This is a genomic window from Roseovarius sp. AK1035 (assembly GCF_003288315.1).
Lineage (GTDB): Bacteria > Pseudomonadota > Alphaproteobacteria > Rhodobacterales > Rhodobacteraceae > Roseovarius > Roseovarius mucosus_A.
Genome location: NZ_CP030099.1, coordinates 1467643 through 1523745, shown reverse-complemented (window position 1 = coordinate 1523745; position 56103 = coordinate 1467643). Strand labels below are relative to the sequence as shown.

The window sequence follows — 56103 nt, the reverse complement described above, 5'->3', positions numbered from 1 at the left end:
CTACGGCCAATTCACCCCGGAGTATTTGGACCATAAAGAAACCGAAATGCGCGCCCGGATTTGACACACGCAACACCCGGGCGCGGCTTCTTCATGGGCGGTCATCGGCTCTCCAGCCTGTACCGCAGCCCCAGCATCTCACGTCAGGGTTAATAAAACCTTGCGCTTCTTTTTGGCAAAAATACTCAAACTCTGCGTTCTGCCGCCAGACGCCAACCTCTCAGATCAATCCTTCGGCAGCAAAAAGCGCCTTCACGTCCGCCTCGGGGCGCGCGCCATAGTGCCCAATCACTTCGGCCGCCGCGATACAGCCCATGCGCCCGGCCACCGCCAGCGGTTGGCCCGTCGCCAGGCCGTAGAGCAGTCCAGCGGCAAACTGATCGCCCGCGCCGGTGGTATCAACCGGGGTCACGCGATGCACCGGAACAGTGACAGTTTCATCCCCCTGAACCAGCACAACATCATGCCCCGAACGGGTGCAGACAATGAGGCCGCTTTCAGATGCCGCCTGTTCCAACGCAGAGCCCAGATCCTCGGTCTCATAGAGCGCGCACCACTCGTGTTCGTTGCCGATCACATAGTCCAACTCGCGCAAGAGACCCCGGAAGTCGTCCCGGTGGCGATTGACGCAGAACGGGTCGGAGAGGGTGATCCCGGCTTTGCCGCCGCCGGCCCGCGCCGCGCGCGCTGCCGCCTGAAACGCTGCCTTGCCCTTGGGCTTGTCAAAGAGATACCCCTCTAAAAACAAAAGTTCTGCCAGCCCGGCCACGGCCTCGGGCACATCTGCATCGTCGAGTTCGGTCGAGATACCCAGATAGGTGTTCATCGACCGCTCGCCATCTGGCGAGACAAAGATCATCGACCGCGAGGTGGGCAGCGCGCCATCGCCGCGTGGTGGATTGACGAAATCAGTACCGACCTCGGCCATCGCCGCAGCGTAGTAGCGCCCAAGATCGTCATCGCTGACCCGACCGATAAAACCTGTCGAGAGGCCAAGCGCGCCCAGTCCCGCGATGGTATTGGCCACCGATCCCCCCGGCATCTGCCGACGGTCGGTCATGTTCTCATAGAGAAATTCGGCGCGTTCGGTTTCGATCAATTGCATCACGCCCTTGTCGATGGCCATGCGCGCCAGAAAGGCATCATCGCATTGGCTGATCACGTCCACCACGGCATTACCGATGCCAACGGCCTGATATTTTGTCATAGGGTCTTGTCCTCGAATAAGCAGAGATCACGAATAAGGCAGGTGCCGCAGGCGGGCTTGCGCGCCTTGCAGGTGTAGCGGCCATGCAGGATGAGCCAGTGATGCGCGTGGCGCTGAAAGTCCACCGGCACGTTGTCTTCGATAGCGCGCTCGACAGCGTCCACCGTTTTGCCGGGGCAGATGCCGCTGCGGTTGCCGACGCGGAAGATATGCGTATCCACCGCCTGCGCCGGATAATGCCACCACATATTGAGCACAACATTCGCCGTTTTGCGCCCGACACCGGGCAAGGATTGCAGCGCGGCGCGGGAGTTGGGCACCTCTCCGCCGTAGTCCTCGACAAGGATCCGGCTGAGTTTCATCACATGCTTGGCCTTGTTGCGATAGAGGCCGATGGTCTTGATGTGCTGGATCAGCCCCTCTTCGCCCAGATCGAGCATCTTTTGCGGGGTGTCAGCGATTTTGAAGAGGTCGCGCGTCGCCTTGTTGACGCCGACATCGGTGGCCTGCGCCGAAAGGGCGACGGCAACGACAAGCGTATAGGCGTTGACATGCTCCAACTCGCCCTTGGGTTCCGGCTCTGCAGCCTCGAACCGGGCGAAAATATCGCGGACCTTATGATAGTCAAGTTGGCGTGCCATGGCTGTTCTATGCCGGGATTTGGCGGGATGCGCAACATTCGGGTCGCATGCCGTGAACCGGCGTCTTATCCTGCCTGTGAAATCACAGGAACGCCAAGATGAACGCCCAACCCGAATCCGGCTATCACTACCACGTCATGCGCCGTGCTATCGACCTTATTGATGGCCATGACGCGGCGCTGACGCTCGAGGAATTGGCGCGAGAGATGGGCATGAGTGCTGCGCATTTCCAGCGGCTCTTTTCGCAATGGGTGGGGGTGTCGCCGAAACGCTATCAGCAGTACCTGACCCTCGGCCATGCCAAGGCGCTGTTGGCAGAGCGATTCACGACGCTGGAGGCTGCCGATGCGGCGGGCCTGTCGGGCACGGGGCGGCTCCACGATCTTTTTCTGCGGTGGGAGGCGATGAGCCCCGGCGATTTTGCCCGCGGGGGCGACGGGCTGACGATCCATTTCGGCTGGTTCGACAGCCCCTTTGGTGAGGCGCTTGCCATGGGCACCGATCGCGGGCTCTGTGGCCTGGCCTTTTCCGAGGAATTCGGGCGAGAGATCGCGATGGCCGATATGCGATCCCGCTGGCCCAAGGCCGCGTATACCGAGGCGCCCGACAAAATCGCGGGCTGGGTCGATGCAGCCTTTGGCGGGCGCGGCGAGGCGGCGGTCCACATGATCGGCGCACCGTTTCAGATCAAGGTCTGGGAGGCGCTCTTGCAAATACCCTCGGGCCACGTGACCACCTATTCCGAAATCGCAAGCGCCATCGGTAATCCACGTGCGGTGCGGGCTGTGGGCACTGCGGTCGGGCGCAATCCGGTCAGCTACATTATCCCCTGTCACCGGGCCTTGCGCAAATCAGGCGCGCTTGGCGGCTATCACTGGGGCTTGCCCGTCAAGCGCGCTATTCTTGCCTGGGAGGGTGCCCGCGCCGACGGATAGGCGGAAAGTTGCAGGCAATGCCAGGTTTTTCCCCGTGAATGACCCTTGGGATACGGGTTGTTATTGCATATCATCGGCGCAGACCCGATCCATCGGGCCAGTTGAACCGAAGAGGCGAATTCCATGATACGAGCGAAAAAACCCTTATTGATGCTTTCCGGCGCATCCCTGTTGCTGGCAACCGCCTGCACCGATCCGGGCTATGTGGGTGGCACAAACCCCAACCAAAAAACCCAGCAGGGGGCGATCATCGGCGGTCTCATCGGTGCCGGGACCGGAGCGATTGTCAGCGACAGCAAGGGGAAGGGCGCGCTGCTTGGTGGCGTACTTGGTGCCGTGGGTGGCGCGGCCATCGGAAACGCGCTGGACCGGCAAGAGGCCGAGTTGCGTCAGCAACTTGACGGCGATGTGCGGATCGTCAACACCGGTGACCGCCTGATCCTGACCATGCCGCAAGACATCCTTTTCCCGGTGGACGGGGCAACAGTGGCCCCCGCGCTGCGTGATGATCTCTTCAAGGTCTCGCAGAGCCTGCAAGCCTATCCCAACACCACGGTGCAGGTCGTAGGCCATACCGACAGCGACGGCGATGCAGGATATAATCAGGGCCTGTCGTTGCGTCGCGCGAATGCGGTTGCGGATGTGCTTGCCAGCGGCGGCGTGCCTTATGCTCGCCTCCGCGCCATTGGCCGGGGCGAGGATCAGCCCGTCGCCTCAAACCTCACAAGCGAAGGCAAGGCGCAGAACCGCCGGGTCGAAATCGTTATCCTGCCCAACGCCTGATCGCGTTTGACTGAAAAGAGGGGGCTGGCCGAATCCCGGTCAGCCCCCTTATTCATTTGACTTGGATGCTTTCGAGATAGGCCATCAACGCTGCAAGCGGGCGCGGTGTGGGTGTGAGAACGCCGTCACCCACATCAAGCGGCACGGTTTCCCCCTCGAGCAGCAGACCAAATTCGGGCATGTCCTGACCCGGAAGTCCGGTGCGGTCATAGCCGTCGATCACCGACAAAACATGGGCGCGGGGGAAAACCGCATCTTTCGACAGTTGCGTCAGATCCGCCGGAGCCGGCCTGAGACCAGACGCCCAAGGGCCGTCCCCCTGCCCGGATGCCCCGTGGCATTGGGCACAGTTGGCATTATAAATTCCCGCCCCCTCGCCCGCATCGGGCATGGAGACGGTCGCTGCACAGGCCGCAAGGCCTGCGGCGGTCAGGATTGCCAAGATACGCATCGCTCGCCCCTTTGTTTTCACCAAAGGTAGCAAGAGCACCAAGGCTGCGCAACGGCCCTGATCAGGACAACTCGCCCGACAACCCCTTGTCGATCAGTGCCACAGTTTCCGTCACGCCATAAAGTGCTATGAACCCGCCAAAGCGTGGCCCCTGAGACGCCCCCAAAAGCACCTCGTAGAGCGCCTTGAACCAGTCGCGCAACGGATCGAACCGGTCACGCCCCACGGCATAGACGATGGATTGCAGCGCCTCATCCTCGGCTGGGCCATCATAGGCCAACAGTTGCGCGCGAAGGTCCACCAAGGCCTCACGTTCCAGATCAGTGGGCGCACGGTAAACCTTGGCTGGGGCCACAAAATCCTTGTAGTAGCGCACCGCATAGCCTGCTGCCGCGTCGAGATCAGGATGGGTCTCGGGGCGGGCGTCGGGCGCATAGCGACGGATAAAGCCCCAGAGTGTTTCCTTGTCTTCGGCAGCCGAGACCGAGGCGAGGTTGAGCAGCATCGAGAAGGGCACAACCATCCGGCTCTCGGGCACCTTGCCGCCGTGAATATGCCAAACCGGATTGGCCAACTGCTGCTCTAGCGTCTGTTCGGGATAGGCGCGCAATTGCTGATGATACTCATCCACGGCCCGTGGGATGACATCGAAATGCATCCGCTTGGCGGTCTTGGGCTTTTGATACATGAAATACGACAGGCTTTCGGTGGCGGCATAGGTCAGCCACTCATCAATTGACACACCATTGCCCGAGGATTTCGAAATCTTCTGTCCGCTCTCGTCAAGGAAAAGCTCATAGGTGAAATGCTCTGGCGCGGGTGCGCCGAGCGCACGACAGATGCCATCGTAAATCGGCGTGTTGGTCGAGTGGTCTTTGCCATACATCTCGAAATCAACGCCAAGAGCAGCCCAACGGGCGCCAAAATCAGGCTTCCATTGCAGTTTCACATTGCCGCCCGTCACCGGCAGGGTCCATTCGCGCCCCGTCTCATCGTCAAAGGTGATGGTGCCATCCTTGGCGTTCACCTCTTTCATCGGCACATAGAGCACACGGCCCGTTTCGGGGTGAATGGGCAGAAAGATCGAATAGGTCTGCTGCCGCTCTTCACGCAGCGATTTCAGCATGATCGCCATGATCGCGTCATAGCGTTCTGCGGCGCGGCGCAGCACGTCGTCAAACTGACCTGAGCGATAGAATTCCGTGGCCGAATAGAACTCATAGTCGAACCCAAAGGTATCGAGGAACCGCCGCAGCATGGCGTTGTTATGGTGGCCAAAGCTCTCATGCGTGCCAAAAGGGTCTGGCACAGAGGTGAGAGGCTTTTGAAGATGCTCCATCAGCATTTCACGGTCAGGCACATTGCCCGGCACCTTGCGCATGCCATCAAGATCGTCGGAAAAGCAGATCAACCGTGTCGGAATGTCGCTTATCACCTCAAAGGCACGGCGGATCATCGTCGTGCGCAGCACCTCGCCAAAGGTGCCGATATGCGGCAGGCCTGAGGGGCCATAACCGGTCTCGAACAGCACGTAACCCTTTTCCGGCGGTGCCTTTTCATAGCGCTTGAGCACGCGGCGCGCCTCTTCAAAAGGCCAGGCTTTCGAATTCATGGCGGCATCGCGCAATTCGGACATCGGTCACACTCCAGGTTTCAGCCCGCCGAAATCCCGGCAAAGCATCTGCGCTTCCTATTGCCGGGGGGCGTGACAGTCAATATTCTGCACCGCAACATAGCCCCGCGCGAAAGGCCCGCACATGTCAGAACCGATGCCCCACCCGCTTACACCGCAAGATTGCCTTGTGGCGGTGATGATCGCCGTCTCGGCCTCGGATGAGGATATGCGCACCGCTGAACTCATCAAGATCGAAAGCACGGTGAATAACCTGCCGATCTTTGCCGACTATGATCTGGATCGGCTCAGGTTGATGTCGCAAACCGTGCTCGACCTGTTTACGGTCGAAGACGGTCTTGATGCGCTCTTTGGTCTTGTGCGTGCGAACCTGCCCGAACGGCTGTTCGAGACAGCCTATGCGCTTGCCTGTGATGTGGCGGCGGCAGATGGGACACTGAACGAGCGCGAGTTGCGCCTGCTCGAAGAAATCCGCTACGAGCTGACCATCGACAGGCTGCATGCCGCCGCCATCGAACGCGGCGCACGGGCACGGCACATGCTCGCGTAAGCCAGTTCAACGTGCCGCGCCGCGAAGTGGCGGCGTTCCTGCCCGCCGCAGGATAACACCCAGACGGGCAAAGCTGTTCTTAGCGGAAACCGCCTCTTTTTCGGCCAGAAACCCGTCAAGCTCGGGCCAGATCCGTATCGCCTGATCGAGTTCGGGATCGCTGCCCTCGGCATAGAGGCCTGCCTTTATCATGGTCTCAGACCGGGCATAATTGCCCAAAAGGCTGCGCGTTCGTGAAATCAGGGTGTTTTCTTCATCCGTTGCGGCGCGCGGCAGGCTCCGCGACACGGAACGCAAAAGATCGATCGCCGGATAGCGCCCGCGCTCCGCGATCTGACGATCCAGCACCACATGCCCGTCAAGCACGCCGCGCAGAATGTCGGCAATCGGTTCCTCCATATCCGAGCCAGCGACCAGAACGGTCAGAAGCGCGGTGATATCGCCGGCCCCGTCCTCGCCCGGGCCCGCCCGTTCGCAAAGCGACATGATCAAATGCGAGGTTGAGGCCGGAAAGCCGCGCAGCGCAGGCATTTCCCCCGCCGCCGTCGCCACCTCGCGATGCGCCTCGGCAAAGCGCGTGATCGAATCGGCAAGGAACAGCACTTGCTGACCCTGATCGCGGAAAAACTCGGCCACGGCCATTGCCGTCCAGGCACAACGGCGGCGAACAAGCGGCGAGCGGTCCGAGGTGGCGGCAACGATCACCGCGCGGCGCATACCCTCAGGCCCCAGCACATGCTCGACGAATTCGCGCAACTCGCGGCCGCGCTCGCCGATCAGAGCGATCACAACAACATCGGCCTGCATGTGCCGCGCCAGATGCCCCAACAGCATGGTTTTACCAACGCCTGACCCGGCAAAAAGGCCCACGCGCTGTCCGCGCACGATGGGCAGCACCGTGTTAAAGGCCGCCATTCCAGTTTCCAGCCGCGCGCCCAGCGCGCGCCGCCGCGCCGGGGCCGGGGGCTCTGCGCGCAACGCCCGTGTCTCGGCCCCACGCAAAAGAGGCCGACCATCGAGCGGTGCACCAAAGGGATCAATGATCCGACCCAACCAGCCGTGTGACGGCGCGATGGCCTCTGCCTGCCCCAGAATCACACGGTCCCCAAGGGCAACCCCCTCGGGGCTAGACTCAGGCAAGACCATCACAGAAGCCGCCTCAAGCCGGATCACCTCGCCAGAGAGCGGCGCACCAGACCGGCGGCGAATGTCCACCCTGTCTCCTAGCCGTGCCTCAGAAGACAGGCCACTGATCCGCAAGGTATTTCCCTGCACCGCGCTGACCCGGCCTATCACCCGCGACAGACGCAGCGAAGAAAGTTCCGCCCGCAACGCCGCCATGTCCTGTCTCTGCATCGCCTGCTCCAATCATGATCCCGCAAACAATTTCTAAAGGAATCAGGGTTAAGCCTTGGTTGAAGCCACTCGAGGGAGAAGCCCCGATGTTTGAAAAGATGGAAGTATTTCGCATGGCTCATGCGTTGGCGCAGCACGCGGGTGCCCGTCAGGCGCTGGTGTCGCAGAATATGGCCAATGCCGATACGCCGGGCTATGCCGCGCGCGACATCGCAGATTTTGCGGTGGTCTACGCCTCTGATGACGGGGGACAGATGCCGCGCGCGACACGGGGCGGGCATATGCTCGGCCATGAAACGCGCCTTGATTTTGCTGTTGCCAAAGACAGGGATGCCGTCGCGGACCCCAATGGCAACTCGGTCACGCTTGAGACCGAAATGCTGCGCGCAGTGGATGTGAAACGCCAACACGACCGCGCGCTCGCGATCTACAAATCCTCGCTCACCGTGCTGCGCGCGGCGATCGGGCGGCGATAGGGGCGGAAGATGAGCGATTTTTCCAACGCCCTTTCGGTTTCAGCCAGCGGGCTCAAGGCTCAGGCGCAACGTCTGCAGCATGTGTCCGAGAATATCGCCAATGCCGACACGCCCGGCTATCGCCGCAAAACCGTATCGTTCGAGGCGACCCACGCCGGGACCGGGACCGCTGGTGCCGTCACGGTGAGCCGGGTCCACCTTGATCAGAGCGCCCCACAGCGGATCTACGATCCCAGTCACCCGCTTGCGGATGAAACTGGGCATTACCAAGGGTCCACGGTCGATCTCATGATCGAAATCGCCGACGCACGCGAGGCGCAGCGCAGCTACGAGGCCAACCTAAAGATGTTTGATCAGGTGCGGCAGATGTCTGCCGGGCTGATGGACCTGTTACGCCGATAAAGGAGATCCAGAATGGATATTACCGGATTGAATACCGCCCAGAAATACTCTGCCGCCCGCATGGCGACCGAACCGGCCGCCGGTCACGGTGCGGCGGGCAGCGCCTTTCAGACCGTGGCCAAGGATTTTGTCGCCACCCTCTCAGAGGGCGAAACCCTCGCCAAAGCGAGCATGATCGGCAAGGCTGATCCACATTCTCTGGTGCAGGCGCTTGCGCAGACCGAACTCGCGGTTGAGGCCGCCGTCACGGTGCGCGACCGTGTGGTGGAGGCCTATCAGGAAATCCTCCGCATGCCGGTCTGATCCGATGCTCAACGAGGTCCTGTTCTTTGACACGTTGCGCGAATCCCTTTGGATTTCGGTGATTATCTCTTTTCCGATCCTCGCGGTGGCGCTTCTGGCGGGCCTCGTGGTGGGGCTCTTTCAGGCGCTCACCTCGATTCAGGAACTGACCCTGACCTTTGTTCCCAAACTGGGCGCGATCATTGTCGTGTTCTGGATCACCATGGGCTTCATGACGCAAACGCTGGTCACCTTTTTTCAGGACCGGCTCATCCCGATCATCACAGGAGGCTGAGATGGAAAGCGCGGGCTACACAACCCTCACCCGGCAATCCGGGCTCTTGCGCGAATTGCAGGTCGTGGCCAACAACATCGCCAACGCCGCGACCACCGGCTATCGCCAAGAGGGGCTGATCTTTTCCGAGTTCGTCAAACGCACCGAAGGCGGCCCCTCTCTTTCGATGGCGCGGGGTAATGTGCGGATGACCTCAACGCTCCAAGGGCCGCTCACCCCTACGGGCGGCATGCTTGATCTAGCGATTGAGGGAGACGGGTTTTTCCTGATCGAGACCCCGGCAGGCGAGCGGCTGACGCGCGCGGGCAGCTTCACACTCTCGGCGCAAGGCGATCTGGTCACGCCGGATGGCTTTCGCGTGCTGGATGCAGGCGGGGCGCCCGTGTTCATTCCCCCTGACGCCAGCAGTATCGGTCTCTCTCCCGACGGCACGCTCAGCGACAATGGCCGCCCGCTGGCCCAGATTGGCCTTGTGCGCCCCATCGATAGGGTTGGCATGATCCGCGAGGATGGCGTGATGTTCCATGCCGATGGCGGGTTCGAACCGGTCGAAGAAGGGGTCATCCACCAGGGATTTCTGGAGGGGGCCAATGTCGATCCCATCGGCCAGGTCGCCCGCATGATCGAAGTGCAGCGCGCCTATGAAATGGGCCAGAGCTTTCTCGATACCGAACATGAGCGCGTGACCTCCGCGCTCGATTCCCTCATCCGTTAACTCAGGAGCGCGTCATGCATATCCTCAAGATCGCCGCCACCGGAATGGCCGCCCAGCAAATGCGGGTCGAAACGATTTCGAACAATCTCGCCAACATGTCGACCACCGGCTACAATGCGCGCAGGGCAGAATTCGCGGATTTGCACTATCAGCAACTCGCGCGTGCTGGCACCATCAACGCGGCCGATGGCACGGTTTTGCCCACCGGCGTGCAACTGGGCCTTGGTGTGCGCCCATCGGCGATTTCCGTACAACTGGCCCAAGGGTCGCTGACCCAGACCAATGGCGATCTCGATCTCGCCATCGACGGGGGCGGCTATCTGGAGGTCCGATTGCCCTCTGGCCAGTCCGGCTATACCCGCGACGGGGCGCTCAAACGCTCGGCGGATGGGGTCATCGTCAATTCCGAGGGCTTTCCGATCGCCCCCGAGATTACGATCCCCGAGGATGCCCGCAGCATCACCATCAACGCCGAAGGCGAGGTTTTCGCCTTTTTCCAAGACACCGCCGAGGCGCAGCAACTGGGGCAGATCGACCTTGTCGGCTTTACCAACCCCAAGGGGCTAGAGGCGATCGGCGGCAATCTTTTCGTCGAAACCGAGGCCTCTGGCCCCGCGAATGTCACCACCGCCGGACAGGATGGTTTGGGCACGCTGCGCCAGGGCTATCTGGAAGACAGTTCCGTCGACCCGGTGCGTGAGATTACCGAGTTGATTGAGGCCCAAAGAGGGTATGAGCTGAATGCCAAGGTCATCACCGCCGCTGACCAGATGCTCAGCGCCACAACACAGGTGCGGTGATGCGGTCTCTGGCTTTTATGCTCGGCATTTTTCTCAGCGGACCGGCTTTGGCAGATGTCATCCTCGCCACCCGCACAATCCGCCCACAAGAAATCCTTGGTCCGGCCGATCTCTTGTTGCAACAGGGCGAGAGCCACAGCGATGTGGCGCTAGAGGACCTGATTGGGCAAGAGGCGCGCGTCGCCCTCTATCCGGGTCGTCCGGTGCGCCAAGGCGATGTCGGGCCCCCCACCGTAGTCGAGCGCAATCAGGTCGTCCCACTGATCTATCTGCGTGGCGGCCTAGAGATCATGACAGAAGGCCGCTCGCTCGACCGAGCCGGGATCGGTGATCATGTCCGCGTGATGAACCTTGCGTCGCGCGCCACTGTCTCGGGGCGCGTTACGGCAAACGGCCAGATACTCGTGTCGCAATAGGAGCCACCATGACTGCCTTGCGTCTCAATTTAATCTTTGTCGTGGTTCTGCTGGCCGCCTCCTGCGCGCGCCTCGACCATCTCGGCAAACCGCCAAGTTTCACCCCGACCATGAACTCCACCGAACAGCTTGCCATGCTTGATCCGGGCCTGCCGCGCAGCACCGCGCAGAACGCCCCGTTTCAACAAGCCTCGCTCTGGAGCGGTGGCAAGCAATCCCTTTTGGGCGACCGGCGCGCAGCGCAGCGTGGCGATATCATGACGGTGGTCATTGAAATTGACGAAGAGGCGCAGATCTCGAACTCCACATCGCGCTCTCGGGACGGGTCCGAGAGCCTGGCGATCCCGGATCTCTTCGGCATCCCCCAACGGATCAACCGCAACCTGCCTGAAGGGGCCAGTCTTGACCGCGCGGCGGGTCTCAATTCAACCAGCCAATCCGGCGGAGAAGGCTCGGTCAGCCGGAGTGAAGAGCTGACCCTGCGCGTGGCCGCAACCGTGATGCAGGTTCTGCCGAACGGGGTACTTGAAATCCAAGGCTCTCAAGAGGTGCGGGTCAATTTCGAGTTGCGCGAATTGCTGGTGTCCGGATTCGTGCGGCCCGAAGACATCTCGCGCCAGAACGAGATCACCTATGACAAAATCGCCGCCGCCCGGATTTCCTATGGTGGGCGCGGCCAGATCACCGATGTTCAACAACCCAGGATCGGTCAGCAGTTGCTCGATGGCCTTCTTCCCTTCTGAAAACCAAAGCCAGGACCTATCATAATGCTTGCGAAAATGCTTCCTCTGTTCTTGCTTCTGATTGGCTTGGCTGCGGGGGGCGGGGCAGGCGTTGTGCTCAAGCCTGAGCCAGAGAACGCGCAGGCGGAACACCCACCCGAACCAACCACGGATCACGCAACACCGCGACCAGAGGCCCACAAAGGCAGTGAAATCGTAAAGCTGAACAACCAGTTCGTCATCCCACTGGTTGCCAAGGACAGGATAAACGCACTTGTGGTGCTGTCACTCAGCATAGAAACCACCGCAGGTCGCACAGCCGAGGTCTATGACCGAGAACCAAAGCTGCGGGATGTTCTGTTGCAGGCACTTTTCGATCACGCCAACAGAGGCGGTTTTCAAGGGGAATTCACCAAGGCTCGAAACATGGATGTACTGCGTTCAGCGCTCGGCGACGTGGCGCAAGAGGTGTTGGGGGATGCTATCATGGGCGTTCTGATCACGGAAATCGCACGCCAAGACGTCTAGGCGGCGGCGGTCAGTCCGGAGGCATCTGTTGGAGCCGCGCAAGGCTTTCCAAGAGCGCAGCTTGCGCTTTAGCGCGCGCTTGCACGGTGCGGTGCCTTTCCTCTTGAGAGAGCTGCGCCGCCGCTTGGTACTTGCCAAAGCTGCGGCGCAGCTCTCGGCTTAGTTGTCCTTTGCTCCCCAGAACGCGCGCCAGGTCGGAATGCAGGCGGGCCTTGCTTTGCCCGATCCAACCCTGCCATAAAAGATCTGCGCCAACCGCACGGTATCCGCTCGCATCGCCTTGGGGCATATCTTGCGTAGCGCCGCGCATAGTCTCAAGCTGGCTAAGGTCTGCACGCAACCGTGCCTCCTCTGACAGTATCCGCTGCATCTTGGCCGAGGCCGCACGATAGAGCGCGTCAGTCAAGGCCACCATATCTGCATGGCTTCGAGCGGTCACCCAAAACTCCTTGCCTTGCGGCGCATGTCTTCGGAAAAACGGATGGCGACGGCCACAGCCGCATAATGCGCTGGATCGATTTCACGGCCGATCTCTGTCGTGGCATGCAGCGCGCGCGCTGTTGGCGCATCCTCAAGGATGGGCACACCACTTTCTCGGGCGAGATCGCGAATTGCGAGCGCTATATGATCCATGCCTTTGGCCACACAGGTTGGCGCAGCCCCCGGTTTGCGGCTCCATTTCAGGGCCACTGCAAAATGAGTGGGATTGACGATGACCACATCCGCCGTTGGCACATCGGCCATCATCCTGCCAGATGCCAACTCCATCGCGCGGCGTCGGCGCTGCTGTTTGACCGCGGGATCGCCGTCGTTCTGCTTCAACTCATCGCGAAGGTCCTTGTGAGACATCCTCTGACGCCGCAAATGATCGAAATACTGCCACAGATAATCAAGACCGCCGATTGCGAGCGAGATGAGTAAAACAATAATCATGAACTCGATGATCAATTTGCCCATCACCGCCCCGATGATCGGGGCCTCTGCATGCAATGTGCTCATCATTTCCGGTAGCCGATAGGTCAGAAAACCCCCAAGCAAGAGGCTGTACAGAAACAATTTCCCAAAGCTCTTGGCAAATTCGAAGAGCCCCGTTGCCCCGAACTTGTTCTTTGCGTTCTCAACCGGATTGATGCGCGATACCCTGGGTTCGATCTTGGTCGGAGCCACGACAAAAGCGCGCTGTGCGATCACGGCCGCAAGTGCCATAACCATTGGCAAAAGCAAAAAGAGGGACAGGCCGAAAACGATCTGCGCCGCTATTCCACCCAGCGCTGAGGCGCCCAGCCCGCCCTGAAATATGAGCTTGGCCAACTGGTCTGAGTGTTCGACCAAAGTCATGAGGTTGGCTCCGACTGTCTCAACAGGCGTGCCACTTGCAAGACTGAGGGCCAGCAATAGCCCAGCGTAGGTTCCAACAGTGTTGAGATCGGCAGAGCGCGCAAATTCTCCCTTTTTGCGGGCCTCGTCCAGCTTGTGCTGTGTTGCCTCTAGCGTCTTGTCAGAGTCGTCGTTTTGCTCGGCCATCGTCACCCTCCAAACGGGTTGGTGATAAAGCTTTGAAATGCTCCGAGCCAAACCACCAGCATCGTGGGCACCACCAGCATCAACAGAAAGAGGGTAAGGGCCATCGCAGCCGGGGCGCCGACGAGAACAACCATCAACTGGGGCATCGCCCGATTGATTATGCCCAACGTCAGATTATACAGCACCGAAACAAGCACAAAGGGCGCAGCAAGAGAAAAGCCGAAAGAGAACGCCTGCGCGATCCGGGCAACTCCCCATTGCGACAGGGTGCCAACGTCTGGAAACTCCGCAACTGGAAAGATCCCGTAGCTGAGCACAATCATCTCAGCCAAACGCACATGGACGCCCATTATCATCATCAGGGCCACCGCGCCAGTTGCGAGAAGGTGACCAATGGCCGGAAGCGGCGTCTGACTGGCATTTCCGAGGATTTGCGCCAATGAGGTCGACTGCGCCGCAATCGACCCCGCCATTTGTAAAGCCATCAGAAAGAGCCGCAGAGCAACGCCCAGGGCAAGGCCGACAATCGTCTCGGACAGGATCAAACCTACCGTCGGTGCCCGAGCCTGATCTGCCAGATCAGGCGATAGGACCGGTGTCACGATCAGTGTAAAGGCGATGACAAGAACCAGCTTGATCCGCATCGGGACGGAGGATTCGCCGAACCCTGGCAAGAGCCCGATGATCGGTGCGACCCGCAGAAATACGGCTGCGTGCAACCAAAGCATCTCGATCGACAGATCAAAGACCTGAGCGAGAGGCGTCATGCGCGCACCACGCCGACTAGCGATGGCTTGGCCTCGAATCCTATTTCTTCAAAGCTGAGAACGGGAACGTTGACATTCCTGGCGATCAAAAGTGTGCGCAGAAATCGGCGCCGCAAAGACGATGTGACCAGGGCGGGCGAGAGGCCCCTTTCTCCGGCCAGTTGCACCTGCTCGGCGACCCCGGCCGTGAGCGTGCTGAACTGCTCCGGCGGCAAGGCAACGTCGGAGCGGCCACGCTCGCCGCTCATCTCAAAAGCGGTGAATGTATCCTCCCACTCCGGTGCAAGCTGGATCAGGGGCAAGCTGCCGTCGGGGCGTTGCAGGCCCGCAACCAACTGAAACCCAAGCCTCTGGCGCACATGCTCACAAATGGCCTCAGGCTGCGGCCCAAACTGCCGGTTTTCAGCAATGCTCTCAAGGATCAACGGCAGATTTCGGATCGAGACTTGCTCCGCGAGCAACAGGCGCAGGACCGCATGCAAGAGATCCGGTGCAACACGATCCGGGATCATGTCCTCGAGCAGTTTGCGGTTGGCCTCAGACCTGCCTCTGTCAGAGAGATTGACCATCTCGTCGAGCAGGCGGCGCATGGCCTTCATTGTCAGCAACCGGCTCAGATTGCGGCGGATCACCTCTAGAAGATGGGTCGCAAGCACCTCTGGGGGTGCCACCAGAGTGGCCCCGGACAGCGCCGCACGATCCTGCTCTGAAGCAGGAATCCAACGTGCCGGGGCACCATACACCGGCTCTTTGACCGTCTCACCTGGGGCAAGGGCCGGATACTGGTCGGGGTCGAGGGCAAGAAGGTGATTGTCCCTCAGAAACGCCCGCGCGCGTTCCACCCCCTGAATGCGTATAACGTAGCTGCCTGGTGGCATACCCGGATCGTCGGTCAATCGGATATCCGAGAGGATAACCCCATATGTTGTCGCAACATACTGGCGCATGTTGGTGATGCGCGCCTCAAGGCCGACACCGGGATCAAGCACCATGTTGACAAGGTCCGGGGCAAATTCCACGTGAATGTCATCCAGTTCCAGAATGTCGCCCATTGACCTGATCGGCGCGCTCACGGGAAGGGTGTCTTCTTGCGATGAGGCGGGGTTCGCGCCCCGACTGCGATGGCTGGCATAAGCCAGAGCGGCCAATCCGACGCCACCGAGGAGGAACGGCACAAACGGCAGGCCCGGCACGAGCGCAAAAAGCCCCATCAAGACAGCGACTGTCGCCAGCGCCGTCGGATGACGCCCGATCTGCTCGGAAATCGCCAGATCCGCCGCGCCTTTATTGCCGCCCCGCGCCAGTAGCAGCGCCGCAGCGATCGAGATGATGACAGCCGGAATCTGGGTAACCAGCCCGTCACCGATTGTCAGGATCGTATAGGTTTCAAAGGCTTTACCGATCGGCATGTCATGGAGCGTGATGCCGATCACAAGACCGACGAGAAAGTTCAGAAGCGTGATCAAAAGGCCCGCAACCGCATCCCCTTTGACGAATTTTGAGGCCCCATCGAGCGATCCAAAGAAAGTGGTTTCCTGTTGTTCCTGCTCTCGCCGCTCTTTGGCCTCCTGATGATTGATGGCACCCGCCGACATGTCACTGTCAATGGCAAGCTGCTTGCCGGGCATTGCATCAAGGGCAAAGCGTGCACCAACCTCTGCCATGCGCGCGGCACCTTTGGTGATCACCAGAAAGTTGACGATCAAAAGCACGAGAAACACGACAAGACCCAAAAGAACATTGCCGCCGATGATGAAATCGGCAAACCCCTCGATCACCTGTCCTGCGGCATCGGTGCCGGTATGGCCTTGTCCGATGATCAGCTTGGTCGAAGAGACATTGAGCGCCAGGCGCAGCATCAGCGATGCAAGGAGGATGGTTGGAAATGCGGAAAAATCGAGCGGCCGGTCGATAAAGAGCGTGATCGTAAAAATCAGGATTGCGAGGGCAAAAGATGCCGCCAGCCCGACATCAAGCAGCCATGCCGGAACGGGCAGGATCATCATCACGATCACGGCCATAAGCGCGAGCGCCAGCAGGACCGTTGGTTGAAACACCGACTTGATGGAAAAACCGCCCATGCCTTAGAACCCCACCGCAACTGTTTGATCGAGCCGGATTACATAGCGCCGCGTTTCCCCCATCGGCACGAGAGAGCCCGAGCGCGTGACGCCATCCGCATGTTGCAACAGCGGATAGCCGTTGCTGGACAAAACAGGCTCTGAAAGTCGCTGGCGCGATGTTGCCACAGGCTCCGAAGACCGCATTTCATCCAACCCAGCATAGACATCTTCGACCCGGTCGCGATAACCTTGGGCGCGTTGCGGCTGCCTGGAATGATAGGCCCCAACCGCTTTAGCCCAGCTGCCCATTTCACGCCGCAGCTCCTGCAAGAATCTTGCGGCATAAAGCGCATTCTCCATCGGATCAAACATGGTTTCGAACGACTCGAAGGCTGCGCCATGCCATCTGAAGTTGATCTGAAAGCACCCAATATCGAAACTGCGGGCACCACGCATATAGGCGGCGCGCACAAAGGTCTGCGCTTCCTCTTCGCTCTCGAACCAATAGCCTTTGCCCTCTATGTTCACGGTCCAGGGCCAGGCCTTTACTGTGCCCGCCACCGAGCGACCTGTTTCAACCTTGGCAATGGCGCGCAGCACATTCGTGGGAACATCGGTATGTCTCGCAGCGTGTCGGGCAGCGTCATCGCAGAGATCAACCGGCGCGGCAAAGGCCTGTGTTGCCCCGAGAAGGCCAGAGGTGATCACTTGGCGCAGAAGGCAGCTCAAGCGTGCCTCACGCTTCTTCAAAGAAAGAATAAACAGAAACGTCAAGAACCATGCGGCCGGTGCCAGCCCGCCTCGGATCTGAGCGCGCCGCGCCAAACTTCCGAACGCATGTCGTATACAGAGCAACCACCGCACGGTTAGAAGGTCTCTCATAAGCACTCCCATTCACGGTGTATCAAAGGGCTCATCGCCGGATTTCTCTCACAACGGATCCCCAGGTTTTCAGAATGTCTGCGCGTCAGCTTGCGCGATCACTCTTGCGATTCGGTAACCAGAAATTCGATTGTCACGGGGGATCGGAAATAGCGGTGCTCGCCAAGAGCGCACTCAGGGCGCTTCGGGTTGCAGTGCTTTGATCAATCAACGCTTGATTGAATTGAAGAAGCCCGCCAGCTTGGTCTGGCGCGGCTTGTGTCATGGCCTGCGCCAGATTCTGTGTTGATGGATCACCAGCCAAAAGAAGGCTTTGCCAATCCTGCGCAAGCCAAGCCGCCTGCTGCTTTGCGGCCTCATCTTGCAAGCCCTCGGCATAACGCATTGCACCGGCATAATCGCCAAGACTAGTCCGGGCGCGGGCGCGAAGGGTGTCAGCATCGGGCGAGGCAAGGCCGATGATTTCTGCCTCTGCAAGATGCGGGAGATCCTGAGCTAGAGCTATTTCCGCCCTTAAGAGCCGTTGTTCAGGCTCTGTCACCGAGCGCGATGCAACACTCAGAATCTCATCAGCCACATCCGCAAAGCCCAAGGTCAAGGCTCGCTGCGCGATCTCGCGGGTTAAATCAGCGGGCATCCTTGCAAAACTTTCCTTGGGCTCACCCAAGATCTGCCGGAGAAACTCTATATCATCGGCCTGTGCGCCCAGCAGGCGCAGCATCTCTTGGCGCGTTTTTTGGGCGTTTTCGAGGGACAAGTCTGGCGAAACGCGCTCGAATTCAGCAAAGGCCTCGGCGTAAGAGCGCGAGGCGGTCAAAGCCAGCAGATAGGCGCCCCCAAGCTCTTGACCCATCGGCGTGCCACGGGTCTCTTGGTAGAGCGCGCCTGCAAGTTGTGCGGTGTCATAGTCAATGTCCTGCCCCCTTGATATCCGGGCGTTGATCAGGGCTGCCAAGGCTGGCGCAGAGTTCACATCATTCCCTGACAACGACCCTTGCAAGCTTTGGTCGGCGGCGCTGAGATCACCGTCTGCCAGCGCAAGCTCGGCTCTTGCGATCTTTGCGCCTGCGGTGTCCGAAAGATCTGCCGGCCCAAGGCCTCGCAAGATCATGTCCGATGTTTCGCGATGCTTTGCCGCAAGCAACTTGCGGGCAAGCGCCGGGCCAAGATGCCTGCGCAAATGCTCTGGCAATTCCGCGAAGCCACGCAGGATTGCCGAATGATCCAGCAATTTTTCCTCGGGAATTTCCGCATGCGCCAAAGCGGCCCAAAGAGCGCTGCGTCCATGGCACCCCAGATCCTCTGTGAGCCGAGGCGTTGCGGACGCGGCATCCGGATCATCAACCAGCGATGCCAAATCGAGCAGAACCGATATTTCCGCGGCATAGGCCGGGATTAACGACGCCACCTGCCGCGCCTCAAGCCCAAAGCCAAAGTAAATGTAGAGGCGGGCCAGCTGAAGCGCGACCTCTGGATTGACGACATCGAATTCACCGGAAAGCCTAGGGGAGAGCGTGCCGATCTGATCTGCTAGCGGCTTTTGCGTCCCCCAGGTTGCGACGTCCAGAACGGAATCAGGCAAACACGCGGTCTGGACCGCATCGGACAGCGCGGATGAAAAGGCCAGCCCCGGCGCTTGGTCGATTGTGCCTGTCACTCTGAGATTGCCAGAGGTGGCCAACGGTAAGCTTTCGGTCAATGGGGGCTCGGCACCGGTTGCCATGCCGCCAGACGGCACAATCTCGATCGCCGTTGCCAAAGGCTTTTGGGGGGCCCGCGTAATATTGCCCAAGTCGGGCGTGCGCAGCGGCTGGACCAGCCCCTGATTAGCCGACTGAGCGATTTGCGCCAGAAGGGTGCGGCGCACCGCCGGCAGCACATCCTCCGGCCCCAGCGGCGCAGCGGTTTTGCTCGTGGCTGATAACGGGGCAAGGCGTGATGCTACCAATCTGGCCGCCGAAGACTCGGCCCGCGCTTTCCAAGGCTCTCGCAGATCAGCTGTTGCGCGCTCTGCCAAGGGCGCCTGAGGCCGGCGCGCGGCAGAGGGTTCGGCAGTGCCAGGGGCGAGAATATCAAGCACCAGCATGGATTGCGAATGCCAGAACGTTCTTGTTGTACAGGCGCAGCCAAATGTCAGATTCAGCTGCCCAGACCCCTTTGGCGCGCCGATCCCGGCAAGTCGGCCTTGGGTGAGGCGATCAAACACTCGGCTCAGGTCAAATGTAGGGTGATCGCCGGGAAAGGTGATCGTGATACCATCCTCTCGGGTATGATCCTGCCAGTCGAGCCGCGCGGGAAAATCGAACACAAGTCGCGTGAACCCTTCATGCTCGCCAGAGCGCACCACCACGTTTTGCGCAAGCATCGGGGCGGCCCATAAAGACAGGATGAACGAGATGGTCACAGTCCGGATCATGCCGCGTCCTGTTTGAGAGACTTCAGCGCTTCTTCCAACTCGTTGAAACTTGGGCGTTTGTGATTAGGCGTGTTTTGTCGCCCCACTTCGATGCAGATATTGGTGGCATGGTTGTGCAGATTGGCCACAAGCACTTCGCGGATCAGTTGATAGAAATGTCCATCCTCCTCGACCACGTCCTTGACCTTAGCCGCGAAGGGCCCGACCAGCCCGTACGAGAGGAAGACGCCCAAAAAGGTCCCGACCAGCGCGCCGCCGATCATCTTGCCGAGGATTTCCGGCGGCTGGTCAATCGACGCCATCGTCTTGATGACACCCAGCACAGCGGCGACAATCCCCAAAGCAGGCAATCCATCCGCCATGGTTTGCAAAGCATGGCTTGAGTGCAACGCATGGTGAAGATTGGCCTCTATCCGCTTTTCGAGAACCTCTTCCACCTGATGAGGATCATCATAATTCATGGAGGCCGAGCGCAACGTATCACTGATCAGGGCCACGGCCTCTGCATCGGCCAGAATCTTGGGGTATTTCGAGAAGATCGCAGAGTCGTTTGGTGACTCGATATGCTCTTCGACAGCAATGGGGTTCTGCCGACCCAAACGGATCAATTCGAACAAGAGGCAGAGCAGATCCCGGTAATCCTGCGGCTTCCATTTCGGACCCTTGAAGACCTTGGCGATATCCCCGAGCGTGTGTTTGATTGCAGGCGCGTCATTACTGATGAGAAACGCCCCGACAGCCGCCCCACCAATCATCATGAACTCAAACGGCAGCGCCTTGAGAATAAGACCCAGCTTACCCCCGGCGGCCACATAGCCGCCAAACACCATGACGAAAATTACGACAATCCCGATGATTCCGACCATTCCGTTCCCCGCAGGCAGTCACTGATCCGAGACTGCCACCAACCGATTAACAAACCCTGACGATCCGCTCTCATTGCCGCGGCGCGGTGGCATTGCGCCCCGCAAGGATCACACTGATGCCATGCGCCACTCCGGGCGAAAGCCCTGCGAGGACATCCGCCGCAGCATCGGGGCGCATGCGCGCAAGAAATCCGGCGGCAAAGACCGGGTCCATCTCCTCAAATAGCGCAGCCGCCTGCTTGGGCTTCATCGACTCGTAAACCTTGGTCAGCTGCGCCACGTCATTCTCTGCGGCACTTTCCGTCAGAGCGATCATGCGGCGCAGATCCTCTTCGGCAGTTGTCAGGGCCGCAATCTTTTGTCCGGCCTCTTGCTCGACCAATTTGAGCACCTGCTCTCGATTGCGCAGGGCCGTCTCTCTTTCCTCAAGCATGCGCCCGCGCTCTTGCAGCGCGTCAAGCAAAGCCTTCATATCTTCGGGCGTCTCACAGGACTGCGTGGATGGTGTGCTGCTTTCTTCTGTCGCCTCTGGCGCGCGGGCAAAAGCCCTGCCGACACCCTCTCCGAAACGCAAAAGCGCCGATGCGACCAAAAAGGTAGAGAGAATTAGCAAGACACCGCGCGTACGCCTCGACCTTGCGGATGGTTTGTGTGTTGGGGATCGCCAGATCATGGTGTCGCCCCCGGCGTCAGATCGTGATGGCGCTTGAAAACCGGGCCAGGATCGGCAGTTGGGGGGCTGACGGGTGTTTTCCTGTGGGGCGGGGCCGACACTTCCTGATTGGGCAGATCGTGCATCGCCGCCACCAAGAGTTCGAGCCGCCGGGCCACATCTTCAGCCCGCTCGGTAACACTGATGAGAGAGCGTGTTGATCCGTCCGCCGTTTGCCGCGCGGCCTGAAGCGTTCGCGTCAGGTCATCTACCTGCGCCGAAAGCACTGCCACAGCACCGCCCATTCCGGTTTCGAGATCGTTGAAGTGGTTGAGCCGCCGGGCCAGCACAAAGCAATAGACCCCAGCCCCAATCGCACCCGCAACAAGCAGGATATCCGCAATCATTTCCATATATGCGCTCCTCAGTTCAACACGAATTCCATGATCAATAGATCGTTGATGCGGCCCTCACCTGTTACAACCTGCATCCGGCGCAAGAGCTGCGCCCGCAGGCGGATCAAGGACTGCGCGTCTTCGATATCGGCAAGTTTGAGCGCGCGCAGATAGGTATTCGTCACATCGACGATGCGCGGCATCAGGTTTTCGACGTCGGATTTATGGGCGGCCTTCACCTCCAGCTCAGCGGCGAACCGGAGATGTGATCGCGCAGCCCCTTGCCCGACTGAGACAACCACGGGCACCACCGGCACAAAGACCAGATCACCCATCGGCATGTCAGACGCCGCAGCCCCCGCAGCGGGCCCCTGGGCAATAGATCCGTGTCCCCCGCCAAGTGGAATCAAACCAGACCACATGGTGTAAAACCCCGCCGCCGCGCCCAAGAGCGCCAAGACAATTCCAATCATCAGCGGTCTCTTTGACGGCTTCGCCTCGGGTGCCGTCTCTGTGTCTCCGGTCTCTGGCATGATCACCCATCCTGTTGTCGATAAACTCTTATAAACCCAAAGAAACTAACCGATTGTTAAGCCTGATGCGGGAATGATGACTTCGGAACATTACTCGAACAAAAGTACCGGAGGACATGCAATGCAGCAGATCACAAGGCTCTGGCAGGCGCTGACCCTGCGCAATCGTATCATCGTCATCGGCGCGGCATTTGTGATGTTCTGGGCGGTTTTGGCCCTTGCGCGCATGGCGTCCACGCCCAGCATGACCTTGCTTTACGCAGGCCTAGAAAGCAGCGCGGCGGGCGAGGTTGTCGCAGCCCTCGAGCAGCAAGGCGTCACATATGAAGTGCGCAACGACGCGATTCTTGTCGACTCGACACGTCGGGATGAGCTGCGCATGATCCTCGCGGGCGAGGGGCTCCCGAGGTCGGGCACGAGCGGGTATGAGCTTCTGGATGGATTGTCTGGCTTTGGCACCACATCACAGATGTTCGACGCCGCCTATTGGCGCGCCAAAGAAGGCGAACTGGCCCGGACCATCGTCTCGCATCCTGCGATTGTGGCGGCCCGAGTTCATATCGCGTCGACCGGTGCCAATCCGTTTCAACGCAATGTGCATCGGTCCGCTTCGGTCTCGGTCAGCACCAATGGGGCCGCAGTTTCTGCCAAACATGCGCGCGCGCTACAATTCCTCGTCGCCTCTGCTGTGGCTGATCTTACGCCTGATGATGTGTCCATTATTGATGCCGAGGGGACATTGCTCAGCGGTGCCGAAGAAGCCAAGACCAACACCGCCGATGAACGGGCAGAGGGGCTGCGCCTGCGCGCGCAACGTCTGCTCGAGGCGCGTGTCGGGCATGGAAATGCGGTCGTCGAGATTGCGCTGGAAACGGTGACGCAAACCGAATCAACCCGCGAGAGACGGTTTGATCCCGAGGGGCGTGTTGCCATCAGCACCGATACCGAAGAGCGCGCGAACACCTCAAATGGCACAGACAATGGCGTCACGGTTGCCTCGAACCTACCAGATGGGGATGCGGCAGCGGCAGCGACGTCGGCCAGCGAGAACACCGAGACACGCGAACGGGTGAATTACGAGGTGTCCAGCACAGAGCGCGAAGTCATCCAGCAACCCGGTGCCATCAAGCGCATGACCGTTGCGATCCTGATCAACGGGATCACCACTCCAGACGCGAGCGGCACGCCAATCTTTGCGCCGCGCCCCGAAGAGGAGCTGACCGCGCTCGGCGATCTTGTGGGCTCTGCGGTGGGTCTTGATGAAACGCGCGGGGACGCGCTCACGATTCGCACCTTGCAATTCGAACCATCAGCGCCCACCGGCACTCTGGTCGAAGCGGGGTTACTTGAGCGCCTTGCGATCGACACAATGACCTTGGTGCAATCGCTGGTTCTAGCCATCGTGGCCCTTGTGCTTGGCCTTTTTGTGCTGCGTCCGATTCTCTCGCGCCCCGTCCCTCTGGCCACCCCACAACTGAGCGCCCCAATCCGGCGCGCCCCGGTACAAGACCCCGCACTCACCCCCCTCTCCGGCGTAATCGAGGATGGCGACATCGACGTAGCAGGCCTGTCCGACGTGTCTGAGGCACCTCAGATTTCTCTGCGCCCGCGTCTTGATGGGGGCACAGACGATCCGGTCTCACGCTTGCGCGCGCTGATCGGCCAACGCCAAGAGGAAACCGTCGAGATCTTGCGCAACTGGCTGGAAGCTGAAGAGGAGAGAGCCTGATGTCGATCACACATCTTTTGAACGAATTTGGCGCGTTCACTCAGGGTAAGCCTATCGCGATCACGGATGTCTCGCTCGAGGAAGAACGCCTAGAAGCCTTTGAGAAAGGGTATCAGGCGGGTTGGGAAGATTGTGTGAAATCACAGGTAGACGACGGGCGCAGGATCACCGCCGATCTTGTCCAAAACCTGCAAGACATCAGCTTTACCTATGAAGAGGTGCATGCCGCGATCATGGGCGCGATGCAGCAACTTTTGCAGGAAATCACCCAAACGGTTCTGCCACCGGTCAGCCACGCGATGCTGATCCCGCATGTGATCGAAATTCTGCACGACTTGCTGGAAGCCAATGGGCGTCAGCCTTTGCAGATTGCCGCCGGTCCGGCAGATCTTGCAATCCTGCGCCGCCTCAGCGCCGAAATACCCGACCTTGCCTGCACCCTGACAGAGGATCCAACCTTGGCAAGCGGTCAGGTTTGCGTGCGCCTGGGCGAGAGCGAGCGCGCTCTTGACATGCCGGATGTCCTGCTTCGGATCGAGCAGGCGATATCCGGTTTCTTTCAGCAAAATCAAAGGATAGTGGCGTGATGGATAACAAAACTGGCGGCAATGAAACCCACGTCAACGATCTGCAAAACCCGTTCTCGTCAGTCCCGATCGAGATCACGGTTTCAGTCGGCAAGGCACGCCCGCTGATCAGAGACCTTCTTAAACTTGGCAAGAACGCCGTTCTGGTTCTCGACCGGCGTGTTGACGATGCGGTCGAACTCTATGTCGGCGAGCGCCTGATAGCGCGCGGTCAACTCGAAGAGCTGGCCGGCGATCAACAGGGGCAGATTGCCGTGCGCGTGACCGAAGTTGCGAATTTGCAGGACGGGTTGTGATGAAGTCTGGTCTGATCCTCATCGGACTGAGCACCCTCTTTCTAGGAGCGCTTGCCACCGGTGCTCCGGCACAAGATCTGACCCTGTCTTTGGGCGATGACGCCTCACTCTCAGCACGAACATTGCAACTGATCGCTTTGATCACCGTGCTCAGCCTCGCGCCTGGGATTGCCATTATGGTCACGTGCTTCCCCTTTGTCGTCACGGTCCTATCGATCCTGAGGCAAGGGATCGGTCTTCAACAATCCCCGCCCAATATGCTGATCGTCAGCCTCGCACTCTTTCTTACCTTCTTCGTGATGGAGCCGGTCTTTACCCAAGCCTGGGAGACTGGGATTGAACCACTGTTACAGGAACGCTTGTCCCCTGATCTGGCCATTGAACGGACGCTGGCACCGTTCCGCGTGTTCATGTTGGGCCGTGTCGACCCCGACACTTTGGCAACCATAGCCGCCCTGCGCCCTGAGACGACCACCCTCTCCGCAGGACCGGACGCGCCGCTTTCAATTCTCATTCCAAGCTTCATGCTCTCGGAAATCGCGCGCGCCTTTCAGATCGGATTTCTGGTATTTCTACCGTTTCTGATCATTGATCTCGTGGTTGCGGCCATCCTGATGTCGATGGGCATGATGATGGTTCCGCCTGCCATCGTCTCTTTGCCCTTCAAGCTTGCGTTCTTTGTTATCGCCGATGGCTGGACGCTGATCGCCGAGAGCCTTGTACGCGGCTATCTGTAGCGCGCTTGCGCGATTTGCGCCGCGCTGCGCATGCATCATGCCACCTGCACTCGACACGAACAGAGAATTTTCAATTGTGCAGCGCCCATTGGGTGACTTTGATCTGCAGGCCCGTTTATAGTGTCCACCAGCGCGCCGACCACAAGAGGCAGACAGCAGGGGACAACATTGCATATTCTGGGAATGACCTGTCTACGCGATGACGGCCCCTATATCGTAGAGTGGCTTGCGCACCATCTCATGCTCGGCTTTGACCGCATGCTGGTTTGCAGCCATGACTGCACCGATGGCAGCGCGGAACTGCTGGAAGCACTGGCCCAGGACCCACGGATCGTGCATCTGGATTTTGCCCCGAAGGGTGGCAAATCCGTGCAATGGCAAGCGTTGCGCCAATTGCGCGATAGCGAAAGCTACAAGAATGCCGATTGGGCGCTCTTTTTTGATTGTGACGAATTTCTTTGCGGCCGTTTCAACAACCTCCGCGAGTTGCTTGCGGATTACGAAAGGCAGGCAGGCCCATTCGACGCCCTCGCCTTGCCATGGCGATTGTTCGGCTATGGCGGTCACAAACAGCGCAGTGCAGGCCTGACACCAGAGCGTTTCACCCGCGCAGCACCGTTTGATTTGCATTTCCCGCTCGCTCATCTCTTCAAGACACTGCACCGGCCTGCGGCCTTTCGGCAGCCCGGCGTCCACCGCCCGCGCGTGCGTCAGCGTCACGTCCCATCCTGGATAGGTCCAGACGGCAAGCGCCTGACCGAGGGGTTCGCGGCCAATGACAGTGCCATCTCGCTTTATGGTGCAGTTAACGGCCCACCTGTGGCTTGGCTCAACCATTATTCTTTGCGCTCGGTCGAAGAATTCATGCTCAAACGTGCCCGCGGATTGCCCAATCATATGGACCGCGAAATCGGGATCGCTTACTGGGCAGAACGCAATTGGAATACCGTCGACGCACCAGAGATTTTGCCCATGATGAGCCATACAAGGCAAGAATTCGAGAGGCTCATGGCCCTTCCGGGTGTCGCCGCGGCGCATGCGGCCTGCCTCTCGGCGCATACTAGCCGCTACCAAGCGCTGATGCTGGATATCGACGCCGTTCGGCTGGCATTCAGAGTAGGGTTTCTCACCGATAGCACCCCCCCTTCGGCCGAAGAAGGGCGTGCCTTTTTAACGGCACAGATGCTAATGGCCAGAGGTGACGCCGAAACATGAATGGGCAAGTGATCGAACGTCGTATGGCGGGCCAAACGCGTGAGGGGATTGTCCTGCTCGATGCCGTCGAAACGCGCCACGAGGGCGAGCGACGGGTCACGCTCTTTTTTGCCCCCAAGGTTGAACCAGCCCAGATACAGCCCCCAAAGGGTGCCGTGTTGCAAGCGGAAATGAGTGTGGGCGGTGCGCCCATCCTTGTCTATTCCGCTCCCGAAGGTCGTCTGGCGTTCCAGACGCCCAAAGGCGTGATAGATGTGATGCCCGCCGAGGCCGAATTCACGCTGATGGAGGGGCGAGACACCATCGCCGCCGTGCGAAACGGAGAGGATGCCGCCACAGTTCTGACCTGGCTTTCGTTCCATGCTGATCAGCAGCGCATGACTGGTGCGGTGATCCTTGACCGGGCGCGCCCCGGAACAGATCCGGAGTTTGCGCGCGCGCTTCGGGACGGTCTCCGAGAGAGCGGGCTCGACATCATAGTGATCCTGCTGACAAGCGATCAGCCGCTCGGTTATCCTGACGCGCCACCCGAGGCCCATCCCTTTTGTGTGCCAGAGGCACCGGGCAAAGACCGGATGGAAATCCCCCCACCCTCCCCTTGGGATTCGCCCCTCGCCGCGCTCAGTTACTACGAAATTGCCCGCCACCGCTTTTTGGCCGAGGCCCGTGCTGTGGCCAATATCGAAGTGCACGATCTTGTGGCAACGGGGCCCGAGACGATTTTTGACAGCGCCGTTGCCGCACGGGGGGGGCTTATCACCCTCATCGGGCGGCATTGCTATCCTTGGCGCGTGCGCAGTGGTCAGCCGACGCGCTTTGCCGATCATAGCTGCGTTCAGTTCGACTCGGGCGGTGGGCGACAACGCTGGTGCCTTGCCCCGTCGAAATTGCCCAAGGATGCGGTCTGGCGCCTGTTGCGAGTGGGCAATGCACGCCCCGATGCGGCGCGCACGCAGGGGTTCTATCGGCATATGGCACTGCGCCATCCGACGGGATCAATTTCACGGATCGTGCCGAAATCCTCGCTGATCGAGCATCCGCCCCTGCTAGAGCGCGCGCAATCCTATTTCGAGCACACTCCCGTTCGCATGCCCGAAATCGCACCTGATCCGGTGCATGGCGGGCGCGGTCGCGCCGCAATTGTCACCACTATGAAGAACGAGGGACCCTTCATTCTCGAATGGTTGGCCTATCATCGCGCTGTCGGGTTTGACGATATCCTTGTCTATACGAACGACTGCACCGACGGCACGGACACCATGCTGCACCTGTTGGAGCGCAAAGGTTACGTGCAGCACCGCGACAACCGCTTTCGCGAAATGGACATGCCCCCGCAACACGCTGCGTTGCAATCGGCCGAAAGCGAACCGCTGATCAAATCCGCCACCTGGATCACCTGCATCGACGTGGATGAATACATCAACATCAAAACAGGCGACGGCACGCTTGATGCGCTGTTTGAGGCGGTGCCAGAGGCCAATATGATCGCGATGACCTGGCGGCTTTTTGGCAATGGCGATGTGCGGGACTATGTCGACCGCCCCATTACCGAACAGTTCCTGCGCTGCGCCCCGGAATTTGCACGCAAGCCGCATCAGGCCTGGGGGTTTAAGACCCTTTTCAAGAACATCGGCCTTTTCAAGAAACTAGGTGTGCATCGACCCAAGGGACTCAACCCCCAACTCTGGGAAGAGATCAACTGGGTCAATGGGTCGGGCAAACCCCTGCCTCGCGAAATGTATCGCAACGGCTGGCGCTCGACGATCGAGACCTATGGCTATGATCTCGTGCAGCTCAATCACTACGCCGTCCGATCTGCCGAGAGTTTTCTGGTCAAGCGTGACAGAGGCCGCGTCAACCATGTGGACCGCGATCAGGGCCTCGCCTACTGGTTTCGCATGAACAACAACTTCGAAGAAGATCTTTCGATTCAACCGCGCCTTGCCAAGATGCAGGCAGAACTTGACCGGCTCATGCAGGACCCCGAGATTGCCGCCGCGCATCACCATTCGGTTGCCTGTCACAGGGCCAAGATAGACGAATTGCGCGCCACCGAGAATTACAGCAATTTTTTCGCAGAATTGACCAGCCCCCGCATGGAACATCTGTCGCGGTTGCATGGTCACTTTGGATCGAATGTCTTTCTCTCTGGTCCAGGCGTTATTCCTGACGAAATCGCCCTACGCGACCCCGCAGCAGAATGGTTCTTTACCGTGGATTTGCAGGGCGATACCGCGCACTAACCCAGGTCAGCCTCAATCGCCGAGACAAGCTCGTCCATATCCGGGTCCATCCGCAATGACGCCGCCTTGCGCCGGTGCCACTCGACCCCTTTGGCGTGCAAGTCAGCCAATTGAGGATCACGCTTGAAACGCTCCAGCCATTCAGAGGTCTGTTCGCTGTAGCGCGTAATCGACGTATCGGTTTCATCGTTCAGATTGAACTTGTCCCAATACTCTTTGCCCAGAACGTGATGCGAATGATTGGCCCGCCCGCGTGCGCGCTTGACCAAGAAACTCTCCATCGAGCGCAACGCATAGTGGTTAACCTGCGCATGCGTAAAAAGAGGCGGATTGTCGGTGCGAAGCCCGTTCACAACATAATCAATCCCGCCGGGCAGGACGCGCCGCGTGGTCGCAACATGCTCGTCACGCGACACCGGCGCATGCAGGCCCATCCGTTGAAACTTGTGCTGGTTGGTGTAGAGCGATTTGACAAACTTGCCGGTATTGGGCCGCGCCTCGGCGTCCCATTCATATTCACCCTTGGTGAATTGTTCAGTGACGGGTTTATCCGCGAACTGCTCGACACCATCGGGACCAAACACGCGCCACGGCACTGAAATCACATCCGCATCCGCGCCAGACCCCGCGACCAGCGCCCGAACCGAGCCGTCGCCAAGATGGATATTCAGGAATTCGTCCACATCGCACACAAAAACCCAAGAGGCATTCAGCACAATATCATAGCGGCGGCTGGCCTGCCGCAGGGCACTCCGATGAATGCCCGCCTTGCGCACGACCGTGTCATGTTGCGTGACATGGCCCATCTCTTGCAATCGCCGCAGGATCTCGACCGTCGTATCGGTGCAATCATTGGTGCAGACAAGAATATGATCGAAACCGAGCGTTTTGTAATGCGCCACCCATTCGAGGATATAGGGCGCCTCGTTCTTCATCGTCGAGACGACGGTATAGGTTTCTGTGCTCATGTTCGCCTCTTTGCGCGCGCCGTCTGGCGGCTTTGTTTTACCTACATCTTAATGTGAGCATCCCCATCAAGACAAGCCACATGGCATGGCTGACACGGCCCCACACTTTCGCCTACGCCCCCCATTCTGGCGATTCACAAACCCGGTCAGAGCGTCTAACCTGCTCGCAACTGCGATTTGCCAGCGCTATGGCGCGCAAAAAGGAGAGTTTCTGGTGGCACGGACACGCGAGGTTGGAACGCTCTGGATTGGCGGCGCACTCAGCTGGCTGGAACAGATTTGCCTCAAGTCCTTTGTGGACAAGGGCCAGAAAATCACCCTATTCGCCTATGAACCCATCCCGAACATGCCCGCAGGCGTCATCTTTCGCGACGGGCGCGAGATTATCGACACCGATGATTTCATCAAATACGAGCAGAAAAACAGCTACGCCCTTTTTGCCGACTGGTTCCGCCTGCACATGATCCAAAAATGCCCCGGCATGATTTGGGTGGATACCGATGTCTATTGCCATCGCCCGATGGACTATGACAGCGACTATGTGCTGGGGTATGAGCTGCCGGGCGAGCATCGTGTCAACAACGCCGTATTGGGCCTCCCCGCCGACAGCGAAATTCTGGCACAGATGCTGGAATTTACCTCGGATCGCTATGCCATCGCGCCCTTTCTGCCCCGCAAGCGGCAAGAGATGATGCGAAAACAGGCGCAAAAGGGCAAACCGGTGCATGTCTCGCAACAGCCTTGGGGCGTCTGGGGGCCGATGATGGTCACGCATTATGTGCATGCCTTGGGGCTAGAGGCGCATGTGCAATCGCTCAACGCCTTTTATCCGATCACCTTTCCAGAACGGTTCAAATTCCTGCGCCGGGCTGAATTGGCCGAGGGGCTGATCACCCCTGAGACCACCGCGCTCCACCTCTGGGCCTCGAACAAGCGGCAATTGGGTAATATCCACAATGGCCTTCCGCCCAAGGGATCCTATTTGGAGAAACTGGTCCAGGAAACCGGGATCACGCCCGCCCTCGCCCCGATCAAAGGGCGCGGCAACAGTACATTCGAAGGTGCACTTATCGACGAGCTAGACCTAGAGTCTGTCAGCGTTGCGGCGGATCTCACCGGACAGGCCCGCGGTTTCATGTTGGCGTTGCACCATAAATTCGATTGCGACATCCAGCTCATCAACTGCAACCGCCGCGGCAAATTCAAAGACGGCGAAGAGGATTGGGTGGCGGGATATACCGCCTTTCTGGTCGAGAATGACGTCAGCCCCGACCGTATCCGGGTCATCCGGTCAGAGAACGAGCTGCGCTCCGTGGATGTGCTTTGCAACCTCTCGGGGTTTGGCGACCGTCACAACGTGCCGTTTCTCGGGAAATTTCTCGAACGCTGTCTGCATGCGGATAGCCGCGTGTTTATGGATGTGCGCAAGGGTTCTGGGGCCTTTCCCTTTCTCAAGGCCTTTGGCACCTATACGCCGCTCTCGACGCGCGAAGAAGAGGGACATCCGATCACTCGCATCCGCCTCCAGCCCAAAGCGCCAGAGGCTGCACCCAGCGACGACAATTGGGACCAGATCGCGCAGCAACTTGCGGGCAAGGATGGCTGGTATCGCGCAGGCCCAGAGGGCCACAGCTTTCTCTTCATGCCACGCGATCCGGATACACTGGTTGTGACCTTCGACAATCTGGATATCGCCATGACCAAGCGCGAAGATCGGCGGCCTTGGGGGTATAGTTTCATTCAAGATCAGGGGTGGTCGATGCTGGGCGTTCTGGCTGGTGGCTGGACATGGTACCGCGAACCATGGGTCTGCGCGCAATTCGACGCCCTCCAACAAGAGGGGTTCTTCAAAGAGTTTCGCCGCGTGGTGTTCTATGGCGCCTCGATGGGGGGCTATGCCGCCTGCGCCTTTGCGCCGGCGGCACCCGGCTGCGACGTGGTTGCCATCTCGCCGCAGAGCACGGTCGACAGGTCCGTCGTGCCTTGGGAAACGCGATACAAAACCGTTTGGGATCGAGATTTTTCAGGAAAATACGGAGATGCGGCAGAGGTAAGTCACGCGGCCAATCGCGTGTCGATCCTCTATGATCCCTACGAGCCGCTCGATGCCCAACATGCCGCCCGGTTCCAACATCCGAATGTGCAGCATTTGCGCGCGCCCCTTCTTGGGCATCGCTTGGGCAGTGCGCTCAATCAGATGGGCATTCTTAGCCCGATCATTCTCGGGGCCCTGAACGGAACCCTCACGGCTGAGGACTATTACCGCCTGCTGCGCGCCCGGCGCGACTTGCCGCGCTATCAACGCGAGTTGTTCACCCGCGCCGTTGCCAAAGGGCACACCAAACTCGCCGAAAGGCTGGGGGCGCGCATACTGGCACAGAACCCGAACCGTGCTGTTCGCATCGGACTTGAGGCGCTCAAGGCGGGATGATCCTAGCGCACGACGAACTCGGCATGCAGCGCGCCTGCCGCCTTGATGCTTTTGAGAATGTCGATCATGTCACGCGGGGCCACACCCAACGCATTCAATCCGGCAATCACCTCCGAGAGTGAGGTGCCGGGTAAAACCTCGGCCAATCCAATCCCGGGCTCTTCTTCGATCCCGGCCTGTGTGCGCGGCACCACAACGGTTTCGCCTTGGGCAAAGGGATTGGGTTGCACCACAAGCGGCGTTTCCTGAATGCGTAGGGTCAGGTTACCCTGTGAAACGGCGACCCGCGATATACGGACATCCTGCCCCATCACGATGGTGCCTGACCGTTGATCGACCACAACCCGGGCCTTGCGCTCGGGCTCGACCAGAATATTCTCGATCTGGCCAAGGGCATGCGCGGGCGAGGCCGCACGCATCCGCGAGAGCGTCAATTGCACGGTGCCAGCGTCCAGCATGATGGCGGCATCCCGGCCCACACGGCCATTGATCGCCGTCTCTATCCGGCCGGCAGTGGTGAAATCCGGCTCTCGCAGGGCCAGCCGGATTGTATCAAGGCCCGCAAAGTCAAAGTCGATCTCGCGCTCGACCCGCGCACCAGAGGGAATGACACCCGCCGTCGGGACCCCTTGCACAACCCCGCCCGCATCCCCTTGCGCCGCCACGCCCCCAGCAATGATCGTACCCTGAGCCACGGCATAAATCTGACCATCCGCCGCATTGAGCGGGGTCATTACAAGGGTGCCGCCCAACAGGCTCTTGGCATCGCCGATGGCGGATATCGTCACGTCGATCTGGCTGCCCGCGCGGGCAAAGGGCGGCAACTCGGCCGTGACAAACACGGCAGCAACATTCTTGGGGCGAAATTGCTCGCCCGAGACGTTGATTCCGAGGCGTTCGAGGATATTCGACATGATCTCTTCGGTGAAGGGCGCATTGCGCAACCCGTCACCCGTGCCATTCAGCCCCACAACAAGGCCATAGCCCACAAGGTCATTGCCGCGCACCCCGTCAAACTCGACCAGATCCTTGATCCGGATCGGACTGGCCGCAGCCGTAACGCCCGCAAGCGCAAGCGCCAATGCCATGATCCCCCGGACAAGCCCCAACCAGAGGGTCATGACAGGAAATTCAAGAGGCTGAGGCGCGACGCCCGCGCCGTTACGGTATAAAGGGATTCCAGTTGGAATTGCACCTGCTCCAACTCGACCGCCGTCTCGAACGCATCGACAGAGACCAGTTCGCCGCGCGCGATCTCGAAACTGGTGATTTCAGCGGCGATACGCACGGCAGATTGCGCGATCCGGTTCTCGGCCTGCCCGAGACTTGCGCGCATTTCGGTCAGCACATCCTGATGTGCCAAGAGTGCAACACCGGCCCCAGAGGCAAGGCTGATCCGATCACCCAAAGCCAGAGCCAGACCCGCATCATCGCTTACGGCGATCAAGGCGACCTGCTTGAGCGCCGCGCGCAACCCCGCATGATCCGCCCGGATATCAAGGGCCACAGACTCGCCCGAGCCAAGCCGGTAGGGGGCAACCTCGCTATCCCCGCCCTGATAGATCGAGGCCAGAAACCCGCCGGTCGGACTATCAAAGAAGACATCCAATCGGCTTTTTACCTCTGCGGCAGTCGTCGCCCCAATAAGCGCATCGCGGACCTCGGAGAGGACGGTTTCAGTTGCGGCCAGCGGGCTTGTGTCTGTCTGCGCGCCAGAAAAGAGGGCGCGCCCTGCCACCTCGGTGTTGAGAGATCCGATCAAGGAGCCAAGGGCCTGAGTTGCGGTTGCGGCAAGGTCCGACACTTGGCGTGTCGTACCCGCTGTGCCCAGGATGATCGCCTGTGTCGCAAGATCTGTGGTGACGCCCTGCACGCGGGCCAAAGCGGCTTGCATGACCTCGGTATCGGTCGCAGCCTCACGGGCAGCCGTGCGATGCCCCGCCAAGAGCACCAGTTCGTGCTCGATGTCGGCCAGTGGCAGGAGGTTTCCCGACAGGTGCCGCCCAAGGTCTGCGGCCCGGCCACTGCTCAATTCTAGCCCAAGACGGTCCAATTGCTGGCGCAGGTCCACGCCCTGCCGGCGCAGCGCAAAGGACTGCGCAAGATCACCAATGCTCTGAAAATTCATGGTCATATCCTCAACAGGGTATCAAGCAGGTCATCAATCGTCTGGATCATACGGGCATTAGCCCCGAACGCCTGCTCGACCAGCAAAAGGCGCTGCAGCTCTGCATCGCTGTCTACGCCCGTGGCCAATTCCTGCGCTCGAAACTCGGCGGACTGACCTGTGGCAAAGCTTAGGCGCGCTTCGGTTGTGACCCGCTCTTGGGAGAGGCTTGAGATCAGGGTAGCGGCATGATTGGCAGCCGAACGCGCCGCACCCCCCAAGAGGCCAGAAGGTAAGACGCTGGTCTGCGTCAAGGCGTGGCTCAACGCCCCAAGCAGCGCCCCCGCCCCTGGCGGCCCGCCATCCGTTGCCCCAAGCCCATCCCGAAGGCGAAAGAGTGCGCCCCCCTGTGAGGGATCGACAAGGCGGGTAACCGCGATCCGTCCGGCAAGGCCAAGCGCGTTTCCAGCCTCGAAAATAGCGCCTGCATCGGTTAGAAGGCCCGGTGCACCGGGTGCGCGGGTTGCGTCGAGACCCGGGGCTTGAAACCGCTCAACCAGATCGCGCGCCAGCGCATCGAGCTTGGAATTGGCCTCAACTGCTGCGCGATCCCGGATGTCGAGTAGGGCGCCAAGGCGACCGCCTTGCAAAGGCCCCCGGTCGGCACCGATGGGCACGTCAGCCCCATCGATGGCGATGCCCGAGAGTTGCGCTTCTTTGTGTGTCATGTGCGGCGTCACCAGGGGTGTGGCAGCAAAGGTCAGCTTGACAGCTCGACCATCCAGCAGCATCCCTCCGGCAGTGGTGACAAGCGCAACAGAGGCATCCCCACGCGGCACCTGGCGCAACGGGACGATCAGCGACAGCGTGTCAATGGTGCGTTGGCGCTGGTCCTCAAGTGCTGTGATGTCAGTCCCACGCGACTGCCCCGTGGTGATCTGAACATTGAGCGCGGCCACCTCTTGAAGACCTGCATTCAGTTCCTGCACCGTTGTTGCGATGTCGCGATCTGCCGCCGTGCGCAGTCGCGCGATGTCTGCCGCCGCATCGTTGATCCCCGCAGTCAGGTCCTGTGCCGCGCTCAGGACCGCGTCAAGCCGGTTTGTATCCTCGGGTCGGGTGGCCGCCGTCTCGAGCGCCACTTCAAGCGTGGCCAGACGCCCTGTGAGGGAGTTTGGAGCGTCGGGTGTGCCAACTGAACTTTCCACCGCGCGGGCGAACGCGGCCTGCACCTCAGAGGCCGCGCGCGCGCTATCAGCCAAGCGTCTGTCTGACAAAAGACCCAGATCGACCTGACGCACGATACCCGTGACCTGCACGCCCCGACCGTCCCGCGTCGCCGCAAGCGTGACCTCGCGCGGCGCGAACCCCTCGGTCAGTGCATTGGCGAGGTTGCCCGAAATAACATCCACTGCGCGCGTATTGGCGGCAAGCCCACTCAGGGCGCTGGACAGGGCGGAACCAAGGCTCATGACATTTCCTTTCCTTCTGCCTCAAAGAAGCGATCAGCGGATGATATTGGTTGTTTCCTGCAACATTTCGTCGACGGTCTGGATGACCTTGGCATTCGAAGAATAGGCGCGCTGAGTCTGGATCATATCCGTCAATTCGCCCGCAACATCGGTGGCGGATTCCTGACGGGCAAAGGCCACAATATCGCCCGTCGGCCCAGCCCCCGCATCCCACAGGAAAAACGAGCCGCTATCGGTCGAGGGCAAGTAGGTCTGTTGATCCATCGAGACCATGCCATTCGGATTTGGCAGGTCCACGAGCGGCACCTGATACACAATCCGGCTGACCCCGGTATCAAAAGTGGCGCGTACAAATCCGTTCGCGTCCACATTGGCCGAGGTCATGTTGCCTACTGGAGAGCCATCCTTGGCGATAGAATGCGGCGCAAAGCTATCCGAGAGCTGGCTCATGCCAGCAGAGGTGCCCGGACGCCCGATATTGATCTCGATCGGGCCTCCCGCGACATCAACGATGATGGCGCCGCTGGTCGGATCATAGGTGCCACCTGTCACACTCTGAACATTCAACAACGTGCCGCCCGTCTCGCGCGCATCATCAAAGGTTAAAACATATTCGCCGATCAGCGCATTGCCTTGCGCAGAGTCGGTGAGGGTGACGGTCCATTCATTCGAGAGGCCCGTGGCTGGAATGGTGGGCGTGAACTGAATCGAGATTGTCTCGGACGTACCGAGATTGTCGAAATACTCGATCGAGAGCTGCCGGGGATCGCCCAAGCTGTCAAAGCGCGTATCTGTGGCTGGCAGGTTCACACCCAGATTGATGGCAGTGGTCGGCTCACCGGTCAGCTGGTTGACGTTGATCTGAACAGGCTCCAGCCCGGTGCTGGTATCGCGGGAAAATTCGGGGATCGTGCCATCAGGGTTGGCAGGCCACCCAAGCAGAACAAGACCCGATTCCGTTACAAGCCGCCCCTGAGGGTCGGCGCGAAAAGATCCGGTCGTGGTCAACAGCATCCGAGGGTCGCCATTGCCAACTACCAGATCGGTGACACGCGCCACCGGCAGGAACCCACGGTCGCGCACCGCGAGATCGGTCGGGTTCGAAGAGCTGACAATCGCACCGCCCTGATCAATCAGGCGCTGCGTACCCGCACGCACCCCACCCGCAGCATAGCTGCCGCCGCGACCCGCGATCACAACGGATTCGAAATCCGCCTCGACCCGACGATAGCCAAAGGTCGACGAATTCGCGATATTATCCGATATGGTGGCAAGCCGCGTGGCATTCGCGTTCAGCCCCGCAACGCTGGCATTGAGTGAGGAGGAAATTGTCATGGATACGCCCTTCTGCTGCGTCGACCAACCTTGGGACACAGGCATACGCGCGTAACTTTAACAGTCCGCTAATAGATAAAATTATCCCTAGTTCTGGCCGCTCTCGGATCGCAGCAGGATCAACTCGAGCCTGTTGTTGCGCAGGTCCATCGGATCGCTCACAGCCGGAGAACGATCCGCATGGCCCGCGATTCGACGTATCCGTTTGGCCGCAAGCCCTGCGTCCTCAAGCCTTTGGCGAAACTGATCAACACGCGCCGTTGACAGGTCCCAGACCGGGTTTCGTACCAGAGTAATGGGTCGTGCACGCGTGTGACCCGCAAGGGCTGCATCGTTGATCACCAGATTGGCAGCAGAGGCCAAGAGCATCGAGAGGTCTTGGAGCAGGCGCGTCGGGCTTGTTTGGTCCGGTTCAAAGAGCAAGGCACCGGGCAGCTCGAAAATCTCGATTACCAAACCCTCATCGGTGACACGGGTCACGATATGTCGCAGAAGGTCGTCCGACACCATGCTCTCGCCGCTCCGCCCTGTCAGCATCGCCTCGATGGTGGAAAACGCCTGTGCGTCAGCCTCTTGATCAGCCGAGAGATTGCCGCCTTCAACCAGCCCCATCTCGCCCCGCACCTGTTGGCTGGAGGTCGCCAGAGGTTGAGAGGCTCCAGAGCCACTCTGCAACAGAGTCTCCTGGGAAAAGACGCTCTCGCCCCCAAAGGCACCGTCGCCACCGCCAGAGGTTCGACTGATCGGGACCGTCGGGCTAAAATAGTCCGAGATCCCTTTGCGTTGTTGTTCGGTCGTCGCGTTCAGCAGCCACATCAGCAGGAAAAAGGCCATCATAGCCGTGACAAAGTCAGCATAGGCAACCTTCCAGGCGCCCCCATGATGCCCGCCACCGCCCACAACCTTTTTCCGTTTGATGATGACTGGCTTCGCATTGCTCTGCGCGCCCATTCTCACCACCTTTGTACTCACCCACGTTAAGGATTAGCACAACAGAGCTTACTGGGCTGTTAACACCTCAAGTTTTAGCGATTTCGCGTCGTCATACCTGCCCCGGCAACCACAAGACAATCGCCGGAAAGGCCACCAAAAGTGCGATGGTCACAGCATCTGCGACAAAGAACGGTGCCACGCCCTTGAACACATCCTGCACGCTGATATCGTCCCGCACCCCCGCCACAACAAAGCAGTTGAGCCCGATCGGTGGCGTTATCAAACAAAACTCGGCCATCTTGACCACAAGAATCCCGAACCAGATCGCGCACATCGGTCCCGACATGCCAAAGGTGCTGTCCGCCGCGCTGACCGCGACACCGCCATTCAGCGCCATGACCGCCGGATAGACCACCGGCAGGGTCAGCAGCAGCATCCCGATTGCATCCATGAACATGCCCAACACCGCATAGGCCAGCAGGATGCAGATCAGGATCAGCATTGGTGACATGGTCAGAGAGGTGATCCAATTGGCAAAGGCATGCGGTAGATCGGCAAAGCCGAGGAACCGCACATAGATCAGCACGCCCCAAATAATCGTGAAGATCATCACACTGAGCTTGGCAGTCTCGAGCAGGGCATCTTTCAACTCGCGCCACCGCATGCCGCGATAGAGCGCGACCAGAAACACCAGAAACGCCCCGATGGCCCCGCCTTCGGTGGGTGTGCCCCAAGCATCGCCGCCAAACGGATTGTAGACAAAGAACACGATTGTAACGACCACAAACACGATGGGCAGCGCGGGCGGCAAAGAGACAAGCCGCTGACGCCATGTAAATCCCGTGACCGGCGGGCCAAATCCCTTGATCGTCAGGGCCAGACCGATGATCAAAAGGACATAGACAATCGCCGAGAACATCCCCGGCACGAACCCCGCCAACAAGAGCTTGCCCACGTCCTGCTCGACGATGATGGCGTAGATCACCAAAAGGGCCGAGGGCGGAATGAGGCTGGCCAAGGTGCCACTAGCCGCCACAACACCCGCAGCAAAGCGTTTATCATAGCCGATCTTGAGCATCTCGGGGATGGCAATACGGGCAAAAACCGCCGCTGTCGCCACACTGGCCCCCGACACGGCGGCAAAGCCTGCGGTGGCAAAGACGGTCGACACCGCAAGGCCCCCCGGCACCCAGGCAATCCAGCGTTTAGCCGCCTCGAAAAGAGCCTGTGTGAGGCCCGCGTAATAGGCGAGATAGCCGATCAAGATGAAGGTGGGAATAAGGCTCAGCGCCTGCGAGCTGACCTTGGAATGCGGCACCTGCCCAGCGGTCTTGACTGCGACGGTCACAGCCCAGAGGAATTCGTCGCCCGCATAGCCCTTTTTGGACCAGAAAATCCAGATCAGGCCGATGACACCGGCCAGAGCTGCGGCAAAAGCCACCCGCATGCCCAGAACCACAACAACCAACATCAGTCCAGTGACGACAATTCCAATCTCGATGGGCTCCATCAGATGCGTTCCTTACGTGTCATGGCCGGTCAATTGCGCGGCTTCGCGCGCGGCCTGCGTGGCCACATCTTCTATCAAAGGCACCGCCACTGGCTGCTCTGACCCCGAAAGAAAGGCCCGTCCATAGGCCCAGAGTTGCAGCGTCAGACGCAGGGACAGCACGGCAAAGGCGATGGGCGCCAGTATCTTGGCAGGCCAGATCGGCAGGCCGATATCAATCGTGCTGTCGCGGCTCCACATCGGTGCAGCAAAGTCGAAGCTGCGTTGAAAATGTGCCCAGCTTCCCCAAACCAACAGCAGCATCAGGACCAAGACCGCCAGCGTGGTGATGAGTTCAACCAACCAGAGCGCCCGGCCCTTGAGCAGGCTTACAACAATATCCATGCGGATATGCCCGCCATCGCGCTGCGTGTAGGCCACGCCCATAAACGCGATCAGCGGCATCATTTGCTCGATCCAGTCGACATAACCGGGGACAGGTTGATTGAAAAAATTCCGGCCACTGACCGAGATCACCGCAAGGATCATGATGCTGAACACCGCCAGACCGCTCAGCAAGGCCAACACGCGTTCCAACCGATAAAGGCGCCGGTCAAGTTGGCTCAATAGGCTGTTATCAGACAGCACGGATGCGGAACCCGCCATGGGTTTTCCCCCTGTCGTTTTAGGATGATAAACGACCCGCCGCGCGCTCTGCACGGCGGGCCGGTTTCATCGGCTCAGGAGCCGCCCTTGATTTCGGTCAGTTTGCTTGTAACGAATTCATAGAGTTCCTGAGCGGGAAGGCCACGCGCGGAATTCTCTTCGATCCAGCTCTGCGCGGCTGGGCCAGCGGCCGCCTCTTTGAACGCATCAAGCGAGGCCTGATCAAAGCTGACCGATGTGATCCCGCGCTCTTCGAGTGCAGGCCCCCAAGCCTTCATCGTCTCGTTCTCGTAATAGTCAATGTAATGCGCCAGCGCCTCATCAACCGACCCAAGCAGGGCCTCGCGCTCTGCATCGCTCAGCGCGTTGAGGGCATCGGTATTGGCCACGACGGGGCAGTTCACCGTGCCGGGATTGAGATTGGCCGTCCACCATGTCGCGCTCTCGATGGTCCCAAAGGACATATGGGCATGTGGCGCAAAGCTGACGGCCTTGACCACGCCGCTATCCATTGATTGCCGCACTTCCGTCGCAGACATCGAGGTGGGCACAGCGCCGATCGCCTGCATGGCAGTACCGATCCCGCCAAGCGCGCGCACGCTCATACCTTTGAAATCCTCGGGGCTGTCAGGCACGTCACCTGCACCGACAAAGTTATACTGAGGCATCGGCGTGGGCATCAAAAGCGTCGCATTCCATCGCGCCAGATCAGCCTGCACCGCCGGATGAGCGTAAAGGGCCTGCGCAAGGGCGGTTTCCTGTTCCAACGTCTCCACGCCAAGGAACGGCAATTCCATCACTGTCAGCGATGGGTTCTTGTCGGCATGATATCCGGCACAGAACTGCGCCATTTCGAACGCCCCGATTGAGATGCCATCAAGGTTCTCTTTCTCGTTCGAAAGACCGCCATAGCTGATGTTCATGGTGAACTCGCCATTGGTCTTTGCGCTCACCAACTCCGCGATCTTTTCGACGTGTTCGGTAAAGGCACGGCGTTTGCCCCAGACAGACACGTTCCATTCGGTCGCCATAGCCTCGCCTGCAAAGGCAAGGCTTAGGGCGGCCACAGCGGTGTAGCTAAGGTATTTCTTCATGGTTTTTCTCCCTGTTTCGTTTGTTTGATTGGGGTTGCCATTCGGAAATGGGTCAACATTGTTCTTTGTAAACAATGAATATCGACGGCAACCCAGTGGATTGCCTTACAACACACCAGGCGGGCTGGTTTGTCCAGCCTTAGCTGACCTTGGCCCAAGCCAAAGGGTTGGCCGCATCCTGCGCCATCAATACCGGAGCGCGGGGCTGAAAGACGACTGAGCCAAGCGTGGGGCGCGCCGGTCCTCGACCTTAAGAAGCCCGCGCCTCGGAGCGGCAGCACCCCGTTGCCAAGACCATTGGATTTGACCGCTATCAAAGGCTTCACTTCATCCGTCATGCCTATGAAAACATGCGCGCGATCCCTCGCGGGGGCATCGGCCTTGGTCGCCACCGCTCCAATGAGACCGACTAGGCTGAGCCTGGGCAATGGGAAAGCATCGCTATCCGGTTGCTGTTATCGAACCCAAGGGATTTCACATACTCTTTTTGTCAACTATTCGCAAAGCCCTGTCTGGTCAGCCCAAAGATGGCGTGCTAAACGCGGTCCGATCGCACGACGAAAGTTTCCGCATGCCTGACAGTGCGCCTGCCAAACCTGCCCTCTCCCGGCCAGAGTTCATTGCCATGATGGCGATGATGGCTGCGACGGTGGCGTTTTCAATCGACGCGATGCTGCCCGGCTTGCCGCATATCGCCGAGGCGCTGACGCCAGAGGCGCCCAACCGGGCGCAACTGATCATTACAGCATTTTTGCTGGGTTTGGGTTTGGGCACCTTTGTCTCTGGCCCACTTTCGGACAGCTTCGGACGCAAGCGGGTGATCCTGATCGGTGCGGCGATTTATGCGGCGGGGGCGGGTCTTGCGATGCTTGCCCCAAGCCTTGAGACCCTGCTGGCCGCCCGCGCGGTTCAGGGCGTGGGCGCGGCGGCGTTTCGCATCGTGTCCATCGCCATTATCCGCGATCTTTATGCCGGGCGCGATATGGCGCGGCTCATGTCCTTTGTGATGATGGTGTTTGCTCTGACGCCTGCAATGGCCCCACTCTTGGGCGCGGGTGTGATTGTCTTGGCAGGGTGGCGCGGGGTGTTCGCAGCCTTTGTGCTCTTTGCCCTGATCCTGTCGGTCTGGATGGCGCTGCGACTGCCGGAACCGCTTGCGCCGCAGGCGCGCCGCCCGTTTCGCGCGGCCCCTCTCTGGGCCGCACTGCGCGAGGTGTTGGCGCATCCGGTGACGCGGGTGGCCATTGTCGTGCAAATGCTCTGCATGGCCACGCTTTTCACCTCTCTCAGCATGGTCCAGCCAGTGTTCGACGTGACGTTTCACCGCGCAGAGAGTTTCCCCTACTGGTTTTTCCTCATGGCGCTCATTGCGGGTTGTGGCAGCTTCCTCAACTCCCGCCTTGTCATGCGCCTTGGGGTGGAACGGATGGTGAGCGCGGCACTGGCGTCACAAATCGGGCTGTCCATGGTGGCGATTGCGCTCTGGCAAATCGGCCTTCCGCCTCATGCGCAATTCGCGGTCTTTCTGATCTGGCAGACCAGCGTTTTCTTTCAGGCCGGGCTGACGCTGGGCAATCTCAACGCGCTCGCAATGGCCCCGATGGGCGCGATTGCGGGCATGGCCGCGAGTGTGACAGGGGCTGTGGCCACCGTCGGCAGCGTGGCAATTGCCGTGCCCATCGGGCAGCATTTCGCAGGCACCCCGATGCCCGCGCATTTAGGGGTGTTGGGCGCAGTGCTGACCGGCTTTGTCCTGATGCAACGGTTGCGGGCACGCACAGCGGAAATGGTTTGAGTCATTTTATTTTGTATACCGTCGCATACTATCTTTATCGCGCGCAAATAATCCGCTAAGACAAGCTCAATCCAACGAGTCGCGCGCCTGCGCCGCAGGGCCGCCGCGCGCATCCCCTGATCGGAAAGGATCCCCGATGGCCACGTCCAATACCCCCGATATCATCTACACCAAGGTCGATGAGGCCCCCGAACTGGCGAGCGCCTCGCTCTTGCCGATCATCCAACGCTTTGCGGCGGCGGCCGATGTGACCGTCGGCACCAAGGATATTTCGCTGGCGGGCCGCATCCTTGCCTCTTTCCCCGAGCATCTGACCGAAGAACAGCGTATCGCCGACGATCTCGCGGAACTGGGCGAACTGGTTAAAACCCCCACCGCTAATGTCATCAAACTGCCGAATATCTCGGCCTCTGTGCCGCAACTCCTTGCAGCAATCCGCGAATTGCAAGGACAAGGCTATGCCATCCCCGATTACGTCGAGGACCCGCAGACCGAAAACGAGAAAACCGCGCGCGCGCGCTACGATGCGCTCAAGGGTTCTGCCGTGAACCCGGTTCTGCGCGAGGGCAATTCTGATCGCCGCGCCGCGAGTGCCGTCAAGAAATACGCCCAAGCCAATCCGCACCGCATGGGCGATTGGTCCGCCGACAGCAAGACGCGCGTGGCCGCTATGTCGGGGGGGGATTTCTTCTCGAACGAGAAATCCGCCACCCTGCCACAGACCGCAAAGGCCAAGATTGTTCTGGAAACCGCCACTGGCGAAACCGTGCTCAAGGATGGGCTGAGCTATCCGGCGGGCACCGTGGTCGATGCCACCTACATGAGCGCCGCTGCACTTGACGCCTTTCTTGCCGAGGAAATCGCGCGCACCAAGGCCGAAGGCGTGCTCTTTTCCATCCATCTCAAGGCCACGATGATGAAGGTCTCGGACCCGATCATTTTTGGTCACGCGGTCAAAGCCTTCCTTGCTCCGGTGTTCGAGCAGTTTGGCGATGCAATGGCCGCCCTTGGCGTGAATCCGAATTCCGGGCTGGGCGACCTATTGGCCAAGGTAAAGGATGAGGCCGAAATCATGGCCGCGATTGAGGCCTGCATGGCCGCGCGCCCGCCGCTTTACATGGTGGATTCCGGCAAGGGGATCACCAATCTGCACGTGCCGTCCGACGTGATCATCGACGCCTCCATGCCCGCGCTGATCCGCGCCGGCGGCAAGGGCTGGGGCCCGGACAATGCAGAACATGATGCCGTCTGCGTCATCCCAGACAACGCCTATGCGCCGGTCTATGACGAGACCATCAAGTTCTTCAAAGAGCATGGCAAACTGAACCCGGCAACCGCAGGCACAGTGCAGAACATTGGCCTGATGGCGCAAAAGGCCGAGGAATACGGCAGCCATCCCACAACCTTTGAAATCCCTCAGACTGGCACCGTCAAGATGATGCTCGAAGATGGCACCGTGCTGCATCAGCATAGCGTGGAAGCGGGCGACATCTGGCGCTCGGCCTCGGCACGCAAAGCCCCGATCGAGGATTGGGTCAATCTGGCCATCGAGCGGCAAAAGGCCACCGGCTATCGGTCGATCTTTTGGCTGGATGCGGCGCGCGCCCATGACGCAGAGCTGATCGCGATGGTAAAACCGATCCTCAAGGCACGCGGCGTCGAGGACAAGTTCGAGATCATGGCCCCGCGTGAGGCAACCCGCGCCTCTTTGGAAACCATCACCAAGGGCGAGAACAGCATAGCCATCACCGGCAACGTGCTGCGCGACTACCTGACAGACCTGTTTCCGATCCTTGAATTGGCGACCAGCGCCAAGATGCTGTCCATCGTCAAGCTGATGCAGGGCGGTGGCATGTTCGAAACCGGGGCCGGCGGCTCTGCGCCCAAGCATGTGCAGCAATTGCAGTCGGAAAATCACCTGCGGTGGGATTCCTTGGGCGAGTTCTGCGCGCTGGGCGAGAGCCTAAAGTTTCTGGCCGAAACCAACGGCAATGACCGCGCCCGTGTCTTGGGCGAGGCTGCCGAAACCGCCACGCAGGGCATTCTGGATCACGACCGCTCACCAAGCCGCAAGGTGGGAGAGCCTGACAACCGCGACAGCCACTACTGGTTTGCCCGCTATTGGGCCGAGGCCTTGGCGACCCAGACCGAGGATGCAGCCCTTGCTGCAGAATTCGCGCCAGTCGCACAGGCCTTGGCCGAGAATGAAGCCAAAATCGTTGGGGAATTGGCCGCAGCCCAGGGCAAACCCGCCGATATTGGCGGCTATTACCACGCTGATCCGGCCAAGCTGGCAGCGGTGATGCGCCCAAGTGCGACGTTGAACGCGATTATCGGCTAACAGGCACTGACCGCGCGGCCCTTTGGGTCGCGCGGTTCACTCTCCAACCGGGGCCACGCTATTCCCGGCCAGCTCCTCAGAGAAGGGGCGCGGCAGCGGGTCTTTGCCCAGACGGGCGCGATAAGCGGGCAGGCTTTCGGCCACGCGCATCACGTAATTCTGGGTTTCGCGGAATGGGATATGCTCGATCCAGTCAACGATCCCATGAGCATCGCGGCCCCGCGGATCGCCATACTGTTCGATCCATTGCGCCGCGCGTCCCGGACCAGCGTTATAGCCGACCGAGACCAGCACGATATTGCCACCAAACCGGGCACCCAATCCGGCAAGATAGGCCGATCCAAGCCGCGCGTTATAAACCCAGTCATTCAGCACATCTGAGGGCACATAGAGCAGGCCCAGATCACGCGCCATATCCCGCGCCGTGCCGGGCATAAGCTGCATCAGCCCCTGCGCGCCTGCGCCGCTGACCACCACGTGGTTGAATTCGCTCTCTCGCCGGGCAATCGCAAGCGCCAGTTCCATCGGCGTTGGCAGGTCCATGTCCGCCATCGGATGCAGGGCATAATAGGGGCGTTCCACGATCACTCCACGCTCTGCCGCCGTCTTGCCCAACATTACCTGAAGATGGGGCTGCTTGAGATCTTCGAGCATATGGCCCATTTGCATAAGGCCGGTGCGATCTTGGGTTTCGGCCAGATGCAGGAAAAACCGCCGCGCAAGGCCCAGATCCCCCATGCGCAGGGCCAGCGTTCCAATCTCATGCAGGTCGGTTTGCGCGAACGCAGCACCGCGCCAGTCGGGCGTGCCCTCGGTCCCGGCCAGACGTAGATCAAATGCCACCTTCCCCGCCTCAGCGGCCAATAGCCCGTAAAAACTGGTCTGATATTCGGCCCCCTCGGCATAGGCCAGTTGCGCCGCCTCTGGATCGCCCAGCGCCTCTTGGGTGCGACCAATCCAATAGCCCGCCCGCCCCAGCGAAATCGGCGTGGCGACAGCGGCACGAAAGCGCTGGAAATGATCAAGCGCAAGTTCAGGCGCGTCGAGATACGTCAGCGCGAGATACCCCGAAAGCCATTCGAGATCCGCAAAATTTGCCCCCTCGACCAGCTGATGCACGGACGCGATATCATAGGCCAATTGCGCCTCGCCCGCGCGCATACTCTGCCGCGCCAAGGTGCGCCGCCAGCTGGCCCAGCGCTCCGGCTCTCCCAGCCCCGCCTTGATCCGGCTCTGGCGCAAGAGAACAGCAATAGCATCCTCGGGCGCGTTGCTCAGGTGGCGGGTGAACAGTTCGAACGCGATGCCGGGATTGCGCGCCTCAGCCTCGGTCAGCCCCTTGCCGCCGTCGCGTTTCACAGTCTCGCGCAACTTCGCCAGACGGCGCGCTTCTTCCGGGACTAGGGGCAGCATATCCGTGACATCCGCCAAGCCCCGCCAAAGCGCCATTTCCAACCGGGCCTCGTGATGCGGGGCCAAGAGCGCGCCAAACTCGCGCAGGAAATCCTGATGTTCGGCACCCGTCAGGTCCAGCGTGCGCCACGCCAACACAAGGCCAATCTCAGCCTCGCCTTGCCGCCCCCGTGCCTGTAAGGCGCGCGCAAGATTAAGCGCGCCAGTGCCTGTCTGGGGCGTGTAGCCCTTATAAAACGCCAACACATTGTCGAAATCGGCATGGGTCATCGGCTCTTCGCTCTGCTGTCGTAGATAGTCTAGACCGGGCCAGTGGGCGTTGCGGCCAAGAAAATCGAGGATCGCATCCGGTTCGCCCAAACCCGCACGCAGACGGTGCCATTCGATCAGATCCGCAGCGGCGATGCCATCGCGCCGCGCCAGACGAGCAGCCACTTCCCAGCGTCCGGCCTGCATGGCATCAAGCGCACTTGCCAGCGGGCGTGGTGCCTGCCGTGGCAGATCAGACGCATACCCCGGCGAAACCAACAGGCTCAGCCCCAAAACCATGATCAGCGCGCGCAACATCTCTTGCATTTTCCGCTTTTGCGAAGGATAGACAACGCCAGCCTAAGCGGCCCGCGCGCCCGCGTCCATGCACGATGCCGGTGCAGATGTGCGGTCTGCCGCCGATGGCCCGGAATACTAGCGGGTCCTGCCCACAAAGTCAGCAAGAGGAGCGTGTCATGTTCAGAGGATCTTTTCCTGCCCTGGTCACGCCGTTCAAGAACGGCGCAGTGGATGTGGAAACGCTCAAGAAACTGGTGGAGTGGCACATCGGTGAGGGTAGCCATGGGCTTGTGCCCGTAGGCACGACCGGCGAAAGCCCGACATTGACCCATCAGGAACATGAGATGGTCGTCGAAGAGGTGGTGCGCGCCGCAGCGGGCCGTATTCCGGTTATTGCGGGCGCTGGCAGCAACAACACGCTTGAAGGCATCCGGTTGATGCAGCACGCCCACAAGGTCGGAGCGAATGCCGCGCTGGTCGTGACCCCCTATTACAACAAGCCAACGCAAGCCGGGTTGATTGCGCATTTCACAGCGCTGCATGATTGCTGCGATCTGCCAATCATCATCTACAATATTCCGGGTCGGTCCGTCGTGGACATGACCCCTGACACCATGGGCAAGCTGGCGCAATTGCCACGCATTGTGGGGGTCAAGGACGCAACAGGCGATCTGGCGCGGGTCTGCGCCCAGCGCATATCCTGTGGCAAGGATTTCATCCAGATTTCCGGCGAAGATGCGACCGCCCATGGGTTCAACGCGCAGGGCGGGGTTGGCGTGATTTCCGTCACCGCCAATGTCGCGCCCAAGCTAGTGGCGCAGGTCCAAGAGGCGACGCTGGCGGGCGACTATGCCAAAGCGCTGGAATTGCAGGACCGTCTGATGCCTCTGCATCGTGCGATCTTTGTCGAACCGGGGCTGGTGGGCGTCAAATACGCCATGTCGCGGCTAGGGCTTTGCAGCGAAGAGGTGCGTTCGCCGTTGGTGGGCCTTAGCGATCCGACCAAGGCGCTGGTCGAAGACGGCATGCGCCACGCCGGATTGATCAACTAACCCATACTCGGCGCGCGGCGGGGGGCAAAACACCCCCCGCCCGCCATTTTTATTGCACTTCTCCCGTGGGACGCGGGGTCAGAAGGGTCTCGGCGGGCAGGACCGGATAGGTCACTTCTGGCATCTTGCCGGTCAGCGCCCCGAGGAAGGCCACGATCTGATCAGCCTCAGCATCGTTGATTTCTTCCCCCAATTGCGACGTCCCCATGATCTGAACCGCGACCTTGAGATCCCAGACCTTGCCCGAGTGGAAATAGGGCGCGGTTTGGTCGATATTGCGCAGGGGCGCGGCACGGAACACATAGGAATCATCAGCCGTTTCGGTCACGGCAAAGCGGCCACGGTCGTCAGGCGGCAGCACGTCGGCACCGGGTTTCTCGATCAGACCAAAGGGATAATAGCCATTGCCACCAAGGTTGATGCCGTTGTGGCAAGACGAACAGCCCTTGTCGATAAACAACTGAAGCCCCGCCTTTTGGCCGTCACTCAATGCCGCGTCGTCCCCATTGAGAAAGGCATCAAAGGGCGAGGGCGTGATCAGCGTTGCTTCATAGGCTTCAATCGCCTTGGCGAAATTATCGAAACTGACAGGGTTCTCCTCCTCAGGGAAAGAGGCGGTAAACCAATCAATATACTGCGGCATCGACATCAGTGTTGCGACGACGTTTTCCGGGGTATTGGCCATCTCGACACCTGCCTGAACCGGGCCTTTGGCCTGCTCGGCAAGGTCCGCCGCGCGGCCATCCCAGAATTGCGCCTCGTTGAACACGGCATTCAGAACGGTGGGCGAATTACGCGGCCCTTTTTGCCAGGCATGCCCAATGGAGGTCTCCATATTGTCATCGCCGCCCGTGGCGAGGTTGTGGCAGGAGTTGCACGAGAAAACACCCGAGGCTGACATGCGCGGATCAAAAAAGAGCGCCTTGCCAAGGTCGATCTTGTCCTCTGTGATCACGTTGTCATTCAACGCCGGGATGGTCGACGGCAACGGCGCAAAAAGCTCTTGCGCGCGCTCGCGCAGATCAGACGCCGCAGCGCCTTGCGCCAAGGCCAAGGCAGACAGGGTGCCGAGGATAAGTTTGAGAGGAGGGGTCACGGAATTGCTCCTTTAGCTTCGATGAGTCGCGCGCTTGGAACGATTCTAATCTAGCCAATGCCAGAGCGGATTGATCTGCCTCAATATCCCATGCAATTGCCCGAGACGTTCGCCGGATTAGGCGTTAGAAATCCAGTTGTTCGCTCTCAGTGTCTTTTCGCATCATTTTAGCCTCAAATGCGCGCGCAATGCGGCTATGCCTTGATTTCAGACCTCTTACGGGTCTAAGCCGCGCCGCAATACGTTGCCTTTGCAACACCTCTTAAAACGTCATTATCCGAGGATTCCGATGCAATTGCCTAATCTCGCCCCCGTGCCCGAACTTTATGTCTCTTACGAGAGTGCGCAAAAGCTCAAAGTCGAGGCCGCGAGCCTCACCAGCTGGGATCTCAGCCCGCGCCAGATCTGCGACCTTGAACTCTTGATGAACGGCGGCTTCAACCCGCTCAAGGGATTTCTGAGCGAGGCCGATTACGACGGTGTTGTCGAACACATGCGTCTGGCCGACGGCACACTCTGGCCGATGCCGATCACGCTGGATGTGAACGAAAAATTCGCTGACGGTCTGGAAATCGGTCAGGACATCGCTCTGCGCGACCAAGAGGGTGTGATCCTGGCAACCATGACCGTCACCGACCGCTGGACCCCCAACAAGGCGCGCGAGGCCGAGCATGTGTTCGGCGCGGATGATCTGGCACATCCGGCGGTGAACTATCTGCATCACACGGCAGGCAAGATCTATCTGGGCGGTCCTGTGACCGGCATTCAACAGCCGGTGCATTATGATTTCCGGGGCCGCCGCGATACCCCCAACGAATTGCGCGCCCTCTTCCGCAAACTTGGCTGGCGCCGCGTCGTGGCCTTTCAAACCCGCAACCCGCTGCACCGCGCGCATCAGGAACTGACATTCCGCGCCGCCAAAGAAGCGCAGGCGAACCTGCTCATTCACCCTGTCGTCGGCATGACCAAACCGGGGGACGTGGATCACTTCACCCGCGTGCGCTGCTATGAGGCGGTGCTCGACAAATACCCAAGCGCGACCACCACGATGAGCCTGCTCAATCTGGCAATGCGGATGGCAGGCCCGCGCGAGGCGGTCTGGCACGGCCTGATCCGCAAAAACCACGGCTGCACGCATTTCATCGTGGGTCGCGATCACGCTGGCCCGGGCAAGAACAGTCAGGGTCAGGATTTCTATGGCCCCTATGATGCGCAAGAGTTGTTCAAGCAGCATCAGGATGAAATCGGCATCGAGATGGTCGATTTCAAACATATGGTCTATGTGCAGGAGAAGGCCCAGTATTACCCGATTTCCGAAGTGCCGGAAGGGGCAACAGTGCTTGATATTTCCGGCACCGAACTCCGCCGCCGTTTGGCCGAAGGCCTGGAAATCCCCGAGTGGTTTTCGTTCCCCGAAGTGGTGCGCGAATTGCGCCGCACACGTCCGCCACGGTCCAAGCAGGGCTTTACCGTGTTTTTCACTGGCTTCTCAGGCTCGGGCAAATCCACCATTGCCAACGCTCTGATGGTCAAGCTGATGGAGATGGGCGGGCGTCCCGTAACCCTGCTCGACGGCGATATCGTGCGCAAGAACCTGAGCTCCGAGCTGGGCTTTTCCAAGGAACACCGGGATCTCAACATTCGCCGCATCGGGTATGTGGCCTCTGAAATCACCAAGAACGGCGGCATCGCCATCTGCGCGCCTATCGCCCCCTATGCCACGACACGCCGCGCGGTGCGCGAGGATGTCGAGCAGTTCGGCGCCTTTATCGAGGTGCATGTCTCGACCAGCCTTGAGGAATGCGAACGCCGTGACCGCAAGGGCCTCTACAAGCTGGCCCGCGAAGGCAAGATCAAGGAATTTACGGGGATCTCAGATCCGTATGATGTTCCCGAGAACCCTGAATTGCGCGTCGAGACCGAGAATGTCGATGTCGACAACTGCGCGCATCAAGTGATTCTCAAGCTCGAAAGCCTTGGCCTAATCGCCGGCTAAACGCAGCTAACTTAACGAAAAAGGGCCGTCCCCCTGCGGGGCGGCCCTTTTGCCATCTGACCGGCTAAGCACGGGCCATCAATGCACCGTCACCGGCTCCATATTGTTCTGACGCGCAAGCAAAAACGCCAACTTGCGGTCTCGCACCAATGCCAGACGCTCACCCTCGGCGGTGTGCACCGCGTAAAGCGTGGTCAAATCCCCCACCTGTTCGCGCATATCGGCGGGAAGATCACCCACTTTGACCGCGCGCACATAAACGATGGGGCGATCTGTATCCTGTCCGAAATCATATCGCGTATCCATGATCGCTTACCCCTTGTTGATCTTGATTCTCTGCACCACCGGTTCGGGCTGTGCCCGTGTCAGATCGACATGCAAAAGACCGTTTTCCATGATCGCCTCACCCACCTCGACCCCGTCTGCCAGCACGAAAGAGCGTTGAAATTGACGCGCCGCGATGCCGCGATGCAGATAGAGCCGGTCTTCGGCCTCATCGCTCTGACGGCCGCGGATCACCAATTGCCGATCCTCGACAGTGATCGCCAAATTATCCTCGGCAAAGCCAGCCACAGCCAGCGTGATACGATAGGAATTCTGCGAGGTCTGTTCGATGTTGAAGGGGGGATAGCCCTCGTTTCCAGATTTCGCGCTGCGTTCCAGCATGCGCTCCAGCTGTTCAAACCCCAGCATATAGGGGTGCGACCCCAGAGTAAGCTTTGTCATCGACACGTCCTTGAGCTTAAGCGACCGTCCATCTTGCAGGCCCCGTTTCGGCGGCCATGGATAGGAATATGGGGGCTGGTCCACAGGCGTGCAAGGGCTTTGCGAACGGGTTCCGATTCGCTATCTTAAACGCTCAAGAGCCCAGAGGAATCGCATGCCATGAATGCCTTCAGCGACCTGTCGATGAAATCCGAGGATGTGTTGCGCGTCGAGTTGGAGGAATTCCGTCGCGAGCATCGCGATTTGGATGAGGCCATTCGCGCGCTGCAAGACAAGGGCACGGCGGATCAGTTGATGATCCAGCGGCTCAAGAAGAAAAAACTCTGGCTGCGCGACATGATCGCAAGGATCGAGGACCGGCTTTACCCGGACATCATTGCGTAGGCCTACGTGATCAGTATAGTGCGCGCTTCGATACGAGGGGCGTTACATGGCAGGCGTAAAGATCGGCATCATCATGGGCAGTCAATCCGACTGGCCCACCATGCGCGAAGCGGCGCAGATTCTGGATGAATTGGGCGTAGCCTATGAGGCGCGCATCGTCTCGGCACATCGCACGCCAGATCGGCTTTGGGACTATGGCAAATCGGCGGTCGCGCGCGGCTTGCAGGTGATCATCGCCGGGGCCGGTGGCGCGGCACATCTGCCGGGGATGATGGCGTCCAAGACGCGCGTGCCGGTGATCGGCGTGCCGGTGCAGACGCGGGCATTGTCAGGCGTCGACAGCCTCTACTCCATTGTGCAGATGCCAAAGGGGTTCCCGGTGGCTACGATGGCGATTGGGGCTGCGGGGGCGGCCAATGCCGGGCTGATGGCAGCGGCAATCCTTGCCATTTCTGACGCCGCGCTTGCACAGCGCCTGGACGATTGGCGCGCGGCGCTTTCGGCCTCTATCCCGGATGAGCCCAGCGATGAGTGATATGCTTCCCACGGGTGCCACGATCGGAATCCTCGGCGGCGGGCAATTGGGCCGCATGCTCTCGGTTGCCGCCTCGCGGTTGGGGTTCAAGACCGTGATCTTTGAGCCGGGTGGCGATTGCCCAGCCAGCCATGTGGCGCATCAGCATATTCAGGCCGACTACACAGACGAAGACGCGCTGCGCCGCTTTGCCGGAATTGTCGATGTGATCACCTATGAATTCGAGAACATCCCCACCGCAGCCCTCGATGTGCTAGAGCGTGCGTGCCCAGTGCGCCCAGACCGCCGCGCCCTCAAGGTCAGTCAAGACCGCCTTCTGGAAAAATCGTTTCTGAGCGATCTGGGGCTGATGACCGCCCCCTTTGCTGCCGTGGACGATCCCGAGGACATGGCCGAAGCGATGGCCGAAATCGGTATACCTGCGATCCTCAAGACCCGCCGCTTTGGGTATGACGGCAAAGGGCAGGCGCGGATCATGTCCCCTACCGATGCCGAACAAGCGCTGGCTGACATGGCCGGGCAACCCGCGATCTACGAAGGCTTTGTCGAATTCTCCCACGAAGTCTCGGTCATCGCCGCACGTAATCAGGCAGGCGATGTGGCCTGCTACGATCCCGGCGAGAATGTGCATGAGGGCGGCATCCTGCGCACCACCACCGTGCCCGCACGCCTGACAGCGGCACAGCGCACCGACGCGGTGCTTTTGGCGGCCAAAATCCTCAACAGTCTCAAATATGTAGGGGTGATGGGGGTCGAGCTTTTCGTGACGCCCAAGGGCCTCATCGTCAATGAAATCGCGCCACGTGTGCATAATTCCGGCCACTGGACGCAGGCAGGCTGCGCCATCGACCAGTTCGAGCAACATATCCGCGCGGTGGCTGGCTGGCCTTTGGGCGATGGCACCCGCTATGCCGATGTGGTGATGGAAAACCTGATCGGCGATGACATGGACCGCGTGCCGGCCTTGGCGCGGGCATCCGGCGTCTCACTACATCTCTACGGCAAGGCAGAGGTCAAGCCGGGGCGCAAGATGGGCCATGCCAACAAGATTGTATCCAAAGGCTGACCCCGGCTTCATCTGGCCCAAAATACCTCGGGGGAGTCCCGGACAACGTCCGGGACGGGGGCAGCGCCCCCTTCTTAATCCCCGGCGGCTAAAAGCGCGCGCAACCCAGATCGGTAGTCAGGATAAATCAGCTTTATCCCCAACTCCTCTTTAATCCGTCGGTTCGAAACCCGCTTTGACTCCGCATAGAATGACCGCGCCATTGGTGTCATCTCGGCCTCGTCAAAGGCCACCTCTTCGGGCAGTGGCAGGCCCAACAAGTCTGCGGCATGGCCGATCACATCCTGCGGCGGGGCCGGATCATCATCGCAGAGGTTATAGACCGCGCCCGGATTGGGCCGGTTGATCGACGCTTCCAGCACCTGCGCGATGTCCTCTACATGGATGCGGCTAAACACTTGCCCCGGCTTTACAATCCGCCGCGCCGTGCCTTGGCGCACTTTCTCGAACGGTCCGCGACCGGGGCCATAAATCCCCGCAAGGCGAAAGATGTGCAGCGGCAAACCGGGGATCGCCTGCCAGTCCGCCTCGGCGTCAACCCGCATCTGGCCGCGTCTGGTCGAGGGGGTAAGCGGCGTCGCCTCATCCACCCAACCGCCTGCATGATCGCCGTAAACTCCGGTGGTCGACAGATAGCCAACCCAGGCCAGCCGGGGCGCGGCCTCGGTAATCGCATCGCGATACCGCGCCAACACCGGATCGCCCGCCGCATCGGGTGCGGCAGAAATCAACAGATGCGTGGCCGATGCCAAAGCAGGCCGCAAATCATCCTCCGGCCAAAGCGCGGGCGTCACCCCCTCGCGGCGCAAAACCTCGGCCTTGTCAGCGCTGCGGGTGGTGCCAATGATCTGCCAGCCCTGCGGCAACAGGCGAGCGGTAAGGGCGCGGGCGGAAAAGCCGTGGCCAAAGGAAAGAAGCGTTTGTGTCATCGCCCTTACATGGCGCGGGCGGCGGGGATTGGCAAGGCGGCGGGGTTTCGCCTGCGCCATACAAGCCCTCTGGCGCGAAAAGACGGATGCAGGCATCTTGCACCCAGTGTTTTTCAGGAGCCGCCATGTCTTTGATCAGTCGCCGTCTTGTTCTGGGTTTCATCGCGGTTGCCCCGCTGGCCGCCTGTGCGCGGCCAGAGCCGGAAGTGTCCAGCCGCAACGCCCCTTTTGATCCGCCCCTCTATCCCAATGAAACGCCCGAGTTGCGTAGTCTGATCAACAAATATGCCGATCATTACGAGGTGCCGCGCAGCCTTGTGCATCGTCTGGCGATCCGAGAGAGCACGCATCGCCCCGGTGCGCGCAACGGGCCCTATTATGGCCTGCTGCAAATCCTGCCCCAGACGGCGCGCGGCATGGGGCATCGGGGGCCTGCCTCCGAGTTGCTCGATGCCGAGACCAATTTGAAATACGGGGTCAAATACCTGCGCGGGGCCTATATCGTGGCGGATGGCAATCCTGATGCGGCGATCATGTGGTATGCGCGGGGCTATTATTACGAGGCCAAGCGCAAAGGGCTTCTGGTGGAAACCGGTCTGCGCTCGGCCTGAGGGGCAGGTCACATCCGC

At 60.0% G+C, this 56103-nt stretch carries 56 protein-coding genes; 27 read left to right on the top strand and 29 right to left on the bottom strand.

The genetic code is table 11. The annotated features are described in order from the left end of the window. Positions 1–220 precede the first annotated feature (220 nt). Together RAK1035_RS07265 and nth are read right to left on the bottom strand one after the other, a co-directional pair. Positions 221–1207 (bottom strand): adenosine kinase, encoded by a 987-nt coding sequence (locus RAK1035_RS07265; protein ID WP_008281485.1) that lies wholly within the window; start codon positions 1205–1207, stop codon positions 221–223. Beyond that, positions 1204–1848 (bottom strand): endonuclease III, encoded by a 645-nt coding sequence (nth, locus tag RAK1035_RS07260; RefSeq protein WP_008281484.1) that lies wholly within the window; start codon positions 1846–1848, stop codon positions 1204–1206. Before nth ends, RAK1035_RS07265 begins: the two co-directional genes overlap by 4 nt. A 98-nt stretch (positions 1849–1946) precedes the next feature. Between nth and RAK1035_RS07255 the strand changes: the two genes are divergently transcribed. Both RAK1035_RS07255 and RAK1035_RS07250 read left to right on the top strand, forming a co-directional pair. Beyond that, entirely contained in the window at positions 1947–2783 is an 837-nt protein-coding gene (locus RAK1035_RS07255; protein WP_008281483.1) for a methylated-DNA--[protein]-cysteine S-methyltransferase, read from the top strand. A 123-nt stretch (positions 2784–2906) separates the two neighbouring features. Then, positions 2907–3566 carry an OmpA family protein gene (locus tag RAK1035_RS07250; protein WP_037297900.1) on the top strand — a complete coding sequence of 220 codons (660 nt, stop codon included), beginning with the start codon at positions 2907–2909 and terminating at the stop codon, positions 3564–3566. 52 nt (positions 3567–3618) lie between these two features. On the opposite strand, the gene RAK1035_RS07245 is transcribed toward RAK1035_RS07250, so the two are convergent. Then, entirely contained in the window at positions 3619–4017 is a 399-nt protein-coding gene (locus RAK1035_RS07245; RefSeq protein WP_008281481.1) for a c-type cytochrome, read from the bottom strand. A gap of 61 nt (positions 4018–4078) precedes the next feature. After that, positions 4079–5653 carry a lysine--tRNA ligase gene (locus tag RAK1035_RS07240; protein ID WP_008281480.1) on the bottom strand — a complete coding sequence of 525 codons (1575 nt, stop codon included), beginning with the start codon at positions 5651–5653 and terminating at the stop codon, positions 4079–4081. Positions 5654–5774: 121 nt separating this feature from the next. On the opposite strand from RAK1035_RS07240, the gene RAK1035_RS07235 reads away from it, so the two are divergent. Continuing rightward, on the top strand, positions 5775–6200 hold the full coding sequence (locus tag RAK1035_RS07235) for a tellurite resistance TerB family protein (protein ID WP_008281479.1): 426 nt from the start codon (positions 5775–5777) through the stop codon (positions 6198–6200). A 6-nt stretch (positions 6201–6206) separates the two neighbouring features. On the opposite strand, the gene RAK1035_RS07230 is transcribed toward RAK1035_RS07235, so the two are convergent. Next, positions 6207–7556, bottom strand: a complete 1350-nt coding sequence (locus RAK1035_RS07230; protein WP_037297897.1) for a FliI/YscN family ATPase — start codon at positions 7554–7556, stop codon at positions 6207–6209. An 86-nt stretch (positions 7557–7642) separates the two neighbouring features. Between RAK1035_RS07230 and RAK1035_RS07225 the strand changes: the two genes are divergently transcribed. The 9 genes from RAK1035_RS07225 to RAK1035_RS07185 are packed head-to-tail and all read left to right on the top strand — an operon-like array spanning position 7643 to position 12192. Further along, on the top strand, positions 7643–8032 hold the full coding sequence (locus RAK1035_RS07225) for a FlgB family protein (protein ID WP_008281477.1): 390 nt from the start codon (positions 7643–7645) through the stop codon (positions 8030–8032). Between the two features lie 9 nt (positions 8033–8041). Beyond that, positions 8042–8434 (top strand): flagellar basal body rod protein FlgC, encoded by a 393-nt coding sequence (flgC, locus tag RAK1035_RS07220; RefSeq protein ID WP_008281476.1) that lies wholly within the window; start codon positions 8042–8044, stop codon positions 8432–8434. A 12-nt stretch (positions 8435–8446) separates the two neighbouring features. Next, complete coding sequence (gene fliE, locus RAK1035_RS07215) at positions 8447–8737, top strand: flagellar hook-basal body complex protein FliE (RefSeq protein ID WP_008281475.1); 291 nt, start codon at positions 8447–8449, stop codon at positions 8735–8737. Between the two features lie 4 nt (positions 8738–8741). Then, positions 8742–9011 carry a flagellar biosynthetic protein FliQ gene (locus RAK1035_RS07210; RefSeq protein WP_008281474.1) on the top strand — a complete coding sequence of 90 codons (270 nt, stop codon included), beginning with the start codon at positions 8742–8744 and terminating at the stop codon, positions 9009–9011. Between the two features lies 1 nt (position 9012). Beyond that, positions 9013–9726: a flagellar hook-basal body complex protein gene (locus tag RAK1035_RS07205; RefSeq protein ID WP_008281473.1), complete on the top strand. Its 714-nt coding sequence runs from the start codon at positions 9013–9015 to the stop codon at positions 9724–9726. Positions 9727–9740: 14 nt separating this feature from the next. Next, on the top strand, positions 9741–10526 hold the full coding sequence (gene flgG, locus RAK1035_RS07200) for a flagellar basal-body rod protein FlgG (RefSeq protein WP_008281472.1): 786 nt from the start codon (positions 9741–9743) through the stop codon (positions 10524–10526). Beyond that, entirely contained in the window at positions 10526–10942 is a 417-nt protein-coding gene (gene flgA, locus RAK1035_RS07195; RefSeq protein WP_008281471.1) for a flagellar basal body P-ring formation chaperone FlgA, read from the top strand. Before flgG ends, flgA begins: the two co-directional genes overlap by 1 nt. A gap of 8 nt (positions 10943–10950) precedes the next feature. Continuing rightward, positions 10951–11685 carry a flagellar basal body L-ring protein FlgH gene (gene flgH / locus RAK1035_RS07190; RefSeq protein WP_008281470.1) on the top strand — a complete coding sequence of 245 codons (735 nt, stop codon included), beginning with the start codon at positions 10951–10953 and terminating at the stop codon, positions 11683–11685. Between the two features lie 24 nt (positions 11686–11709). Then, positions 11710–12192 (top strand): flagellar basal body-associated FliL family protein, encoded by a 483-nt coding sequence (locus RAK1035_RS07185; RefSeq protein WP_008281469.1) that lies wholly within the window; start codon positions 11710–11712, stop codon positions 12190–12192. 10 nt (positions 12193–12202) lie between these two features. Here RAK1035_RS07185 and RAK1035_RS07180 read toward each other — a convergent pair whose 3' ends face one another. From RAK1035_RS07180 to RAK1035_RS07135, 10 genes are all read right to left on the bottom strand, one after another. Continuing rightward, complete coding sequence (locus RAK1035_RS07180) at positions 12203–12631, bottom strand: hypothetical protein (protein WP_157132407.1); 429 nt, start codon at positions 12629–12631, stop codon at positions 12203–12205. After that, positions 12628–13716, bottom strand: a complete 1089-nt coding sequence (locus RAK1035_RS07175) for an EscU/YscU/HrcU family type III secretion system export apparatus switch protein (protein WP_008281467.1) — start codon at positions 13714–13716, stop codon at positions 12628–12630. Before RAK1035_RS07175 ends, RAK1035_RS07180 begins: the two co-directional genes overlap by 4 nt. Positions 13717–13718: 2 nt before the next feature. Continuing rightward, entirely contained in the window at positions 13719–14483 is a 765-nt protein-coding gene (locus RAK1035_RS07170; protein ID WP_008281466.1) for a flagellar biosynthetic protein FliR, read from the bottom strand. Then, positions 14480–16564: a flagellar biosynthesis protein FlhA gene (gene flhA / locus RAK1035_RS07165; protein ID WP_008281465.1), complete on the bottom strand. Its 2085-nt coding sequence runs from the start codon at positions 16562–16564 to the stop codon at positions 14480–14482. Before flhA ends, RAK1035_RS07170 begins: the two co-directional genes overlap by 4 nt. 3 nt (positions 16565–16567) lie before the next feature. Next, positions 16568–17275 carry a lytic transglycosylase domain-containing protein gene (locus RAK1035_RS07160; protein WP_037297957.1) on the bottom strand — a complete coding sequence of 236 codons (708 nt, stop codon included), beginning with the start codon at positions 17273–17275 and terminating at the stop codon, positions 16568–16570. A 286-nt stretch (positions 17276–17561) separates the two neighbouring features. Beyond that, positions 17562–19844 (bottom strand): hypothetical protein, encoded by a 2283-nt coding sequence (locus tag RAK1035_RS07155; protein WP_008281463.1) that lies wholly within the window; start codon positions 19842–19844, stop codon positions 17562–17564. After that, the gene (motA, locus tag RAK1035_RS07150) at positions 19841–20710 is read right to left on the bottom strand and encodes a flagellar motor stator protein MotA (RefSeq protein ID WP_008281462.1); all 870 of its coding nucleotides are present in this window, start codon (positions 20708–20710) and stop codon (positions 19841–19843) included. Before motA ends, RAK1035_RS07155 begins: the two co-directional genes overlap by 4 nt. Before the next feature lie 70 nt (positions 20711–20780). Beyond that, on the bottom strand, positions 20781–21323 hold the full coding sequence (locus RAK1035_RS07145; RefSeq protein WP_050775760.1) for a MotE family protein: 543 nt from the start codon (positions 21321–21323) through the stop codon (positions 20781–20783). Positions 21324–21379: 56 nt separating this feature from the next. After that, on the bottom strand, positions 21380–21775 hold the full coding sequence (locus RAK1035_RS07140; RefSeq protein ID WP_008281460.1) for a DUF6468 domain-containing protein: 396 nt from the start codon (positions 21773–21775) through the stop codon (positions 21380–21382). 11 nt (positions 21776–21786) lie between these two features. After that, a complete protein-coding gene (locus RAK1035_RS07135; RefSeq protein ID WP_008281459.1) occupies positions 21787–22290 on the bottom strand; it encodes a flagellar basal body-associated FliL family protein in 504 nt (167 codons plus the stop codon). A gap of 121 nt (positions 22291–22411) precedes the next feature. On the opposite strand from RAK1035_RS07135, the gene fliF reads away from it, so the two are divergent. From fliF to RAK1035_RS07105, 6 genes are all read left to right on the top strand, one after another. Then, positions 22412–24019: a flagellar basal-body MS-ring/collar protein FliF gene (gene fliF / locus RAK1035_RS07130; protein WP_008281458.1), complete on the top strand. Its 1608-nt coding sequence runs from the start codon at positions 22412–22414 to the stop codon at positions 24017–24019. Beyond that, the gene (locus RAK1035_RS07125) at positions 24019–24606 is read left to right on the top strand and encodes a hypothetical protein (protein WP_008281457.1); all 588 of its coding nucleotides are present in this window, start codon (positions 24019–24021) and stop codon (positions 24604–24606) included. Before fliF ends, RAK1035_RS07125 begins: the two co-directional genes overlap by 1 nt. Beyond that, positions 24606–24902, top strand: a complete 297-nt coding sequence (locus RAK1035_RS07120; RefSeq protein WP_008281456.1) for a FliM/FliN family flagellar motor switch protein — start codon at positions 24606–24608, stop codon at positions 24900–24902. Before RAK1035_RS07125 ends, RAK1035_RS07120 begins: the two co-directional genes overlap by 1 nt. Then, positions 24902–25639, top strand: a complete 738-nt coding sequence (fliP, locus tag RAK1035_RS07115) for a flagellar type III secretion system pore protein FliP (protein WP_008281455.1) — start codon at positions 24902–24904, stop codon at positions 25637–25639. Before RAK1035_RS07120 ends, fliP begins: the two co-directional genes overlap by 1 nt. 168 nt (positions 25640–25807) lie before the next feature. Next, positions 25808–26854, top strand: coding sequence for a glycosyltransferase family 2 protein (locus RAK1035_RS07110; protein WP_112303066.1), 1047 nt, complete (start codon positions 25808–25810; stop codon positions 26852–26854). After that, positions 26851–29097, top strand: a complete 2247-nt coding sequence (locus RAK1035_RS07105) for a glycosyltransferase family 2 protein (protein WP_008281453.1) — start codon at positions 26851–26853, stop codon at positions 29095–29097. The genes RAK1035_RS07110 and RAK1035_RS07105 overlap by 4 nt, the downstream gene beginning before the upstream one ends. On the opposite strand, the gene RAK1035_RS07100 is transcribed toward RAK1035_RS07105, so the two are convergent. Further along, complete coding sequence (locus RAK1035_RS07100; RefSeq protein ID WP_008281452.1) at positions 29094–30065, bottom strand: glycosyltransferase family 2 protein; 972 nt, start codon at positions 30063–30065, stop codon at positions 29094–29096. The two genes, RAK1035_RS07105 and RAK1035_RS07100, sit on opposite strands and share 4 nt — an antisense overlap. A gap of 214 nt (positions 30066–30279) precedes the next feature. Here RAK1035_RS07100 and RAK1035_RS07095 point away from each other — a divergent pair, with 214 nt between their 5' ends. Next, positions 30280–32496, top strand: a complete 2217-nt coding sequence (locus RAK1035_RS07095; protein ID WP_008281451.1) for a hypothetical protein — start codon at positions 30280–30282, stop codon at positions 32494–32496. Positions 32497–32498: 2 nt separating this feature from the next. On the opposite strand, the gene RAK1035_RS07090 is transcribed toward RAK1035_RS07095, so the two are convergent. From RAK1035_RS07090 to RAK1035_RS07055, 8 genes are all read right to left on the bottom strand, one after another. After that, positions 32499–33584, bottom strand: a complete 1086-nt coding sequence (locus RAK1035_RS07090) for a flagellar basal body P-ring protein FlgI (protein WP_232279211.1) — start codon at positions 33582–33584, stop codon at positions 32499–32501. A gap of 29 nt (positions 33585–33613) precedes the next feature. Continuing rightward, positions 33614–34624 carry a flagellin gene (locus tag RAK1035_RS07085; protein WP_037297892.1) on the bottom strand — a complete coding sequence of 337 codons (1011 nt, stop codon included), beginning with the start codon at positions 34622–34624 and terminating at the stop codon, positions 33614–33616. A 2-nt stretch (positions 34625–34626) separates the two neighbouring features. Further along, positions 34627–36075, bottom strand: a complete 1449-nt coding sequence (gene flgK, locus RAK1035_RS07080; protein ID WP_008281448.1) for a flagellar hook-associated protein FlgK — start codon at positions 36073–36075, stop codon at positions 34627–34629. Between the two features lie 33 nt (positions 36076–36108). Beyond that, on the bottom strand, positions 36109–37410 hold the full coding sequence (locus RAK1035_RS07075; RefSeq protein WP_008281447.1) for a flagellar hook protein FlgE: 1302 nt from the start codon (positions 37408–37410) through the stop codon (positions 36109–36111). 87 nt (positions 37411–37497) lie between these two features. Further along, positions 37498–38361 carry an OmpA/MotB family protein gene (locus tag RAK1035_RS07070; RefSeq protein ID WP_008281446.1) on the bottom strand — a complete coding sequence of 288 codons (864 nt, stop codon included), beginning with the start codon at positions 38359–38361 and terminating at the stop codon, positions 37498–37500. A 91-nt stretch (positions 38362–38452) separates the two neighbouring features. Next, positions 38453–39853 (bottom strand): TRAP transporter large permease, encoded by a 1401-nt coding sequence (locus RAK1035_RS07065; RefSeq protein ID WP_008281445.1) that lies wholly within the window; start codon positions 39851–39853, stop codon positions 38453–38455. A 12-nt stretch (positions 39854–39865) separates the two neighbouring features. Then, positions 39866–40498, bottom strand: a complete 633-nt coding sequence (locus tag RAK1035_RS07060) for a TRAP transporter small permease subunit (RefSeq protein WP_008281444.1) — start codon at positions 40496–40498, stop codon at positions 39866–39868. Between the two features lie 74 nt (positions 40499–40572). Further along, on the bottom strand, positions 40573–41592 hold the full coding sequence (locus RAK1035_RS07055; protein ID WP_008281443.1) for a C4-dicarboxylate TRAP transporter substrate-binding protein: 1020 nt from the start codon (positions 41590–41592) through the stop codon (positions 40573–40575). Positions 41593–42163: 571 nt separating this feature from the next. On the opposite strand from RAK1035_RS07055, the gene RAK1035_RS07050 reads away from it, so the two are divergent. Next, positions 42164–43387, top strand: coding sequence for an MFS transporter (locus RAK1035_RS07050; RefSeq protein ID WP_037297950.1), 1224 nt, complete (start codon positions 42164–42166; stop codon positions 43385–43387). A gap of 136 nt (positions 43388–43523) precedes the next feature. Then, on the top strand, positions 43524–45728 hold the full coding sequence (locus RAK1035_RS07045; protein WP_008281441.1) for an NADP-dependent isocitrate dehydrogenase: 2205 nt from the start codon (positions 43524–43526) through the stop codon (positions 45726–45728). Positions 45729–45764: 36 nt separating this feature from the next. On the opposite strand, the gene RAK1035_RS07040 is transcribed toward RAK1035_RS07045, so the two are convergent. After that, complete coding sequence (locus RAK1035_RS07040) at positions 45765–47717, bottom strand: lytic transglycosylase domain-containing protein (RefSeq protein WP_008281439.1); 1953 nt, start codon at positions 47715–47717, stop codon at positions 45765–45767. Positions 47718–47866: 149 nt separating this feature from the next. Here RAK1035_RS07040 and dapA point away from each other — a divergent pair, with 149 nt between their 5' ends. Further along, positions 47867–48742 (top strand): 4-hydroxy-tetrahydrodipicolinate synthase, encoded by an 876-nt coding sequence (dapA, locus tag RAK1035_RS07035; protein ID WP_037297888.1) that lies wholly within the window; start codon positions 47867–47869, stop codon positions 48740–48742. A 49-nt stretch (positions 48743–48791) separates the two neighbouring features. Here dapA and RAK1035_RS07030 read toward each other — a convergent pair whose 3' ends face one another. Further along, entirely contained in the window at positions 48792–49838 is a 1047-nt protein-coding gene (locus RAK1035_RS07030; protein ID WP_037297886.1) for a cytochrome-c peroxidase, read from the bottom strand. 289 nt (positions 49839–50127) lie between these two features. On the opposite strand from RAK1035_RS07030, the gene RAK1035_RS07025 reads away from it, so the two are divergent. Continuing rightward, positions 50128–51834, top strand: a complete 1707-nt coding sequence (locus tag RAK1035_RS07025) for a bifunctional sulfate adenylyltransferase/adenylylsulfate kinase (RefSeq protein WP_008281436.1) — start codon at positions 50128–50130, stop codon at positions 51832–51834. A gap of 78 nt (positions 51835–51912) precedes the next feature. Here RAK1035_RS07025 and RAK1035_RS07020 read toward each other — a convergent pair whose 3' ends face one another. Together RAK1035_RS07020 and RAK1035_RS07015 are read right to left on the bottom strand one after the other, a co-directional pair. Next, positions 51913–52140 carry a DUF1150 family protein gene (locus RAK1035_RS07020; protein ID WP_008281435.1) on the bottom strand — a complete coding sequence of 76 codons (228 nt, stop codon included), beginning with the start codon at positions 52138–52140 and terminating at the stop codon, positions 51913–51915. Positions 52141–52146: 6 nt separating this feature from the next. Beyond that, complete coding sequence (locus RAK1035_RS07015) at positions 52147–52560, bottom strand: Hsp20 family protein (RefSeq protein ID WP_037297884.1); 414 nt, start codon at positions 52558–52560, stop codon at positions 52147–52149. A gap of 159 nt (positions 52561–52719) precedes the next feature. On the opposite strand from RAK1035_RS07015, the gene RAK1035_RS07010 reads away from it, so the two are divergent. Genes RAK1035_RS07010 through RAK1035_RS07000 form a run of 3 tightly spaced genes read left to right on the top strand, consistent with a single transcriptional unit; the run spans position 52720 to position 54545 of the window. Further along, a complete protein-coding gene (locus tag RAK1035_RS07010; protein ID WP_008281433.1) occupies positions 52720–52944 on the top strand; it encodes a YdcH family protein in 225 nt (74 codons plus the stop codon). Between the two features lie 46 nt (positions 52945–52990). After that, entirely contained in the window at positions 52991–53479 is a 489-nt protein-coding gene (gene purE / locus RAK1035_RS07005; RefSeq protein WP_008281432.1) for a 5-(carboxyamino)imidazole ribonucleotide mutase, read from the top strand. After that, entirely contained in the window at positions 53472–54545 is a 1074-nt protein-coding gene (locus RAK1035_RS07000) for a 5-(carboxyamino)imidazole ribonucleotide synthase (RefSeq protein ID WP_008281431.1), read from the top strand. Before purE ends, RAK1035_RS07000 begins: the two co-directional genes overlap by 8 nt. Before the next feature lie 74 nt (positions 54546–54619). Here RAK1035_RS07000 and RAK1035_RS06995 read toward each other — a convergent pair whose 3' ends face one another. Then, the gene (locus tag RAK1035_RS06995) at positions 54620–55474 is read right to left on the bottom strand and encodes an SDR family oxidoreductase (RefSeq protein WP_037297947.1); all 855 of its coding nucleotides are present in this window, start codon (positions 55472–55474) and stop codon (positions 54620–54622) included. Positions 55475–55599: 125 nt separating this feature from the next. Here RAK1035_RS06995 and RAK1035_RS06990 point away from each other — a divergent pair, with 125 nt between their 5' ends. Further along, positions 55600–56085 carry a lytic transglycosylase domain-containing protein gene (locus RAK1035_RS06990; RefSeq protein WP_008281429.1) on the top strand — a complete coding sequence of 162 codons (486 nt, stop codon included), beginning with the start codon at positions 55600–55602 and terminating at the stop codon, positions 56083–56085. Positions 56086–56103: the final 18 nt, after the last annotated feature.

What these genes read in the sequence shown, in the direction of transcription:
- RAK1035_RS07040 (WP_008281439.1), bottom strand. Translation starts at nt 47,717, where the DNA reads ATGCAAGAGATGTTGCGCGCGCTGATCATGGTTTTGGGGCTGAGCCTG.
- fliP (WP_008281455.1), top strand. Translation starts at nt 24,902, where the DNA reads ATGAAGTCTGGTCTGATCCTCATCGGACTGAGCACCCTCTTTCTAGGA.
- RAK1035_RS07170 (WP_008281466.1), bottom strand. Translation starts at nt 14,483, where the DNA reads ATGACGCCTCTCGCTCAGGTCTTTGATCTGTCGATCGAGATGCTTTGG.
- RAK1035_RS07050 (WP_037297950.1), top strand. Translation starts at nt 42,164, where the DNA reads ATGCCTGACAGTGCGCCTGCCAAACCTGCCCTCTCCCGGCCAGAGTTC.
- RAK1035_RS07055 (WP_008281443.1), bottom strand. Translation starts at nt 41,592, where the DNA reads ATGAAGAAATACCTTAGCTACACCGCTGTGGCCGCCCTAAGCCTTGCC.
- purE (WP_008281432.1), top strand. Translation starts at nt 52,991, where the DNA reads ATGGCAGGCGTAAAGATCGGCATCATCATGGGCAGTCAATCCGACTGG.
- RAK1035_RS07045 (WP_008281441.1), top strand. Translation starts at nt 43,524, where the DNA reads ATGGCCACGTCCAATACCCCCGATATCATCTACACCAAGGTCGATGAG.
- RAK1035_RS07185 (WP_008281469.1), top strand. Translation starts at nt 11,710, where the DNA reads ATGCTTGCGAAAATGCTTCCTCTGTTCTTGCTTCTGATTGGCTTGGCT.
- RAK1035_RS07090 (WP_232279211.1), bottom strand. Translation starts at nt 33,584, where the DNA reads ATGGCATTGGCGCTTGCGCTTGCGGGCGTTACGGCTGCGGCCAGTCCG.
- RAK1035_RS07085 (WP_037297892.1), bottom strand. Translation starts at nt 34,624, where the DNA reads ATGAATTTTCAGAGCATTGGTGATCTTGCGCAGTCCTTTGCGCTGCGC.
- dapA (WP_037297888.1), top strand. Translation starts at nt 47,867, where the DNA reads ATGTTCAGAGGATCTTTTCCTGCCCTGGTCACGCCGTTCAAGAACGGC.
- RAK1035_RS07065 (WP_008281445.1), bottom strand. Translation starts at nt 39,853, where the DNA reads ATGGAGCCCATCGAGATTGGAATTGTCGTCACTGGACTGATGTTGGTT.
- flgA (WP_008281471.1), top strand. Translation starts at nt 10,526, where the DNA reads ATGCGGTCTCTGGCTTTTATGCTCGGCATTTTTCTCAGCGGACCGGCT.
- RAK1035_RS07205 (WP_008281473.1), top strand. Translation starts at nt 9,013, where the DNA reads ATGGAAAGCGCGGGCTACACAACCCTCACCCGGCAATCCGGGCTCTTG.
- RAK1035_RS07060 (WP_008281444.1), bottom strand. Translation starts at nt 40,498, where the DNA reads ATGGCGGGTTCCGCATCCGTGCTGTCTGATAACAGCCTATTGAGCCAA.
- RAK1035_RS07210 (WP_008281474.1), top strand. Translation starts at nt 8,742, where the DNA reads ATGCTCAACGAGGTCCTGTTCTTTGACACGTTGCGCGAATCCCTTTGG.
- RAK1035_RS07125 (WP_008281457.1), top strand. Translation starts at nt 24,019, where the DNA reads ATGTCGATCACACATCTTTTGAACGAATTTGGCGCGTTCACTCAGGGT.
- flgC (WP_008281476.1), top strand. Translation starts at nt 8,042, where the DNA reads ATGAGCGATTTTTCCAACGCCCTTTCGGTTTCAGCCAGCGGGCTCAAG.
- RAK1035_RS06995 (WP_037297947.1), bottom strand. Translation starts at nt 55,474, where the DNA reads ATGACACAAACGCTTCTTTCCTTTGGCCACGGCTTTTCCGCCCGCGCC.
- RAK1035_RS07070 (WP_008281446.1), bottom strand. Translation starts at nt 38,361, where the DNA reads ATGGGCGCGCAGAGCAATGCGAAGCCAGTCATCATCAAACGGAAAAAG.
- nth (WP_008281484.1), bottom strand. Translation starts at nt 1,848, where the DNA reads ATGGCACGCCAACTTGACTATCATAAGGTCCGCGATATTTTCGCCCGG.
- fliF (WP_008281458.1), top strand. Translation starts at nt 22,412, where the DNA reads ATGCAGCAGATCACAAGGCTCTGGCAGGCGCTGACCCTGCGCAATCGT.
- RAK1035_RS07230 (WP_037297897.1), bottom strand. Translation starts at nt 7,556, where the DNA reads ATGCAGAGACAGGACATGGCGGCGTTGCGGGCGGAACTTTCTTCGCTG.
- RAK1035_RS06990 (WP_008281429.1), top strand. Translation starts at nt 55,600, where the DNA reads ATGTCTTTGATCAGTCGCCGTCTTGTTCTGGGTTTCATCGCGGTTGCC.
- RAK1035_RS07020 (WP_008281435.1), bottom strand. Translation starts at nt 52,140, where the DNA reads ATGGATACGCGATATGATTTCGGACAGGATACAGATCGCCCCATCGTT.
- RAK1035_RS07140 (WP_008281460.1), bottom strand. Translation starts at nt 21,775, where the DNA reads ATGGAAATGATTGCGGATATCCTGCTTGTTGCGGGTGCGATTGGGGCT.
- RAK1035_RS07255 (WP_008281483.1), top strand. Translation starts at nt 1,947, where the DNA reads ATGAACGCCCAACCCGAATCCGGCTATCACTACCACGTCATGCGCCGT.
- fliE (WP_008281475.1), top strand. Translation starts at nt 8,447, where the DNA reads ATGGATATTACCGGATTGAATACCGCCCAGAAATACTCTGCCGCCCGC.
- flgH (WP_008281470.1), top strand. Translation starts at nt 10,951, where the DNA reads ATGACTGCCTTGCGTCTCAATTTAATCTTTGTCGTGGTTCTGCTGGCC.
- RAK1035_RS07075 (WP_008281447.1), bottom strand. Translation starts at nt 37,410, where the DNA reads ATGACAATTTCCTCCTCACTCAATGCCAGCGTTGCGGGGCTGAACGCG.
- RAK1035_RS07240 (WP_008281480.1), bottom strand. Translation starts at nt 5,653, where the DNA reads ATGTCCGAATTGCGCGATGCCGCCATGAATTCGAAAGCCTGGCCTTTT.
- RAK1035_RS07175 (WP_008281467.1), bottom strand. Translation starts at nt 13,716, where the DNA reads ATGGCCGAGCAAAACGACGACTCTGACAAGACGCTAGAGGCAACACAG.
- RAK1035_RS07155 (WP_008281463.1), bottom strand. Translation starts at nt 19,844, where the DNA reads ATGATCCGGACTGTGACCATCTCGTTCATCCTGTCTTTATGGGCCGCC.
- flgG (WP_008281472.1), top strand. Translation starts at nt 9,741, where the DNA reads ATGCATATCCTCAAGATCGCCGCCACCGGAATGGCCGCCCAGCAAATG.
- flhA (WP_008281465.1), bottom strand. Translation starts at nt 16,564, where the DNA reads ATGGGCGGTTTTTCCATCAAGTCGGTGTTTCAACCAACGGTCCTGCTG.
- RAK1035_RS07135 (WP_008281459.1), bottom strand. Translation starts at nt 22,290, where the DNA reads ATGCCAGAGACCGGAGACACAGAGACGGCACCCGAGGCGAAGCCGTCA.
- RAK1035_RS07245 (WP_008281481.1), bottom strand. Translation starts at nt 4,017, where the DNA reads ATGCGTATCTTGGCAATCCTGACCGCCGCAGGCCTTGCGGCCTGTGCA.
- RAK1035_RS07010 (WP_008281433.1), top strand. Translation starts at nt 52,720, where the DNA reads ATGAATGCCTTCAGCGACCTGTCGATGAAATCCGAGGATGTGTTGCGC.
- flgK (WP_008281448.1), bottom strand. Translation starts at nt 36,075, where the DNA reads ATGAGCCTTGGTTCCGCCCTGTCCAGCGCCCTGAGTGGGCTTGCCGCC.
- motA (WP_008281462.1), bottom strand. Translation starts at nt 20,710, where the DNA reads ATGGTCGGAATCATCGGGATTGTCGTAATTTTCGTCATGGTGTTTGGC.
- RAK1035_RS07000 (WP_008281431.1), top strand. Translation starts at nt 53,472, where the DNA reads ATGAGTGATATGCTTCCCACGGGTGCCACGATCGGAATCCTCGGCGGC.
- RAK1035_RS07105 (WP_008281453.1), top strand. Translation starts at nt 26,851, where the DNA reads ATGAATGGGCAAGTGATCGAACGTCGTATGGCGGGCCAAACGCGTGAG.
- RAK1035_RS07100 (WP_008281452.1), bottom strand. Translation starts at nt 30,065, where the DNA reads ATGAGCACAGAAACCTATACCGTCGTCTCGACGATGAAGAACGAGGCG.
- RAK1035_RS07235 (WP_008281479.1), top strand. Translation starts at nt 5,775, where the DNA reads ATGTCAGAACCGATGCCCCACCCGCTTACACCGCAAGATTGCCTTGTG.
- RAK1035_RS07015 (WP_037297884.1), bottom strand. Translation starts at nt 52,560, where the DNA reads ATGACAAAGCTTACTCTGGGGTCGCACCCCTATATGCTGGGGTTTGAA.
- RAK1035_RS07250 (WP_037297900.1), top strand. Translation starts at nt 2,907, where the DNA reads ATGATACGAGCGAAAAAACCCTTATTGATGCTTTCCGGCGCATCCCTG.
- RAK1035_RS07265 (WP_008281485.1), bottom strand. Translation starts at nt 1,207, where the DNA reads ATGACAAAATATCAGGCCGTTGGCATCGGTAATGCCGTGGTGGACGTG.
- RAK1035_RS07225 (WP_008281477.1), top strand. Translation starts at nt 7,643, where the DNA reads ATGTTTGAAAAGATGGAAGTATTTCGCATGGCTCATGCGTTGGCGCAG.
- RAK1035_RS07120 (WP_008281456.1), top strand. Translation starts at nt 24,606, where the DNA reads ATGGATAACAAAACTGGCGGCAATGAAACCCACGTCAACGATCTGCAA.
- RAK1035_RS07025 (WP_008281436.1), top strand. Translation starts at nt 50,128, where the DNA reads ATGCAATTGCCTAATCTCGCCCCCGTGCCCGAACTTTATGTCTCTTAC.